The 57,671-nt window shown below is 61.0% G+C and carries 41 protein-coding genes and 1 pseudogene (1 of these 42 running past the window's edge); 34 read left to right on the top strand and 8 right to left on the bottom strand.

Annotation, left to right across the window (positions count from 1 at the left end; all coding sequences use genetic code 11):
* From HMPREF2884_RS07940 to HMPREF2884_RS07925, 4 genes are all read left to right on the top strand, one after another.
* On the top strand, nt 1–180 hold the final stretch of the coding sequence (locus HMPREF2884_RS07940; RefSeq protein ID WP_005507723.1) for a transcriptional regulator FtsR. It extends 594 nt beyond the left edge of the window; only the last 180 of its 774 coding nucleotides appear in the window; its start codon lies off the left edge, out of view; it ends in the stop codon at nt 178–180.
* A gap of 688 nt (nt 181–868) precedes the next feature.
* Nucleotides 869–1,513: a MerR family transcriptional regulator gene (locus tag HMPREF2884_RS07935; RefSeq protein WP_005507725.1), complete on the top strand. Its 645-nt coding sequence runs from the start codon at nt 869–871 to the stop codon at nt 1,511–1,513.
* A gap of 191 nt (nt 1,514–1,704) precedes the next feature.
* Nucleotides 1,705–2,517, top strand: a complete 813-nt coding sequence (locus tag HMPREF2884_RS07930) for a ParA family protein (RefSeq protein WP_070616615.1) — start codon at nt 1,705–1,707, stop codon at nt 2,515–2,517.
* Between the two features lie 286 nt (nt 2,518–2,803).
* Nucleotides 2,804–4,261: a mycothione reductase gene (locus HMPREF2884_RS07925; RefSeq protein ID WP_070616613.1), complete on the top strand. Its 1,458-nt coding sequence runs from the start codon at nt 2,804–2,806 to the stop codon at nt 4,259–4,261.
* A 140-nt stretch (nt 4,262–4,401) separates the two neighbouring features.
* Here the strand turns inward: HMPREF2884_RS07925 and HMPREF2884_RS07920 are convergent, their stop codons facing one another.
* Together HMPREF2884_RS07920 and HMPREF2884_RS07915 are read right to left on the bottom strand one after the other, a co-directional pair.
* Nucleotides 4,402–6,576, bottom strand: coding sequence for an AMP-binding protein (locus HMPREF2884_RS07920; protein WP_070616611.1), 2,175 nt, complete (start codon nt 6,574–6,576; stop codon nt 4,402–4,404).
* A 151-nt stretch (nt 6,577–6,727) separates the two neighbouring features.
* Nucleotides 6,728–7,594 carry an alpha/beta hydrolase gene (locus HMPREF2884_RS07915; protein WP_070616609.1) on the bottom strand — a complete coding sequence of 289 codons (867 nt, stop codon included), beginning with the start codon at nt 7,592–7,594 and terminating at the stop codon, nt 6,728–6,730.
* Between the two features lie 227 nt (nt 7,595–7,821).
* On the opposite strand from HMPREF2884_RS07915, the gene HMPREF2884_RS07910 reads away from it, so the two are divergent.
* Nucleotides 7,822–8,577, top strand: a complete 756-nt coding sequence (locus tag HMPREF2884_RS07910) for a lysophospholipid acyltransferase family protein (protein WP_070616607.1) — start codon at nt 7,822–7,824, stop codon at nt 8,575–8,577.
* A gap of 301 nt (nt 8,578–8,878) precedes the next feature.
* Nucleotides 8,879–10,243: a class II 3-deoxy-7-phosphoheptulonate synthase gene (locus tag HMPREF2884_RS07905; RefSeq protein ID WP_070616605.1), complete on the top strand. Its 1,365-nt coding sequence runs from the start codon at nt 8,879–8,881 to the stop codon at nt 10,241–10,243.
* Nucleotides 10,244–10,409: 166 nt separating this feature from the next.
* Here the strand turns inward: HMPREF2884_RS07905 and HMPREF2884_RS07900 are convergent, their stop codons facing one another.
* Nucleotides 10,410–12,110, bottom strand: coding sequence for a serine/threonine protein kinase (locus HMPREF2884_RS07900; protein WP_246827950.1), 1,701 nt, complete (start codon nt 12,108–12,110; stop codon nt 10,410–10,412).
* Between the two features lie 248 nt (nt 12,111–12,358).
* Between HMPREF2884_RS07900 and HMPREF2884_RS07895 the strand changes: the two genes are divergently transcribed.
* Nucleotides 12,359–12,727: an Rv2175c family DNA-binding protein gene (locus HMPREF2884_RS07895; RefSeq protein WP_070616602.1), complete on the top strand. Its 369-nt coding sequence runs from the start codon at nt 12,359–12,361 to the stop codon at nt 12,725–12,727.
* A 126-nt stretch (nt 12,728–12,853) separates the two neighbouring features.
* On the opposite strand, the gene HMPREF2884_RS07890 is transcribed toward HMPREF2884_RS07895, so the two are convergent.
* The gene (locus HMPREF2884_RS07890; protein ID WP_070616600.1) at nt 12,854–14,086 is read right to left on the bottom strand and encodes a polyprenyl synthetase family protein; all 1,233 of its coding nucleotides are present in this window, start codon (nt 14,084–14,086) and stop codon (nt 12,854–12,856) included.
* 185 nt (nt 14,087–14,271) lie between these two features.
* On the opposite strand from HMPREF2884_RS07890, the gene dinB reads away from it, so the two are divergent.
* The 24 genes and pseudogenes from dinB to nrdR all read left to right on the top strand — a co-directional run bounded on the left by dinB (nt 14,272) and on the right by nrdR (nt 46,333).
* Nucleotides 14,272–15,651, top strand: a complete 1,380-nt coding sequence (gene dinB, locus HMPREF2884_RS07885) for a DNA polymerase IV (RefSeq protein WP_070616598.1) — start codon at nt 14,272–14,274, stop codon at nt 15,649–15,651.
* A 172-nt stretch (nt 15,652–15,823) separates the two neighbouring features.
* Nucleotides 15,824–16,225, top strand: a complete 402-nt coding sequence (locus HMPREF2884_RS07880) for a DUF3040 domain-containing protein (protein ID WP_005506566.1) — start codon at nt 15,824–15,826, stop codon at nt 16,223–16,225.
* Nucleotides 16,226–16,780: 555 nt separating this feature from the next.
* Nucleotides 16,781–17,212, top strand: coding sequence for a division/cell wall cluster transcriptional repressor MraZ (gene mraZ, locus HMPREF2884_RS07875; protein ID WP_070616596.1), 432 nt, complete (start codon nt 16,781–16,783; stop codon nt 17,210–17,212).
* A gap of 111 nt (nt 17,213–17,323) precedes the next feature.
* Nucleotides 17,324–18,388, top strand: a complete 1,065-nt coding sequence (rsmH, locus tag HMPREF2884_RS07870; protein WP_070616594.1) for a 16S rRNA (cytosine(1402)-N(4))-methyltransferase RsmH — start codon at nt 17,324–17,326, stop codon at nt 18,386–18,388.
* A gap of 20 nt (nt 18,389–18,408) precedes the next feature.
* Nucleotides 18,409–19,416, top strand: coding sequence for a cell division protein FtsL (locus tag HMPREF2884_RS07865; protein ID WP_070616591.1), 1,008 nt, complete (start codon nt 18,409–18,411; stop codon nt 19,414–19,416).
* A 62-nt stretch (nt 19,417–19,478) separates the two neighbouring features.
* On the top strand, nt 19,479–21,344 hold the full coding sequence (locus HMPREF2884_RS07860) for a peptidoglycan D,D-transpeptidase FtsI family protein (protein WP_049345236.1): 1,866 nt from the start codon (nt 19,479–19,481) through the stop codon (nt 21,342–21,344).
* Nucleotides 21,345–21,512: 168 nt separating this feature from the next.
* Nucleotides 21,513–23,258: a Mur ligase family protein gene (locus HMPREF2884_RS07855; RefSeq protein WP_070616589.1), complete on the top strand. Its 1,746-nt coding sequence runs from the start codon at nt 21,513–21,515 to the stop codon at nt 23,256–23,258.
* Nucleotides 23,251–24,870 carry a UDP-N-acetylmuramoyl-tripeptide--D-alanyl-D-alanine ligase gene (murF, locus tag HMPREF2884_RS07850; protein ID WP_070616587.1) on the top strand — a complete coding sequence of 540 codons (1,620 nt, stop codon included), beginning with the start codon at nt 23,251–23,253 and terminating at the stop codon, nt 24,868–24,870. Before HMPREF2884_RS07855 ends, murF begins: the two co-directional genes overlap by 8 nt.
* A 6-nt stretch (nt 24,871–24,876) precedes the next feature.
* Complete coding sequence (mraY, locus tag HMPREF2884_RS07845) at nt 24,877–26,082, top strand: phospho-N-acetylmuramoyl-pentapeptide-transferase (RefSeq protein WP_049340736.1); 1,206 nt, start codon at nt 24,877–24,879, stop codon at nt 26,080–26,082.
* Complete coding sequence (gene murD, locus HMPREF2884_RS07840) at nt 26,082–27,668, top strand: UDP-N-acetylmuramoyl-L-alanine--D-glutamate ligase (RefSeq protein WP_070616585.1); 1,587 nt, start codon at nt 26,082–26,084, stop codon at nt 27,666–27,668. The genes mraY and murD overlap by 1 nt, the downstream gene beginning before the upstream one ends.
* A 148-nt stretch (nt 27,669–27,816) precedes the next feature.
* On the top strand, nt 27,817–29,967 hold the full coding sequence (locus HMPREF2884_RS07835) for an FtsW/RodA/SpoVE family cell cycle protein (protein WP_070616583.1): 2,151 nt from the start codon (nt 27,817–27,819) through the stop codon (nt 29,965–29,967).
* Between the two features lie 211 nt (nt 29,968–30,178).
* On the top strand, nt 30,179–31,279 hold the full coding sequence (gene murG, locus HMPREF2884_RS07830) for an undecaprenyldiphospho-muramoylpentapeptide beta-N-acetylglucosaminyltransferase (protein WP_070616581.1): 1,101 nt from the start codon (nt 30,179–30,181) through the stop codon (nt 31,277–31,279).
* A complete protein-coding gene (gene murC / locus HMPREF2884_RS07825) occupies nt 31,279–32,778 on the top strand; it encodes a UDP-N-acetylmuramate--L-alanine ligase (RefSeq protein ID WP_070616579.1) in 1,500 nt (499 codons plus the stop codon). Before murG ends, murC begins: the two co-directional genes overlap by 1 nt.
* A gap of 9 nt (nt 32,779–32,787) precedes the next feature.
* Complete coding sequence (locus HMPREF2884_RS07820; protein WP_246827949.1) at nt 32,788–34,401, top strand: cell division protein FtsQ/DivIB; 1,614 nt, start codon at nt 32,788–32,790, stop codon at nt 34,399–34,401.
* Between the two features lie 196 nt (nt 34,402–34,597).
* Nucleotides 34,598–35,788, top strand: coding sequence for a cell division protein FtsZ (ftsZ, locus tag HMPREF2884_RS07815; RefSeq protein ID WP_005507755.1), 1,191 nt, complete (start codon nt 34,598–34,600; stop codon nt 35,786–35,788).
* A 149-nt stretch (nt 35,789–35,937) separates the two neighbouring features.
* A complete protein-coding gene (locus tag HMPREF2884_RS07810; protein WP_049340724.1) occupies nt 35,938–36,786 on the top strand; it encodes a purine nucleoside phosphorylase YfiH/LACC1 family protein in 849 nt (282 codons plus the stop codon).
* A 49-nt stretch (nt 36,787–36,835) separates the two neighbouring features.
* The gene (locus HMPREF2884_RS07805) at nt 36,836–37,669 is read left to right on the top strand and encodes a YggS family pyridoxal phosphate-dependent enzyme (protein ID WP_049337577.1); all 834 of its coding nucleotides are present in this window, start codon (nt 36,836–36,838) and stop codon (nt 37,667–37,669) included.
* 764 nt (nt 37,670–38,433) lie between these two features.
* Nucleotides 38,434–38,745, top strand: a pseudogene (locus tag HMPREF2884_RS09400) (cell division protein SepF); the annotation flags it as partial.
* A gap of 10 nt (nt 38,746–38,755) precedes the next feature.
* Complete coding sequence (locus HMPREF2884_RS07795) at nt 38,756–39,055, top strand: YggT family protein (RefSeq protein ID WP_070616575.1); 300 nt, start codon at nt 38,756–38,758, stop codon at nt 39,053–39,055.
* 452 nt (nt 39,056–39,507) lie between these two features.
* Entirely contained in the window at nt 39,508–40,047 is a 540-nt protein-coding gene (locus HMPREF2884_RS07790; RefSeq protein WP_049345219.1) for a DivIVA domain-containing protein, read from the top strand.
* 324 nt (nt 40,048–40,371) lie between these two features.
* Nucleotides 40,372–40,986: a signal peptidase II gene (lspA, locus tag HMPREF2884_RS07785; protein WP_141753521.1), complete on the top strand. Its 615-nt coding sequence runs from the start codon at nt 40,372–40,374 to the stop codon at nt 40,984–40,986.
* 122 nt (nt 40,987–41,108) lie between these two features.
* Nucleotides 41,109–42,068: an RluA family pseudouridine synthase gene (locus HMPREF2884_RS07780; RefSeq protein WP_070616573.1), complete on the top strand. Its 960-nt coding sequence runs from the start codon at nt 41,109–41,111 to the stop codon at nt 42,066–42,068.
* Between the two features lie 78 nt (nt 42,069–42,146).
* The gene (dnaE, locus tag HMPREF2884_RS07775) at nt 42,147–45,689 is read left to right on the top strand and encodes a DNA polymerase III subunit alpha (RefSeq protein ID WP_070616571.1); all 3,543 of its coding nucleotides are present in this window, start codon (nt 42,147–42,149) and stop codon (nt 45,687–45,689) included.
* Nucleotides 45,690–45,877: 188 nt separating this feature from the next.
* On the top strand, nt 45,878–46,333 hold the full coding sequence (nrdR, locus tag HMPREF2884_RS07770; RefSeq protein ID WP_005506525.1) for a transcriptional regulator NrdR: 456 nt from the start codon (nt 45,878–45,880) through the stop codon (nt 46,331–46,333).
* A 231-nt stretch (nt 46,334–46,564) separates the two neighbouring features.
* On the opposite strand, the gene ppgK is transcribed toward nrdR, so the two are convergent.
* Nucleotides 46,565–47,416, bottom strand: a complete 852-nt coding sequence (ppgK, locus tag HMPREF2884_RS07765) for a polyphosphate--glucose phosphotransferase (protein ID WP_070506710.1) — start codon at nt 47,414–47,416, stop codon at nt 46,565–46,567.
* A 112-nt stretch (nt 47,417–47,528) separates the two neighbouring features.
* Entirely contained in the window at nt 47,529–48,440 is a 912-nt protein-coding gene (map, locus tag HMPREF2884_RS07760) for a type I methionyl aminopeptidase (protein ID WP_049340708.1), read from the bottom strand.
* 259 nt (nt 48,441–48,699) lie between these two features.
* Here map and HMPREF2884_RS07755 point away from each other — a divergent pair, with 259 nt between their 5' ends.
* Nucleotides 48,700–48,957 (top strand): hypothetical protein, encoded by a 258-nt coding sequence (locus tag HMPREF2884_RS07755; RefSeq protein ID WP_083309684.1) that lies wholly within the window; start codon nt 48,700–48,702, stop codon nt 48,955–48,957.
* A gap of 163 nt (nt 48,958–49,120) precedes the next feature.
* On the opposite strand, the gene panB is transcribed toward HMPREF2884_RS07755, so the two are convergent.
* Together panB and HMPREF2884_RS07745 are read right to left on the bottom strand one after the other, a co-directional pair.
* Nucleotides 49,121–50,035 carry a 3-methyl-2-oxobutanoate hydroxymethyltransferase gene (gene panB, locus HMPREF2884_RS07750; protein WP_070616569.1) on the bottom strand — a complete coding sequence of 305 codons (915 nt, stop codon included), beginning with the start codon at nt 50,033–50,035 and terminating at the stop codon, nt 49,121–49,123.
* Nucleotides 50,036–50,089: 54 nt separating this feature from the next.
* Complete coding sequence (locus HMPREF2884_RS07745; RefSeq protein WP_070616566.1) at nt 50,090–51,937, bottom strand: geranylgeranyl pyrophosphate synthase; 1,848 nt, start codon at nt 51,935–51,937, stop codon at nt 50,090–50,092.
* Nucleotides 51,938–52,342: 405 nt separating this feature from the next.
* On the opposite strand from HMPREF2884_RS07745, the gene glnA reads away from it, so the two are divergent.
* The gene (gene glnA, locus HMPREF2884_RS07740; protein WP_049354867.1) at nt 52,343–53,683 is read left to right on the top strand and encodes a type I glutamate--ammonia ligase; all 1,341 of its coding nucleotides are present in this window, start codon (nt 52,343–52,345) and stop codon (nt 53,681–53,683) included.
* A 243-nt stretch (nt 53,684–53,926) separates the two neighbouring features.
* On the top strand, nt 53,927–57,265 hold the full coding sequence (locus HMPREF2884_RS07735; protein WP_210398949.1) for a bifunctional [glutamine synthetase] adenylyltransferase/[glutamine synthetase]-adenylyl-L-tyrosine phosphorylase: 3,339 nt from the start codon (nt 53,927–53,929) through the stop codon (nt 57,263–57,265).
* Nucleotides 57,266–57,671 lie beyond the last annotated feature (406 nt).

Genomic DNA, 57,671 nt, shown 5'->3' with positions numbered 1-57,671 from the left:
GCATTCAAGTCTGCGGCAGACCGTGAAATTTCCCTCGTGGAAATTGCGGTGGCTCCGCTGGCATCGCGCCGCGACGCAGCCTCCCAGGCTCAGGCGCAGGAACGAGCCGACAAGATCCGCAAGTTGTGCCTGCAGTTGCACGCAACCCTCGTCGAATCGGCAATGCCTACCTACGAGTAGGCGAACGAAGGTACAGGCGACTGGACCGTCTACCCTTCACAATCTTTGCGGTTCTACCGCACCCCGAACGGGGTTTTCCTTCCGGGATACACTGCTACCACGGTGTTTCCCTCTATAGCCCCTACCCGCACCAACGGGTAGCGGCCTCTAGACTTGGACGAAGCCGACGCTGGCACGCTCGGAATTTCTACCCCTTCGTCCAACACGAAGAGCTTTCTCACCAGGGGGCTCCCGGCCTGCCAAGGCTATTCACTCAACTCAGCTGTAAATGCGTACGGACTACCAGCCCGTACGCATTTACTTTTTAAACTCCCCCTGTACGGGGGCGCCCAGAAAAAGCGAACGGAACAGTGGGGGGAGGGGCACCCCTACACGGCGTTAATGAGACAAGAATGAATCTGAAAAGATCATTTGCTTCGGTGGGTTCAATTTTAAGTAGAGCCCTCTATCAGTTAAAATAGATTGAACAACCGCGCCTATCGCGCATCGGTCGCACTGTCGAACCGCTGTGTAGTATTGAAAACCGCGCCGGAACCCAGTAGAGGAGCCACGCGAATCATAGACGCAGATTCTAGACCTCAACCCTAGAATCTCACCCCGAAAATCGGGGGCTACACCGGAACGAAGTCGACCACATTTGATAGGGCGCGGTGAAGCACTTAAAAGGGTTTAACGAAAAGGAGGGACCGTGCTAGAGCAGCAGGTAGCCGAAAATGCAGGCGAGGCCGCAACCACGCACGCACCCCAGGGCTTCGACCAGCCCCTGGATGGCTTCGACACCCTCTTCCCCGTAGCACCGCCTCCGCGCGGTGAACAGGGCGTACTCTTCACCGACCCTGTCTCTGTCGTCGAGGAAAACCTCGGCTACCGCGGCGCCGTCGCCTGCAAGGCAGCCGGCATCACCTACCGCCAGCTCGACTACTGGGCACGCACCGACCTGGTCGTACCCACCGTGCGTGGCGCCTCCGGATCCGGCACCCAGCGCCTCTACAGCTTCCGCGACGTGCTCGTGCTCAAGATTGTGAAGCGACTGCTTGACACCGGCGTGTCCCTGCAGCAGATCCGTACCTCCATCGAGCATCTGCGTACCCGCGGCATTGATGACCTCGCGAACATTACCCTCATGAGTGACGGCACCACCGTCTACGAATGCACCTCCCCGAGCGAGGTCATTGACCTGGTTCAGGCCGGTCAGGGCGTCTTCGGTATCGCTATCGGCCGCGTCTGGCGCGAAATCGAAATGAACCTCAACGGCCAGCCCGGCGAAGAGATGCACGAAAACTTCGAAGGCGACGAACTTGCCGCCCGCCGTGCCCGCCGCGCACAGGCATAAAACGCAAAACGTGAATCAGCCCGCGCTCACTACCTATCGGGTAGCGAGCGCGGGCTGAAGCTTTTAATGCGAGGGAATATTCAATGCTCACTTGAGAAAAAAGTCAAGATACACCCCTGTCAGAGCCAGAAGAAAAGCGAAGATTCGCTAAAATAAAGGGGCATTACACCTCACTCATAAAAGGGACCTGCATGCCCCGCATCGTCAGTATCAGCAGCCTCAAGGGCGGCGTTGGCAAAACGTCCATCACTTTGGGGCTCGCCTCCGCGGCATTACACAGCGGACTCTCCACACTCGTTATTGACCTCGACCCCCACGGCGACGTCAGCACCGGCCTGGCAGTGGATGAAACCATCCCCGACGTCGCCTCCCTGATTGCTAGCTCCAATGAGCGCGCCTTCGCGGAGGAAGCCGGTAGCTCCTCCTGGAACGCGCTCGTCGGCAAACCCACCCTGCTGACCAATAACCCCGTGACCACCGGTAGCGTGAAGGTGGCGCGAGGCTCGGCACGCTCCACCCTCGTGGACCGTCAGGAAGCGGCACCGTTCATCCGCCGCTTCAAGCGCATGGTGGAGGCGGCAGCGGACGCCTACGACGTCATCCTGATTGACTGCCCGCCGTTCCTCGGAACCCTGTCTTCGATGGGCTGGGCGGTTAGCGAGCGCATCCTTTCGGTCGCAGAGCCTTCCCTCTTCTCCGTGGCGGGCACCGAACGAACCCTGCGCGCCATCGTGCGCTTTCAGCAGGAAAGCGGCATCAGCATTGACGGTGCGGGAGTAGTTATTAACAAGATGCGCCCCAACGACAGCGAACACCACTACCGACGCGACGAAATGCGCTCCCTCTTCGGCGAGCTCGTGGCAGAACCCGTGCTCGCTGAAAGCCCCGTGCTGCAGCGTGCCCAGGGTGCGGCGTACCCGATTCATTTTTGGCCTGACGAAGAATCGGTTGATCCCGCCATTGACTTCACCCGTCTGCTGGCTGGGCTCATGGCTGATTTCTAATCGCAGACATCTAAACGCAGATACCTGTGCGTCACCAATCCGCAGGCTCAAATAGTTTCAATGCTTGAGTGCGTCTTCTCAAAGAACCCCTGTGTTCTCAGCCCTGTGTTCTCAGCGCTGTGTTCTTTGGGACGGCGCACTTTCGTATATCCGTCAACATTGACACTAGATAGTGGGAATAGCCGGTAGCCTCCACGCGTTATAGTGGCAGTAACAGAAATAACCCCGCCATCGAAGAGCACGCTGGGAACGAGCCCAGCCTCAACACCAACAACGAGAGGACCACATGAGCATCGAGAATGTAGAACGCATTGACGGCGTAGCACAATACGACCTCATCGTCATCGGCTCCGGATCCGGCAACACCCTCATCGGCCCCGAATGGGACGACAAGAAGGTCGCCCTCATCGACGGCGGCATCTTCGGTGGCACCTGCCTGAACGTTGGCTGCATCCCCACCAAGATGTACGTCTACCCGGCGACCATCGCGCAGAAGACCCGCGAGGTCAAGCAACTGGGCGTCGACGCACACGTAGACGCCGTGCACTGGGCGCAGATTCGTGACCGCATCTTCGCCTCCCGCATCGACCAGATCTCTGAAGGTGGCCGCGACTGGCGTGCCGGTCTGCCCAACGTCGATTTCTACGACCAGTACGCGCGCTTCGTCGGCTCCCACACCGTTGAGCTGACCGACGGCACCCGCCTGCAGGGCCGCCAGATTGTCATTGCGGCAGGTTCGCGCGCCGTGTTGCCTCCCGTGCCCGGTATCGACTCCTCTAAGGTCTACACTAACGACAACGTCATGCGCCTGGACGAGCTGCCCGCCCGCATGGTCGTCATCGGCGGCGGCGTGATTGCGGCAGAATTCTCCCACGTTTTCTCCGCATTCGGCACCGAAGTAACCCAGCTGAACCGCTCCTCCCGCCTGCTGCGCGGCGTGGATGAAGAGGTCGTGGCACGCTTCGAAGAAGCCGCAAGCAAGCAGTGGAACATCGTCAAGGATGCGTCCCTCTCCGAGATCCGTGAGAACGCCGACGGCAGCGTAACCGTCGTAGCGAAGCGCACCACCGAGAACGGTGAAGAACTGCTCGAAATCCCGGCAGACGCTGTGCTCGTAGCAACCGGTCGCCGCCCCAACACCGACACCCTCAACGCAAAGAACTACTTCGACGTGCAGGACGGCGGTCAGCTCAGCGTCGATAAGTACCAGCGCGTGCTCTACAACGGTGCACCCGTACCCGGTGTCTACGCCCTCGGCGACGTCTCCAGCCGCTACCAGCTCAAGCACGTGGCAAACCACGAGGCCCGCGTTGTGCAGCACAACCTCAGCCACCCCGAGGACCTGCGTGCCAGCGACCACCGCTACGTACCCGCCGCGGTCTTCAGCAACCCGCAGATTGCCGTGGTCGGCATGACTGAAGAGCAGGCGCGCCAGGCCGCTGAGCGTGAAGGCTTTGAGATCACCGTCAAGGCACAGAACTTTGGCGACACCGCCTACGGCTGGGCAATGGAAGACAAGATCGGCCTGTGCAAGCTGATTGCCCGCAAGGACAACGGCGTGCTGCTCGGCGCACACCTGGTCGGTGAAGAGTCCTCCGTGCTCATCCAGCCGCTCCTGCAGGCAATGAGCTTCGGCATGGATGCGCGCACCCTCGCACGCGGCCAGTACTGGATCCACCCGGCACTGACCGAAATCATTGAGAACGCGCTGCTCGGCCTGGAATTCGACGAGCCCGCAAACTAAGGATCCGCCAGCTAACGACGGCTAGATAACGCTCGGAAGCCGAGGCATCTAGCGAACAAACAGAGAGGAGGGGATCGTACCTAAGCGGTACGACCTCCTCCTCTCGTGTATGGCCTCTCGTTAATGGTGGCCAGAGCCGGTTATGCCTTGTCGGTGTCAGACTTCTGAGGGCTCTGCTCTGTAGCAGCCTTCTTCTCAGCCTGTGCGGGCTTCTCGGCGGGAGCCGCTGCGGAAGAAACCTCAGCGGAGGAGTCCTCAGCCTTTTCTTCCTCGGCCTTCTCTTCATGAGGCTTCTGCATCATTTCGGCGGTTTGCTCACGCAGCTCCTCAAACTTCTCAGCCGCCTGCTCACGCAGCTCGGCAAGACGCTCCGCCTGATGATCCGCGTACTCGTGCAGACGCTCCGCAGCCTGCTCACGCAGTTCAGCGAACTTCTCAGACTGCTCCGCCGCGTACTCCTGCAGACGAGCCAAAGAATCCGACGTGCTATCAGAAACCTTGCCGTACATCTCATCCACGTAGGAGGAGAAGTCCTGCAGAATCTTCGCGCGGCGCAGCTTCTGCGAAGGAGTCAGGTAGCCGTCCGCCTCGGTCAGATCACGGTTCATGATGCGGAACTCGCGAATACCCTCGGCGCGGGAAACCAGCTGGTTCGCCTCGTCCACGAGCTTCTGAATTGCGGCACGAACCGCCGGGTGAACAGCAGCCTCCGGGATGGAGAGTGAACGGGGCAGACCCAGGTGCTCCAACTGCTCGGGTAGGGTATCCGGATCCAGGGTCACCAGAGCCGCAATAAACGGCTTCTCGTCGCCAACCAGCATCGCCTGAGAAACCAGGGGAGAGGTACGCAGATGACTCTCCGCAATACCCGGAATCACGTTCTTACCGCCGGCGGTGACAATGATTTCCTTCTTGCGGCCCACAATCTTCAGGTAGCCGCGCTCATCGAAACGAGCCAGGTCACCGGTGCGGAACCAGCCGTCCTCAGTGAACGCCTGAGCGTCCTCTTCAGGGTTCTTGTAGTAGCTGCTAATCACGCCCACGCCACGAACCAGAAGCTCGCCGTCCTCAGCAATATAGCCTTCGGAACCGGGGATGAGCGGGCCGATCATACCAATCTGGTACGGGTTGATGCGGCCAGCCGCAATCGGGGCGCAGGTCTCGGTCAGGCCGTAACCCTCAACCACCTGCACACCCACCGCGTGGAAGAAGTGAGCCAGGCGCTCGCCGAGGGGACCGCCGCCGGAGACCGCGTAACGTAGCTCGCCGCCGAGAGCCGCACGCAGCTTCGAGTAGACCAGCTTGTCGTAGAGAGCGTACTGCGCCGCCAGCTTGAGGGGCACACGACCCTCAACCTTCGCCTGCGACCAGCGCACCGCAATATCGGTGGAACGCTCAAACAGAGACTTATTGAACTTGCCGCCCTTAGCCGCCTTTGCCATGGCACCTTCGTACACCTTCTCAAAGACGCGGGGCACCACAAGCAGCATGGTCGGCTTGAAGCTATCCAGGTCAGACGCCAGGTTCTTGATGTTGGGGGAGTGACCAATAACCAGGCCAGCATCCAGCGCCAGAACCTGAATCAGGCGCGCCAGAACGTGCGCCAGCGGCAAAAAAAGAATGGAGGAGTTGCGGGAGTTCGCAATCTCCGGCTCGACCAGCCTGGTGTTGGCGCTGAGGTTCAGGAAGTGGCCGTGAGTCAGTGCGCAACCCTTAGGGCGACCGGTTGTGCCGGAGGTGTACACAATGGTCGCGAGGTCGTCACAACCGGCTGCGGAACGTACCTGCTCCAGCTGCTCATCGCTTACCTCGGAGGCGCGAGTGCTCAGGGTATCGAGGTCGCCGTTCTCAATGACCCAGCGGTGCTTCAACTGCATGGGCTCCTGGGTCGTGGAGGCGAATTCCTCAGCCTCCGCGATGCGTGCCAGAAGCTTCTCATCCTCAACGAAGATGGCGGTAGCCTCCGAGTGGGCGAGCGCCCACGCCGCCTGTGCGGGTGCGTTGGTCTCGTACACCGGCACGGAGATGGCGCCCGCGTACCAAATCGCGAAGTCAATGACGGTCCACTCGAAGCGGGTGCGGCTCATAATGCCCACACGGTCACCCGGGCGGATACCAGAGGCAATCATGCCCTTCGCCAGGTCGGTCACCATCTGGTGGAACTGCTGGGCGCGAACCGGCTGCCAGTTACCCGGAGACATCTGACGGCGGTACAGCACCGGGTTGGAGCTGTCGGCTCGGTGGCGCTCAACAATACTTGTCAGGTTCAGCGAGGGGTCGACAAGAACCTCAGCGGGAGTGGAGAAGACTTTCATAATGCGCCTTTCGAATCAGGGCGTAAGCTCGGGCGGTCCGGGCCGCGGGCTGTCCTCGAATGCTCGAGGTGCCGTGATGGCTTTCTGGTTGTTCTGCTCGCCGCGGCGGGTGATGCATTCGCCGGTGTGCAGCGGGCGGAACTGTCAGAATTTAGTGGTTTAGGGATGCGACAAAAGCTTGAACAGTAGAGAAAAGATACTCGGCGTCGTAGTCGAGCGTTGCCACATGGTAGCTGCGGGTCAGCCACCTAAATTCTACAGGAACTGAACAATGTTCGAGAAAATATTTGTGGGAGCTATCCGACACAGTATGATCGCCCAGTGAACGCGCGTACAGAACCGGCGCTTTCAACTGCGGAATCAGTGCACGCGTCTCAGCGCCCAAAAGATGTAACTGATGCACCGCCGCCGTCGGAACGATAGAATACGCGCCCTCGCTCACGCCAGGAACCGCAATATCGGAACCAATCGCCTTGAGCACCGGCAGAACCTTCGACACCTTGCCTGCATGGCGCATCATCGGATTCACATCCACCATGTAGGGGTTGATGAGTACCGTACCCGCCACCGGCAGGCGCGCCGACAGATGGGTCGCCACCGTGCCGCCCATCGACATACCAATGACCACCACACGCAGACCCTGATTGGCTAGGCGACGGTACCCCTGCTCGGCAGAAGCTAGCCACTGCTCATAGGTGCTATCGCGCAAGTCTTTCCAATGAGTACCGTGACCGGTCAGCAACGGCATCTCCACCGCATACCCGAGCTCCATAAAATGCTGAGCCAACGGGCGCATGCTATGCGGTGAACCCGTAAAACCGTGCACCAGCAAAATACCCACAGAATGCTGCGCCGGGTCAGGACTAAAAGAAACGGGGGAGTGATCGAACGCTTCCTGGTCGCCCTCGAGGCGACGCGCCAGGGAGTCCTTAACATTTTGGGTTGCTAGAAGCCTGCGCTCGCGAGCCTTGCGGCGCATCCGCTTGAGCGGCTCCAACGAGTTATCAAAAATGCTCATGGTCCTCCTTCGCCAACCTGCGAGAATATGAACGCAGGTGCAGGCTCTATAGCGTACCCCGGTGGGGCGCCACAGATACAGCGCCGATGCCGGTATATCGCCTCCAGCGCACCCGAATACACCGGTGCGCAGAAAAATCGTTCCCTTTCTTTTTAATTATCGCGCGTTCCCTCGTGCCTCTCCAGACACGCTAGAATTGAGCCGGGAACATTCAGAGAGGAGACCCCATGCCTAACACCGCCCTCTATTCAACGCTCAAGATTCTTGGCTCCCCCCTGTTGCAGAGACTGTACCACCATGACGTGGTGGGCCTAGAGAATCTGCCCGAGGGACCCTACATCGTCGCCAGCAACCACCTGGCATTCTGCGACTCCATTTTTATTCCTCTCGCCATGCCGCGCACCGTGAACTTCCTCGCCAAGAGCGACTACTTCACCACCCCCGGTGTGAAGGGTCGTGCTATGGCGGCGTTCTTCCGTGGTGTCGGTCAGCTTCCCATGGACCGTTCCGGCGGCCAGAAGAGCCAGGAATCCCTCAACGCCGGTGCGCAGGTCCTCAAGGACGGCGGCGTGATTGGCATCTACCCCGAAGGCACCCGTAGTCCCGACGGACGCGGCTACCGCCCCAAGGTCGGTGTCGCCCGCCTCGCAGTTGAAGCAGGCGTGCCCGTAGTGCCCATCGGACAGATCGGTACCGACCTGATTCAGCCCTCCGGCTCGAACCGTATCCGTCTGCGCCACGACGGCAAGCCCATCCAGGTGCGCACCATTATCGGCAAGCCCCTCACCTTCGAGGAATACACCGACGGCTCAGACCTGAGCCACCGCGTTCAGCGTGAAATCGCCGACCGTATTGGCTCCGAGATCCGTGCCCTCAGCGGCCAGGAATACGTGGACGTGTACGCCGACCGCGTCAAGAAACTCATGGCCGATAAAAACATGAGCGCTGATGCGGCAGTCGCACAGCTACAGAGAACTAACTAAACGTTGCCCAAGCGGGTATGCGACTACGCCAAGGGCGGGATAAGGGGTGATACCCCGAGTCTCGCCCTTTCGCGTCCCCTCCGCGCAGTTAATCTTCCATGCCCGAATCATTGATTTTGAATAGCTCTATCTAAACATGTGAGATGTACCTGACTAGACGGCTAGGCGTTGAAGGGAGCAAGAGTACAATTAGTCTATTCGCCCCTAAGAATCACGTGAACGCATGCCACATACGGCCTACCGGGCACCCGAAACGGCGGCTGAATCAGAAAACGCACAAGACCATCCCGATGGAGTGAAGATGAGCAACCAAAACCTCAGCACCTCGCAGGCCCCCGACCACGGCCTGGACACCTGGCGTCAGCTGCACATTGACCAGCAGCCCACCTGGAGCGAGCACGAAGATTTTGAGAGCACCATCGCCGAGCTGAACTCGGTACCGCCGCTCGTCTTCGCCGGTGAAGTCGACGCCATGCGCCAGGCACTCGGTGAGGTTGCTGAAGGCCGCGCATTCCTCCTGCAGGGCGGCGACTGCGCAGAAACCTTCGCGGGCGCAACCGCCGATAAAATCTCCGGCCGCGTCAAGACCATCCTGCAGATGTCTGCAGTGCTCACCTACGGCGCCTCCATGCCCGTGGTGAAGATGGGCCGTATGGCTGGTCAGTTCTCCAAGCCGCGCTCCGCAGACATGGAAACCCGCGGCGACGTCACCCTGCCCTCCTTCCGCGGCGAGACCGTCAACGGTTTCGACTTCACCCCCGAAGCCCGCGTACACGACCCCAAGCGCATGCTGCGCGGCTACCACACCAGCGCATCCACCCTGAACCTGGTGCGTGCCTTCACCAAGGGCGGCTTCGCAGACCTGCGCGCCGTGCACCAGTGGAACCGCGGCTTCACCGCCAACCCCGCGCATGAGCGCTACGAGAAGACCGCCAACGAAATCGGCCGCGCCCTCAAGTTCATGGAAGCATGCGGCGTGAACTTCGAAGCCCTCAAGACCACCGACATGTACGTCGGCCACGAGGCACTCGTGCTGGACTACGAGCGTGCCCTCACCCGCATCGACTCGCGCACCCACCTGCCCTACGACACCTCCGCACACTTCCTGTGGATTGGCGAGCGCACCCGCGGCATCGACGATGCACACGTAGACTTCCTCTCCAAGGTCCGCAACCCCATCGGCGTGAAGCTGGGCCCGACCACCACTACTGAGGATGCACTCGCACTGATCGACAAGCTCGACCCGAACCGCGAGCCCGGCCGCCTGACCTTCATCACCCGCATGGGTGCGAAGAACATCCGCGAGAAGCTGCCCGCAATCGTTGAAGGCGTTCAAGCTGAAGGTGCGAAGGTCGTCTGGGTCACCGACCCGATGCACGGCAACACCATTTCCGTGCCCTCCGGCTACAAGACCCGCCGCTTCGACGACGTGCTCGACGAGGTTCGCGGCTTCTTCGAGGTGCACGAGGCTCTGGGCTCGTTCCCCGGCGGTATTCACGTGGAGATGACCGGTGACGACGTGACCGAATGCCTGGGCGGCTCCGACGCTATCGACGAGGCAGCACTGGCTGACCGCTACGAGTCCCTGTGCGACCCGCGCCTGAACCACTCGCAGTCCCTGGAAATCGCGTTCCTGGTCTCCGAGTACCTCAAGAACCGCGCATAAAACGTTCATGCGCCTCGCCGTACTAGTCGGTGAGAAATAGCAGAAAAACAATGCCCGGGTCTTCACTCATTGTGAGTGAAGACCCGGGCATTGCGTTTAACCTGCGCACCACACAGACGAGGACAGAGTGCACAGACGAGGACAGAGCGCTCGAGGGGGAGCACTACTAGAAGGTCAGGAACGCCTCAATATTGCGCCACCACTGCGACTGCACCAGTGAGGTCGCAAGCCACCAACCGGTAAAGCTCGAACCCATGCCCAGCAGAATCAGCGCCAGAGCCCAACCGCCCACCGCCATACCCGAGGGCGGGGTCCTAAACTGCTTGGCGGGCAGGCGAGGATCCTTCTGCGAAGACTGCTCGGATTCCTGAGAAGAAGCGGCCTCCTCTGCCGGTGAAGCCTCCGACGCGCTCGCCGCCCCCTTAGACTTCGAGCGACGCGTGCCGGAGGGACTCAACGAACGCTCCGCATGGATTGGGGCGTACTCGCCATGAGCCGAGATGAACTCCTGCTCCGTCTGCGGGCCAATGCCAACGGACTGAGTCAGCGGGCCCTTCGCCGCGGCGGTACGGCGGCTCATGAATGAGCCCAGACCACGCTTGCCGGATTTGCCCTTTGAGCCTTCCTGCTCCTGATCAGTGTCAGAATCGTCATTATCGGAGGCAGAACTCACCAGAGGCGGAATGCCCTGGCGGTTGAGCACGGAGTCCTCAGCATCTACGTCGGCAAGGTGCACGCCCTGACCCGCCGTCGAGGCATCGTACACGAGGCTGTCGGGGGAGTACACATCGTAGGCGAGCAGATCGCGGGCATCGCTAAACGCGCTAATCGGGGTGTTACGCACCATCTGCGCGGCACCGCTACGCTCCGCAATATCGGCAACAGCTTCCCAAAGAGGAAGCTCCGGCTCCGGGCACGAGGGGGCGCGCCAAGCACGCTCAGACTCACCCAACGACTCAGAAATCTCCAGCAGGGCCGTAAACAGCTCGGTCGCATCCTCCGGGCGGGCGTGAGGCTGCTTGCGGGTACACCACGAAATCAGCCCCGCAATATCGCGGTCCGCACCCAGTGCGACATCGGTCAGCGCGGGCATCTCAATATTCGCGTTGTGGTAGAGCACCTGCTGGTCATTCTCCAGACCCACAAAGGGCAGACGACCTGAAAGCATGCGGTACATCATCACGCCGAGTGCAAAAATATCAGCCTGAGCTCCGACCTTCACCTTCGGATCAAGAACCTCCGGCGCTACGTAGGCGGGGGTACCCATGGGTGCGCCCGCATCCACCTGATCGTCACGGCGGGAAAGACCAAAGTCCGTGAGCTTCACCTGGCCGTTAGCGTCGAGAAGAATATTGCCCGGCTTGATATCGCCGTGCAGGTAGCGGTTCGCGTGAACCTCCGAGAGCGCCTCCACCACCGGAATGAGGATATCCAGAGCCTCACCCAGAGACAGCGCATTACGCACACGTAGCAGCTGGCTCAGCGTACAACCGTGCACGTACTCGAGCACGATATACATGACCATCTGACCCGAAAAATATTCGGTACCCGATGAAATCACACCCACCGTATGCCCGCCGCCACCTACCTGGCGCATCGAGCGCTCCTCACGGTGGAACTTCTGACGGTTCGCTGCATCCTCAGCCAGAGCGGGGGAGAGAACCTTGAGCGCAACCGGGTTATTCGACCACAGGTCCAGCGCATAATACACCTCGCTCATGCCGCCGCGGCCAATAAGCGAACCCACCTGGTAATGACCCTCAATAATGGCGCCACTGAGCCACTGCGAAGAACCAATAGCGGTATCCGGGGCAGCGGGACGAGTGGCGGGAGGAACAGGAGTATTTGCAGAAGAACGAGGGTTCACAGGAGAAATCCGGCGTGGGCTGGGAGTATTCATACGTCTCAACATTTTAGCCCGCCCACCTGGGCAGAAGCGATGCCAAAGGGCGCCGAGCAGGTGAACACTCAGCGAATTCTTACAAAGTGCCGGTGGACCCGACTCCAACCCAAGAACAACGGGCAAAGTACAAGAACGAAAGAACCCGGGAGGGGCAGCGAACCTGCGGCGGGTCAAAAGTGGTAAATACGTGCCAGCTCTGGCACTCTTAAAAGGTGACTAACGAAAATATTGCTCAGACCTTCGCCCTCGTCGGCGATTGGGTAACTATCCCTGAAATTGCGCAGGCCCTCGACCTGAAGGTGACCCGCGTACACAACCTGATTTCTGACGGTACGCTCATCGCGCTGCGCGACCCGGAAACCAACGTGCGCAAGGTACCCGCACTATTCCTGAACGGTTCGCGAGTACTCGAATCCCTCAAGGGCACCCTCGCTGTCCTGAAGGATTCCGGCTTCAGCGATGAAGAAGCTATCGTGTGGCTGTACACCAGCGACGACTCCCTGCCCGGCCGCCCCATCGACGCACTGATTGACGGTCGTAAGACCGAGATCCGTCGCCGTGCGCAGGCACTGGCTTGGTAATCTGGCTTGGTAATAGCGGCTCAGAACTATAGCTAAATAGGTTGAGGCGGCATACTTCGGTATGCCGCCTCAACTTGTTTAACGTTCTAACTGTGTTGAACCTCTACGCCTTACGACGCAGGGCATCTATGCCTTGCGACGCAGTGCACGGCCCACGATATCGGTCAGTGCCGCATGCGTCAGCTCGTCCAGGTTCATCGCCTCCAGCGCCTCAAACACAGCCTGAGACTTCTGCTCAATCAGCTGCTCATGCTTGGCGAAAGCGCCCGAAGAAACCATCAGATCGCGGATGCGCTCCACCTGCTCATCACTCAGCTCGGGGTTGCCCAAGCTATTGTGCAGAAGCGCTGCGTCCTGCTCGTCGAGGGCAGCGGAGGTGAGCGCCACCAGCACGGTACGCTTACCCTCACGCAGGTCATCGCCAGCAGGCTTACCGGTTACCTCGGGCTGGCCGAAGACGCCCAGCTCGTCATCACGCAGCTGGAAGCCCTCACCCAGCGGCAGGCCGAACGCACGGTAACCGGCAAGTACCGGGTGCTGCTCGCTCACGGCACCGGTACCGCCCTCCAGCGCGGCAGCCTGCAGAGCCAGAGCACCACCAATCGTGAAGGGGTGCTCGCACGAGTACTTGGCGGACTTGAAACGAATCACGTTCAGGGCACGCTGCAGAGCTGCCTGAGCGTCCTCGGTTTCGAGAACCTCGGAGTAGACGTCCAGGTACTGACCCGCCAGAACTTCGGTGCGCATCCGGTCAAAAATAGTGCGTGCAGGGGCGCCATAAATCGCTCCCTCGCCCAGGGACGCGAAAACCTCGGCAGACCACGCCAGGGTCAGATCGCCGGCAAGAATACCGCCGGTCAGACCGTAGTTGAAAGCATCACCGCGCCAACTATTCTGCTCGTGCGCCGCCTCGAAACGCTTGTGCACGGAGGGAGCGCCGCGGCGGGTATCGGAGCGGTCGATAATGTCGTCGTGAATCAGCGCGGAGGTCTGGAACAGCTCCACCGCCATGCCGGCCTTCACAATAGACCAGGACGCGCGGTTCTCGGTTACTGGTGCACCGCCGGCACCTCGCCAACCCCAGTAGCTCAACAGGGCACGCAGGCGCTTGCCGCCGGTGGAGAGAGACTCAATAGCCTCCAGCAGGGGTAGAGTCTCAGAAGAAATGCCCTCAAGCAGCTCGCGCTGGCGGGTAAAAAACTCAGCCATGAGAGTGTCAAAAGCGTGCAGGTAGGCTTGCTGCTCTTCAGCAATACGCTCAGCGAGGTGCGCAGAAGTCGCCGGGATATTCGGTGCCGCTACGGTGAGGCTCTCGGTCGCCTGGGGAGTGGGTGCTCCGGAAGGAGAAGGGGGAGTCATACTATCCTCGCTGGTGGTCGCTGTGTACGGTCCTGATGCCGTGCGGTGTGCACTTCTTCTAGCTTAGTGGAGAAAAGCCCAAGAGAACGCATTTGCGAACATGTTTACGATATATTACCCCTATTGTTCGTAGAAATGTGCTATATTTTCGGTAGGTGGGCGTAGAAGCTATGAGAGGAGGCGACATGGGACAGATGCGAACCGGCAAGAACAGCGGCGCAAGGAACGGCCGCGTCATTATGCACCTGGACATGGACGCCTTCTTCGTCAACGTCGAACTCCTCGAAAACCCCGCCCTGCGCGGAACCCCGATTATCGTGGCGCCCCAGGGCCCCCGCTCGGTCGTATGCTCCGCCTCCTATGAGGCACGTGCCCACGGAGTGCGCTCCGGCATGCCGCTTAGCCGCGCCCGGAATCTCAGCCCCAACGCCACCGTCCTGCCGCTGCGCGGCGACTACCGGCACTACTCCCGCGCCGTCATGGCAATCCTTCACGACCTGAGCCCCTACGTTGAGCAGGTCAGCGTGGATGAAGCCTTCGTAGACCTCACCGGCGCCTACCTGCACGGCCAAGACCCCGTCGCCCTGGCGCAGCGCGCTCGCGACCGCATCGCGCGGGAGCTCTCCCTGCCCTCCTCCGCAGGGGTGGCGCCCAATAAACTACTCGCCAAAATGGCGTCCACCGGTAGTAAGCCGAACGGGCTGTGGGTCATTCCGCCCGAGCGCGTTCAAGAATTTCTTGACCCGAGAAAAGTCTCCGACCTGTGGGGAGTGGGTGCGAAAAGTACCGAGCAGCTCTCCCGATACGGTATTCACACCATCGCCCAGATGAGGTCCATGAGCCTGGATTGGCTCAAAGAACGCTTCGGTGCCGCCCAGGGCGAGCACCTCTGGGCCATGGCGCGCGGCATTGACGAACGCCCCGTGATCACCGAGCGCGAAGAGAAAAGCATGGGTGGCGAGCACACCTTCGAGACGGATACGACCGATGCCCAGGAGGTGAGCGCTGCCATTCGGGAGCTGAGCCTCAAGCTGGGAAAGCGCCTGCGATCCGCTGGCAAACTCGCCGGAGGGCTCAGCCTCAAAATCCGCTACAGCACCTTCGAAACGCACACCCGCGCTATCCCACTAAACGTGCCCGTGGACTCCGGCATACAGATTGCCTCCCTGGCGTTGGAAGCCCTGCGAGCAGATGAAATCGTGGTGGGTCAGGAGGCGCCACACGCCCTGCGGCTCATCGGAGTGCGCGCCGAAAAACTCGCCCGCGCCGAAGACGGGGTGCAGCAGACCCTCTTTGATGCCATCGAGAACGCGGCAAGCTCACGCTCCGCCAGAACCGCCTCCCCACAACGAGGCGGCGGGGGAGCGGACAATAGCCCGCAGAACGGTACTCGCTCGGGAGCTGGCGCTCACTCGGGGTCTGGTGCCCGCCTCGTGAAGAGCGGCAGATGGTCCGAGGTTGAGCACGTCATGGACGCGATTCACCGTAAGTACTCACAGGAAAGCCTCAAGCCAGCCTCCGGAGTTACCGCGCCCGAGAAGAGCATTGACGAAAAGAGGTCATAAAGAGCTTCTGTCCGAAAAAAGAATGCGCCAACCCCACCCCGCGCGGTACGATGGGAAACATACGACCGGAAACATACAGCGGAAAGAAGCGCCCACCGCGCCAGCTGATGCACTAGCTAACCCGGCTGATACCGACGTCATCTTGAGTAGCGACACCTCAAAGGAGAAAACGATGGCACTGTCCGAGCGTGAACAGAAGGTTCTGGACCAGCTCGAAGAACTCATGAGCAATGAGGACCCGCACTTTGCCTCCTCCATGTCTTCAACCGGCAACACCGCGCCGGTTTTCAGCGCTCGCCACCTGGCTCTCGGTATTCTCTTCGTTCTCATTGGCCTGGGCATCATTATCGGTGCGGTTGCATCGAATATGATTTGGCTGGGTGTCTTCGGCTTCCTCTTCGCGGCAGGTGGCGTGTACTTCGCGACCACCAGCAAGAAGACCCCGGTAGATTCCTTCCTCGGCGGTAAGGCAGAGGGCGCAGCTCGCGTGCGTCAGCGTGAGCAGAAGGAGCGTTCCTCCTTCATGAATCGTCTGGAGGACCGCTGGGACGAACGCAATAACGGCCAGTTCTAGTACTGCTTTGGTGCAATAGTTTTTCTCACGGCTAGTATTTCTCGTGGCTGAGCATCCGTACTCTCTAGGGTCTTAAGACTTCATCAAGACTTCACAGGCGGAAGGTAAGAATTCTCTTACCTTCCGCTTTTTCTACGCCTGAACCAGTGAGAGATGGACGTTTTAGAGGCGGGCGGATGAAGCGCACTAACTACTGCAACCGACCCCGTCATTGAGTCTGTGCTTGAGTCAGGGCATAGCAAACATGATGAAGGCGGCCCGCTGAGCGGAAACGCCCGAAGCTGTGTAGAAGCTGTGCGCCAGCGTTAAAAATGCAGAAGAGAGCATAAAAACACTAAAAGATACTCTGCCGGGTGGGGTAGGTGGTGGAAAGTGGGGTAAAGTGGAGGGGAAAGCTGAAAGTCAGTCCTATCGCCGTGCCCTCAAACAGACGGCGGAGGCGTCGGCCCGGCACACCCCGCCACCGGCACCTACAGGATGTGTGGAGCACCCCCGCTCCCGCAGACTTCAGCACATCGGCATACATCAGGGGCACACATCGGGGAGGTGAAGTGAATGTTCTTAGGTACCTACTCACCACGAATGGACGCCAAAGGACGCATCATCCTTCCCGCCAAATTCCGTGAGGAACTTTCTGCAGGCCTCGTTCTGACCCGCGGTCAAGAACGATGCCTGTACGTTTTCCCCGCCGCAGAATTTGAACGCATCCACGAACGGATGCGCACCGCGCCCCTGCCCGGACGAGCCGCCCGAGACTTCCTGCGAGTCTTCCTCTCAGGAGCCTCAGACGAACTACCCGACAAGCAGGGACGCATCACCATCCCACCGATACTGCGCCAATACGCAGGACTGACCGACAACCTCGTCGTCATCGGATCCGGTACCCGCGCAGAAATCTGGGATGTAGCCGCCTGGGAGGAATACCTCGCCCGCACCGAAGCTGAATTCGCCTCCCTCGACGAGGACCCGTTCAGCCCGCTACTCTAGCCAGTTTTGCTGGTGTAGCGGCGACCGCCCGGCATCTCTCTATCACCACCGCACCACTCTTCCGTAAGCCTTCCCAGCCTTCCCGCAGGACAAACTCTCACAGGAGCACCCATGAGCGTAGACCACGCCCCCGAAACCGGTACGACCGCATCCGGTACTGCCGCCAAGGTGACCGGCGCATCCATTGAGAACCTCTCCCAGCGTGAAGCCAGCGAACGCCACGTGCCCGTCATGCTGGACCGCTGCATTAACCTGCTGACACCCGGCATCGAACGCGCCGTTGAGGAGCGCGGCACCGCCTACGTTATTGACGGCACCCTCGGCATGGGCGGTCACTCCGAGGCGCTGCTTGAACGCTTCGAAAACCTTGTGCTGATCGGTATTGACCGCGACCTGCAGGCGCACGCCATCGCCGGTGAACGCCTGGCGCGCTTCGGTGACCGCTTCGTACCCGTGCACGCCGTCTACGATGAAATTGACCGCGCCATGGAAACCGCCGGCGTGCAGGGCATCGACGGCATCCTAATGGATCTGGGCGTCTCCTCCATGCAGCTGGACGAACGCACCCGAGGCTTCGCCTACTCCTACGACGCGCCCCTGGACATGCGCATGAACTCCGAAGACGAGCTCACCGCCCGCATCGTCGTCAACGAATACAGCGAAGACCAGCTGCGCCGCATTATCCGCAACTGGGGCGAAGAGAAGTTCGCGTCGCGTATCGCCCGCGCCATCTGCACCGCCCGCGCCAACGCGCCCCTGGAAACCACCGGTGAGCTCGTGCGCATTATCCAGAAGGCGGTGCCCGTCGCCGCGCAGCGCACCGGCGGCCACCCCGCCAAGCGCACCTTCCAGGCGTTGCGCATCGAAGTGAACCACGAACTGGAAGCCCTCGAACGCGCCGTACCGGCAGCCCTGGAGGCGCTCAACCTCGGCGGCCGATTCGTCGCCATGAGCTACCACAGCCTCGAAGACAAAATCGTCAAGAGGGCACTGACCGCGGAGGCAACCTCCAAGGCACCCAAGGGCTTCCCTGTAGAGCTTGAAGAGCACAAGCCAACCGTCAAAATCATTACCCGCGGCGCCGAACCGCCTACCGACGAGGAAATCGAACAGAACTCCCGCGCCGCCAGCGCCAAGCTGCGCGCCGCCGAGAAGATCCGCATCCCCGCCAAGTAGAAGACAGAAAGCGAAGAAGAGTGAGCACCCAGCACGCATCCCCGCGCCCCACCCGCACCCAGGGCGCCCCGCGGAGTCGACGCGCCGGTTCCTCGCGCCCTGCCGCCGGTACCCCCGGCGCCGTTGGCTCTACCCGTGCATCCTCTACAGGTGGCTCCACCGGGGCGAGCCGCGCCTCCACCCGAGCTCACTCCGGTCGTACCCGCACCGCGCGTCTGGAGCCGGTCACCGCAGCCCAGCCGGTGGTTCGTCCCGCCAGCACCGCTGCATCTCACGGTGGTAAGCGCACCTCAACGAACGCGAGCCGTGTCCCCTCGAGCGTCCGTGCGGCAGCACGCACCGAAGAAGCACGCGAAACGAAGCCCAAGCAGCGTAACCCGCTGTCCACTGTGCGCCGCCGAGCCCGTAAGCTCAGCCCGCCCACCATGCTCGCTGTTTTTGCGGCAATTCCGCTGACCCTGATTTTTATTCTGCTGCTTAACGTGCTGATTGTGACCCGACAGTACGACATGGTGGATTTGCGCGCGCAGGAACAGCGCCTCGTGCAGGAGAACCAGGCGCTGCAGCAGGAGATTGGTTTCAAGGAAGCCCCGCAGGATTTGGCGATACGCGCCAGTACCCTGGGCATGTTTGTGAGCTCTTCGCAGGCGACCCTGAACCTGCAGACTTCCACGATTGAGGGCACCCCCGCCCCGGCTGCAAGCCCCACCGGTATTGAAGGATCCAAGCAGGAGAACCTGATTTCGCCGCCGGCAGCGGGTTCGGAAGAAAGCTACGCCAAGGGCATTGTGGATGCTGACAAGTCTGTTCAGCAGCGACACAGCCAGGCGAGCGCTACGGCAAAGGCATCTGCAAGCGCCTCGGCAAGCCCCGCGCAGCAGGCTAACCCCGCCCAGCAGGCCAACCCCGCTCAGCAGGCCAACCCTGCACCGAGCGCGCCTGCTAGCCCGGCTGCTTCCGCCGCCCCGAGCGCCGCTCAGCAGTCCAGCCCTGCCGCTAGCCCCGCGGCAAGCCAGCCCGCACGATAAACAACATTGACCACAGGATGCGTAGCATCACCGATAGACCAGACCAGCGAAAGGACCACCGCATGAGCTCCGACGCGCGTAAGAACGCGAACGAATCGGCATCCGGTCAGCCGGACCTGACCCGCCGTGGCTTTGTCGCCGGCGCCGCTGCCACCTGTGCTCTGGGCGTCATTGGTGCGAATCTGTTTATCCGCCAGGGCTTTGATCCCGGTGCGGTGGCGAATGCGTCCCGTCAGAAGCGTTTGCGCTCCCAGGTGCTGCCTGCTGTGCGCGGTCAGATTCTCGATATCAACGGCAACGTCATGGCGCGTACTGTGCAGCGTTATAACCTGACTGCTGACCAGAGCGCCGTGGCGACCTTCAAACGCTACAACGAGGATCGCACCCAGAAGGTTGAGGTCACCCCCAACCAGCTGGTGTACGAGATGGTCGATATTCTCAAGACCGTTGACCCGGGCATTACCGACGAGTTCATCAAGTCCAAGCTGGACGGCACCTCAAAGTACTCGGTGATCAAAGCAAATATCACCCCGGAAATTTTCAATAAGATTGATGCCCTGGGTGCGCCCTTCATCTACGGTGAGGCGTTCTCTCAGCGCCTGTACCCCAACGGTAGTGTGGGCGGTTCCGTGGTCGGTAAGTACAACATTGTTGAAGAGGCAGACGGCAACGGTACGGGCGGTACGGTGTCCCGTAACTACTCCGTGGGCATTGAGCGTGTCTTTGAGAAGGAGCTTGCCGGTACCCCCGGTGAGCGCACCTACGAGATTAGCGCTGATGGCGTGCGTATCCCCGTAGCGAAGGAAGAGCAGCGCCTGGCGGTGGACGGTAAGAATATTCGCCTAACCATTAACCGTGATGTGCAGTATTTTGCGCAGCAGGTGGTGCGTGCCCGCGCCGAGGAGCTGAAAGCTGAATGGTGTACCGCCATTGTTATGGATGTGCGTGACGGCTCCATTTTGGCTCTTGCTGATTCCTCCACGATGGACCCGGGCGCGGCAACCATTGAGGACGCGGCGGACATGACCCCGCGCGCTATTTCGCAGAGCGTGGAGCCCGGTTCGACCGAGAAGATGCTAACTGCTTCGGCGCTGATTGAGCAGGGCCTGACCACCCCGACGAGCGTGTATGACGTGCCCGCGACCCTCACGATTGACGGCCAGACTTTCAAGGATGCGTTTGAGCACGGGGCGCAGCGGCGTACTTTCTCGGGCATTATTCATGACTCGATGAACACCGGTACGGTGCTGGTCGGTCAGAAGCTCAGCAAGGAAGAGCGCTACAACTGGTTGAAGAAGTACGGCGTCGGCGAGTTTACCGGCATTGAGCTGACCGGTGAGGAGCAGGGTATAATCGCTGATTGGCGTGATTGGGATGGCCGTCAGCAGTACACTGTGCTGTTCGGTCAGGGTGTTGCGCAGACTCCGCTGCAGACCGCCATGATTTTCCAGGCGCTGGGCAATAAGGGCGTTCGTCTGAAGCCGCGCATTGTGGACGCGATCATTGACGCCGACGGTACCGAACATAAGCGTGCCGTAGAGCCTGGCGAACGCATGGTCAGCGAGGAGACTGCCGCTTCCTGCCTGACTCTCATGGAGAATGTGGTGGAGCAAGGCCACGCCCGTCCGGCGAAGGTGACCGGCTACCGCGTGGGCGGTAAGACCGGTACTGCGGAAACTCCGAGTGAGAAGGGCGGCTACGACGGCAACACGACGTCCTTTATTGGTGTGGCGCCGATTGAGAACCCGCAGTTCTTGGTGGCGGTGACCATGCAGCGTCCTGAGGGTAGCGTGGGTGCGAACGGTACGACGGCTGAGTTCTCCAAGATTATGGAGAAGACCCTGCACACCTATAATGTGCCGCGTTCTACCGGTGAACCGGAGTTGATTCCGCTTTTTGCTGAGGATAGCCCCAATAAGACGAGCTAAAGGCGAGCGGGGGAGAGGTTCCCGGTAGCTGATTCGTGATGAAGAAGCCCCGGGACTGAACACCTGTCGAAGCCTAAAGCCCGTAGAATATTGAATGACCCTGTGTGCCTTGAGCGCATTGACCATACAGAGCTCACCGCTTCGGACAGCGGAGAGGAAAGAAGGACGATGGATACCGCATCTCACGCACCCGGCCAGAACCTGCTGGGCGGCGACGCTCAGACTCTGCGCCCGAATTCTGTGCGCCCGGTGAGTTTGGCGCACCTTCGCGAACATCTGCAGGGATTGGGTGCTCAGGTGAGTTCCCAGCTGGCTAGTGGCGTTCAGGGTTCTGAATCCGGTGATTCTGTTGAGGTTACCGGTATTAGCATGGACTCCCGAGGTGTTCGCCCGCAGGACCTGTACGTGGCTCTGCCCGGTGCGAAGGTGCACGGTGCGCAGTTTGCTGAGGCCGCGTTGAATCTGGGTGCTTCCGCTATTTTGACGGATGCTGCCGGTGCGCAGCTGCTGGGTGAGGCGCCGGTGCCTGTCCTGGTGGCTGAGAACCTGCGCGAGTATGTCGGTCCGTTGGCTGCGCTGATTTATGGTTCGGCGTCGTTCCCCGCCACCCACCGCTATGCGGTGACCGGTACGAACGGTAAGACCACCTCCACCTACATGTTGGAGTCGGTGTTCCGCACCGGCCTGGGTGTGAAGACCGGTCTGATTGGCACTATTCAGATTCTGATTGATGGTGTGTCGGTTCCTTCGAAGATGACCACCCCGGAGTCTCCTCACGTGCATTCTCTGCTGACGATTATGGGTCAGCATCAGGTGCGTTGCGCGGCGATGGAGGTGTCTTCGCACGCGATTGATTACCACCGTGTGGACGGCGTGAAGTACGCGGTTGCTGGCTTTACGAACCTGACTCAGGATCACCTGGATCTGCACGGCACCATGGAGCACTACTTCGACTCGAAGGCTCAGCTGTTCACTCCTGAGCGTGCTGAGCTGGCTGTGATTACTGCTGATGACGAGTGGGGCGAGAAGATGTTCTCCGCCGCTTGCGAGCAGATGGGCGCTGAGCAGGTGCACCGCCTGGTGACTGCGCGCGGTGCCGGTCTGGCTGAGGTGCCCGCAGAGTTTGGTGCCCGCGACTGGGCTGTGGTGAAGGTTCAGCGTGAGGGTCTGGGCCACCGATTCCACGTGGCTAATGGCGCCGGTGAGAGCGTTGAATGCTACACCGGTCTGCCCGCTGACTTTAACGTTTCGAATGCTGCGCTGGCGGCTCTCATGGCGTACCTGGACACTGACTCCGCTGAGCGTGAGCGTCTGCTGCCTGAGCTGGCGTCCAGTTCGGCTCTGACCCCGGTGGTGCCGGGTCGTATGCAGCTGATTTCTTTGGCTCCGCACGCGATTGTGGACTTTGCACACAACCCGGACGGTCTGACCCGTGCCCTGGAGGCGATGGACCGCCCCGGCGACGGCAAGGTCATGATTGTTTTCGGTGCGACCGGTGAGCGTGACCAGCTCAAGCGCCCGATTATGGGTGCGATTGCTGCGCAGAATGCGGATGTTGTCATCGTGACTGATGACGATCCGCACGGTGAGGCGCCCGAGCCGATTCGTGCCGCCGTTGAGGAGGGCGCGCAGAAGGCTGAGAACCGCCGAGCCACCCAGATCCTGAATATTTCTCCGCGTGCCGCCGCTATTGATGCGGCAATTGCCCTGGCGGGCGAGCATGACGCCATCCTGATTGCTGGCCGCGGCCACGAAACCGAACAGGATGTTGACGGCGTGGATATCGCCCTGGACGACCGCGTTGAAACCGCCCGTGCCCTGCGTGCGCACGGTTTCGAGATTCTGCCTGACTACCAGCGCATGCTCGATGAAAGTGACTCTAAGACCGCTGAAGGTATGGTGAAGAATGATTAAGCTCAGCGCCGCCCAGATTATTGAGGCAACCGGCGGCACCGCTATCGGCCTGGAGGGCCGTGAGGAGCAGGTGTACGCAGACTTCGCCACCACCGACTCCCGCGAGGTGCAGACCGGTACCCTGTTCGTGGCGAAGCCCGGTGCGGTCACTGACGGTCACAGGTTCATCCCCATGGCGTTTGAGCGGGGCGCGACCCTGGCGCTGGTCGAGCGCGAAGTACTCGACGAGCAGGGCATGCCCTACCCGAGCATCCAGGTGCCCGATGTGGTGCTGGCGATGGGTGATTTGGCGCGCTACTCCATTGAGCAGATGCGTGCTCAGGGTGAGCTGACCGTTATCGGTATTACCGGTTCTGCCGGTAAGACCACGACGAAGGACCTTCTTGCCGCCATTTTCACCCCGGAGGGCCCGACCGTTGCCCCGGTTGGTTCCTACAACAGTGAGGTGGGCGTGCCCCTGACCGTTTTCCGTGCGGATGAGTCCACCCGCTACCTGGTCATTGAGATGGGTGCGGACCACGTGGGTAACATCGAGTACCTGGCGAATATTGCGCACCCCGATCACGGTGCAATCCTGAAGGTCGGTACCGCGCACGCTGGCGAGTTCGGCGGCGTGGACAATATTGAGCGCACCAAGGGCGAGCTGGCTGAGGGCGTTCAGCCGACCGGTTCCCTGGCGCTGAACGCTGACGATGAGCGCGTGCTGCGCATGGCGTCGCGTTCGGTTGCACCCATTACCTACTTTGGTGTGGGCGAGAAGACCGACGCGAACGGCCAGCCCTACGAGCGCTACGTGGCGGCGTTGAACCTGCGCACCACCGACGCTGGCTGCCCCGAGTTCACTCTGCGCCTGCCCGACGGTAGCGAGTACGAGATTTCCTCGCAGCTGATTGGTGAGCACCACGTGCACAACCTGCTGGCTGCGGCGACTGTCGCCTACAACAGCGGTATTTCCGGTGAGAAGATTGCTCGCGCGCTCAATAAGGCAGCGGCAACTTCGAAGTGGCGTATGGCGCGCACCGACCGCGCTGATGGCGTGACCGTCATTAACGACGCGTACAACGCGAACCCCGAGTCGATGGCGGCGGCACTGCGCACCCTGGCGCAGCTGGGCCGCACCGTTGACCCGGCGACCGGCCAGCCCCACCGCACCTGGGCTGTTCTGGGCGCCATGCTGGAGCTCGGCGACGCCTCCGTGGAGGAGCACGACCGCATCGGCCGCCTCGTGGTGCGCATGAACATTTCCAAGCTGATTGCTGTGGGCGACGAGACGAAGCCCACCTACAACGCGGCTCACCTGGAAGGCTCCTGGGGTAATGAGGCGACCTGGGTGAAGACCCCGGAAGAGGCAGAGCAGATTCTGCGTGCCGAGGTTCGCCCCGGCGACATTGTGCTCTTCAAGTCCTCGAACGGCGCGAAGCTGGGCATTCTGGGTGACCAGGTTGCTTTCGCCGAGTACACCTTTGGCGTTGAGAAAGAGCAGGCACCGACCTGGCTTTCTGCCGGTGACTTTGTTGAAACCACCGATTTGAGCGACCACCTTGCCGTTCACCTGGACGGCACCGCTAAGGGCGACCGTACTTTGACCGAACAGACCACGAACGAAGGGTAGCGCTTTATGATTACCGTGCTGATTGCTGGAATCTTCGGATTCCTCATCTCCCTCACCGCGCTGCCGGTGTTCATCAAGAAGATGAAGTCCCTCAAGCTCGGCCAGCTCATCCGTGAGGAAGGCCCGGCGGCCCACCAGCACAAGGCGGGCACCCCCACCATGGCGGGTCTGATCTTCATCCCCGCGGCGATTCTCGCCTACTTCTTGACCCTGGCGGTGAGCGCGCTGCTCTTCGGTACCGCGCCGGTACCGACCGCTACCGCGTGGCTGACCATCGCCTTCACCCTGGGCATGCTCGGTGTGGGCGCGGCGGACGACATCATGAAGTTCCGCAATAAGGGCAACGAGGGCCTGACCGAGAAGCAGAAGACCATTGGTCTTCTGGGCGTGACCCTGCCCTTCGCGTACCTGGCGTTCCAGTTCCCGAATGAGTCGGGTGCACGTCCGGCGTCGACCGCTATCTCTTTCGTACGTGACCTGCCCATTGACCTGTTCGCGGCGGGCGCGGTCTTCGGCTCCATCCTGTTGGTTGGTTGGATTACCCTCATCTCCCTGTCCGGTACGAACGCGGTGAACTTCACCGATGGTCTGGACGGCCTGGCTGGCGGCATCATGATGACCATCTTCTCCGGCTACCTGACCATCAGCATCTGGCAGTACGTGCACGCCTGCTCCGCTGGCGCTGGCACTGCCTGCTACGATGTGCGCGACCCCGGCTCGCTGGCGCTGATTGCTGCTTCCCTGGTGGGTTCGCTGGCTGGCTTCCTCTGGTGGAACGTGTCGAAGGCACAGATCTTCATGGGCGACTCCGGTTCTCTGGCGCTCGGCGGCGCAATGGTTGCCTTCGCGCTGTTTACCCGCACCGAGCTGCTTCTGCTGGTCATCGCTCTGATTCCCGTGCTGGAAGTGTTCTCTGTGATCGTGCAGAAGTTCGTGTTCAAGACCAGCCGTAAGCGTTCGGTCGCAGCGGGGGAGAAGCCCCTGCATGCGCACCGTTACTTCCGTATGACCCCCTTCCACCATCACATGGAGAAGGTCGGCGTCAACGGCATGTACTCAATTGATAAGCGAGGCATTGCCCCCGGTACCGTCAGCAGCGGCGAAGTGAACTCCGTGTTCCGCCTCTGGGTTGTTAACGCCCTCTGCGTGCTCGTTGCCCTGGCGCTGTTCTTCGGTGACTGGTTCTCGCAGACTTCTGGAGTGATTCACTAATGTCAACTAATGAACAGCCGGATACAGCTCGCATTGAAGCGAACGCCGCCGCTATTGCGGTGAACCCGGTGTATGAGAACGAGCGCCTCGCGGAGCTGACCCACTGGGGTGCGCCCTGGGCTAACCTGCGCGTGGTCGTGGTGGGTATGGGCACCAGCGGCGACGCTGTGACCGACGTGCTTGCCCAGCTGGGCGCGAAGATCGTTGTCATCGACGGCGCGGATACTCCGGAGAAGCGTGAGCGCATCGAGATTTACAAGAACGCGTACGGCCCGGTTGAGGGCCTGTTCGGTCCCGAGCACATGCGTGCCCTGCCCCTGGTGGACGGTCAGGAACCCGAGCTCGTGGTGACCTCTCCGGGTGTGCGTCCCGACCACCCGGTGATGCTGGACGCTTATGAGCGCCGTATCCAGATTTGGGGCGATGTTGAGCTGGCATGGCGTTTAAACGAGCGTAGTGGCCTGCCGACCCCCAAATGGCTGTGCCTGACCGGTACGAATGGTAAGACCACCACCGTGGGTATGGTCGATTCCATCCTGAAGGCTGCCGGCAAGAAGGCTATTCAGGTAGGCAACGTGGGCATGCCCATCGTGTACGCCATTGCCGACGATGAGCCCTATGAGTTCTTCGCGGTGGAGCTGTCCAGCTTCCAGCTGCACTGGACCCATTCGATGTCCCCGTACGCTTCGGTGGTTCTGAACATTGCTGAGGACCACGTGGACTGGCACGGTTCGTTCGAGCGTTACAAGGCTGATAAGGCTCGCGTGTACGAGCACACTCAGGTTGCCTGCATCTTCAACACCGACCATGTGGACACCCTGCGCATGGTTGAGAACGCGGACGTTATTGAGGGCGCTCGCGCAATTGGCTTCAGCTCCACTGAGATGCCCGCCGTGTCGATGCTCGGCCTGGCTGAGGACATCATGGTGGACCGCGCCTTCTTGAAGAACCGTTACAACGAGGCGTATGAGCTGGCGGTTCTGGAGGATTTGGCTCCGGCTCCCGGTAAGATGCCTGCGAAGCACACCGTGGAGAACGCTTTGGCGGCTGCGGCTCTGTGCCGTGCGGCTGATATTGACCCGAAGGCTGTGGGCGCTGGCCTGCGTTCCTTCAAGACCGGTGCGCACCGCAACCAGCTGGTGGGCTACGCGAACGACATCATGTGGGTGAACGATTCGAAGGCTACGAATCCTCACGCTGCGAACGCGTCGATGAGCGGCTACCCCTCGCTGGTGTGGATTGCTGGCGGCCTGTCGAAGGGCGTTGAGTACGATGAGCTGATTGCTGCTCACGCTAAGCGCCTGAAGGCTGTGCTGATTATCGGTACCGATACTGCGGCGTTGAAGTCGGCGTTGGCTAACCACGCTCCGCAGGTTCCGACCTACAATATGACCGCCGCTGTGGCTGATTCTTCGGACGGCGTTGCCGTGATGAACGCGGCCGTTGCGAAGGCTACTGAGCTGGCGCATCCGGGCGATACCGTGCTGATGGCTCCCGCGTCTGCGTCGATGGACCAGTTCAAGAATTATGCGGTGCGCGGTGATGCGTTTGCGAACGCTGTTGCCGCCCAGCTGGCAGACTCTTAGGACGTTGCCTGCAGGGGCGTCTCGGGTAACCGGGGTGCTTTCTGCGGGTTCTTCTCGGGGGTGGGATGGTAACGGTGTCCCACCCCTGAACCTTTTTCGTGTATTCGCCACGACGGATCCGTGGCAGTTGAGGCCTATAGGAGGGCATGTGAGTACCAGCGCATCTTCGGAGCGTTCGGCTTCTTCAGCGCGTTCGACTACGAGTGGTCGTTGGGCGTCTTTGCGAGCCGGTTTGGAGGATTTCTCAGCGCCGTTCCGTGCTCGTGCCGGTAGGCTGTACCGTCGTGGTTTGAAGGCTGACCTGTGGGATGTGCCGGTGATGCTGCTGGTGACGACCCTGGGTCTGGCTATTTTTGGCTGCATTATGGTGTTGTCGGCTTCGAGCGTCACGATGATTTCGCAGGGCCAGTCGCCGTTCTCGCAGGTTTCGTCTCAGATCATGTTCTTGGTCCTTGGCGTGCTTGCGATGGCGGGTATTACGCGTATTCCGGTGGGCGTTTACCACAAGAAGTTTGTGGTGTATGCGATGCTGGCTACCGCTTTGGTCATGCAGCTTGCTGTGGTGGTTGTCGGCGTTGAGGTGAACGGTAACCGTAACTGGTTGAAGCTTGGCCCGGTGCAGATTCAGCCGTCGGAGTTTTCGAAGCTGGCGATTATTATGTGGCTGGCATGGGTGTATAGCCGCCACGGCGATATTTCTCGCAGTATTTGGCGCACGCTGTTCCCCTCGATTTATGGTGTGGGTGCCCTGGTGCTACTGATTATGCTCGGTGGCGATATGGGTACCGCCATGGTGTATGGCTTCATCTTTGTGGGCATGATGTGGCTGGCGGGTGCTTCTCGCAGCTCGCTACTGAAGATTGGCGGCGCGTTTGCGGTGTTGGCGCTGGTGGGTGTTCTCAGTAGCGCGAACCGTGTGGCTCGTATTTTCGGTATTTGGGGTTCGTGCACGAACGCTAACTGTGACCAGGCGAATTCTGGTGAGGTGGCGCTGACGACCGGTGGCTTCTTGGGTGTTGGTCTGGGCCAGTCGCGCCAGAAGTACAACTACCTGGCTGAGGCGCATAACGACTATATTTTCGCCATTATTGGTGAGGAGCTGGGTCTGCTGGGTACGCTGGCGGTTCTGCTGCTGTATGTGGGCCTGGTGTATTGCGCGGTTCGTATTATGCTGCGTACTACTGATCCGCTGGTGCGTTTGGCTACGGGCGGCATCATGATTTGGTTGACCTCTCAGGCGATTATCAATATGGGCATGGTGTCCCGTATTTTGCCGGTGATTGGTGTGCCTTTGCCGTTTGTCTCCTATGGTGGTTCGTCGCTGTTGTCCTCGTTGTTTGCGGCGGGTTTGTTGTTGGCGTTTGCGCGGCAGACTCCGTTGCGTGGCGCGACGAAACCGTCGAATATTGAGACCCAGAGTGCGCGTGAGGTTCGTCGTGCGAATGCTGAATGGCAGCGTCGTACGCCGTTGCAGGATGTGCTGAATCAGGAAGAGGCTGCTCGTGCGGCTGCCGGTGGTCACCTGTTGAAGGAACATAATCCTTTGAAGGTTGTTTTCGGTCCGGAGAGTACGTTGCGCCGCTGGTTGGGTTTTGCGCCGGATCAGCAGCGTGAGTTGTCTCGTATAGCTCGTGAGCAGCGGAAGGAGCAGGAGCGCCAGGCTCGGGAGCAGGCTCGTCGCGAGGAGGAACAGGCTCGCCGGGAGGCGGCGCAGGCTCGAGAAGAGGCTCGTCGTGCTCGTGAGGAGGCACGTCTGGCTCGTGAGGAAGCTGCCCGTGTGAAGGCGGAGCAGAAGGCTGAAGCTCAGAAACAGAAGGCCTCGCAGAAACCTGCCCCGCAGAAGCCTGCACCGAAGAAGGCAGCTCCGCAGAAGGCTCCCGCTCAGCCTCGTACCGGTCAGCAGGCTCGTGTTGCCCAGAAGAGTACTGCCTCTACTCGAGCGGCACAGGGTAAGCCTGCTCAGCCTCGTACTGCTCAGCCCCGTACCGCTCAGCAGCCTGCTGCTCAGAAACCTGCTGCTCAGAGGCGAGTGCAGCAGCCTCGTGCTACTCAGCCCCGTAGCGCACAGCACCGTCCGTCGGGTTCGCTACCTGCGGGTCTGCAGCCGCTGCATCCTGAGGACCGTCAGCGTCGAGCCCAGCGACAGGGTAATCCTCGACAGGGCGCTCAACGTCAGGCAGCGCCGCGACAGGGTACCCAGGCAAAGAGCGCTCAGAAGAACGGTGCTCAGCAGGCGCAGCGTCCGGCTCAGGGCGCGGCTCGGAACTCGGCTCAGCGCGGCACCCGCAAGCAGGGCTAAACCCCGCGGAACCCGCTCCGTGAAGCCTGCATATCGGGGGGCTGACATTCGGGGGAACGAGCTGCGGTTCGTGTCTCTACCCGTGATGAATATGCGCTGAATATAAGATAAAGCCCTCGCTATTGAGTTGTAGCTCAATGGCGGGGGCGCTCTTTTGAACAGGTGCGATAGCGTAAAATGATGCTGTACCGATGTGTTGGGAGAAAGACCTATGACGAAGAAGGCGCCCTCTATAGTCTTCGCCGGTGGTGGCACCGCCGGTCATATTAATCCGATGCTCGCGATTGCGCGTGCGGTTCGTGATCTTGAACCGAACGCTAAGATTCTGATGCTGGGCACTGCGGATAAGATGGAAGCCGAGCTGGTTCCGGCAGCTGGTTTCGATATTGAGTTCATTCCTCGTGCAGCGTTCCCTCGTAGCATTAACCGTGCCGCTTTGGCTTTCCCCGCTAAGTTCTTTGGTGGCCTGTCGAAGACCCGCCGCATCCTCAAAGAAGCAGATGCAGACGTGGTTGTTGGCGTGGGTGGCTACGTGTGCCCGCCGGCGTACCTGTCGGCGTTGAGCGCTAAGATTCCCGTGGTGATTCATGAGGCGAATGCGAAGCCCGGTTTGGCGAACCGCCTGGGTGGTACGTTTGCGGAGTTCACCGGTGTGGCGTTCCCTAATACTCCTTTCCCGCGTGCAACCCTGGTGGGTATGCCGATGAAGGATGAGATTGCCTACCTGAACCGTGAAGCGCACCGTTCGAAGGCTCGCCGTAACCTGGGCTTGGACCCGCAGAAGCCGACCGTGATTGTGACGGGCGGTTCGCTGGGTGCGTTGAGCCTGAATAATGCGGTGGCGGCGTGCCGTGACCACTTTGCGGAGTGGGACTTCCAGATTCTGCATATTACCGGCAAGGGTAAGGCTGTTCTGGATGAGAATGGTGAGCCGCTGAGCGCCCCGAATTACCGTCAGATTGAGTTCAGCAACGGCATGCAGGATGTGTATGCTGCCGCTGATCTTCTGCTGGTGCGTTCGGGTGCGGCGACCGTCAGTGAGGTTGCTGCGGTGGGTGTTCCCGCGATTTTTGTGCCGCTTCCTATTGGTAATGGTGAGCAGGCTCTGAATGCTCGTTCTCTGGTGGAGGCGTCTGCGGCTCTGCTGGTGAAGGATGCAGAGGTCACCGGTGAGTGGTTTGCCCGTGAGATTCCGGCTCTTATGGCGAACCCGGAGGAGCTGGAGCGCATGGGCGCTGCGGCGTATGAACTTGGTATCCGTGACGCGGCGCGCGTTATGGCTGAAGCAGTATTGAAGGCAGCTGAGAAGTAATGACTGAATTGATGAATCTTGAGATGGTGTTGCCGGCACCGCTGAACCCGCCGTTCCCTGAGCGTGCGAAGATGAGCGAGTTGGGCCGTGTGCACTTCATCGGTATTGGTGGCGCGGGTATGAGCGCTATTGCCGCTCTGATGCTGCAGGCTGGTGTGACGGTGAGCGGTTCTGATCGTGCGGAGTCGGCTACTGTTGAGTCTTTGCGTGCTGCAGGTGCTCGTGTGGGTGTTCCTCAGCAGGCTGAGAACATTGTGGACGTTGATACCGTGGTGATTTCTACTGCGATTCGTGAGGATAACCCGGAGCTTGTTGCTGCTCGTGCGCAGGGTCTGCGTGTGCTGCATCGTTCTGAGGCGCTTGCCGCTGTGATGGGTGAGGCTCAGGTGGTTGCTGTTGCCGGTACTCACGGTAAGAGCACGACCAGCTCCATGATTTCTGTGATGTTTGATCAGCTGGGTGCTGACCCGTCGTTTGCGGTGGGTACTGTGATTGCTGGTCGCGGCACGAACGCTCACCTGGGTGCTCAGGGCCCGGAGTCGATTTTTGTGGCTGAGGCTGATGAGTCGGACGGCTCGTTTGTGCGTTACCGCCCGGCTATTGCTGTGGTGACGAATGTTGAGCCGGACCACCTGGATTTCTATGAGACGGATGAGCGTGTCTTTGAGGCGTTCAACCGTTTTGTGGGTTCGCTGGCGCCCAACGGTGTTGTGGTGACCTGTGCTGATGATGCGGGCGCGGCGGCTTTGGCGGCTCGTTCTCGTGCGGCGGGTGTGCCCGTGGTGACTTACGGTGAGTCGGCGGATGCTGACCTGCGCATTAGCGAGATTACCAGCGCTGGTTCTTCCTCGTCGTCGCACCTGTCGTGGTCGTTTGAATGCCGTGGCGTGCGTTATGAGGGTGAGCAGGATATTGCTCTGAAGGTGCCCGGTATCCACAACCAGCTGAATGCTTCTGCGGCTTTTGCTTCGGCTCTGATTTCTGGTTACGAGGCTGCTGATATTGCTCGCGCGCTGGCTGATTTCGTGGGTGCTGACCGCCGCTTCACCCTGCGCGGTGAGGTTGCCGGCGTAAAGGTCTTTGACGACTACGCGCACCACCCGACCGAGGTGTTCCGTGCCCTGGAGACCGGTCGTACCGTGGCTGATGGCCATAACCTGTACGTGATTTTCCAGCCGCACCTGTTCTCGCGTACTCGCGAGTTTGCAAAGGAGTTCGCTGAGGCCCTGTCGATGGCTGATCGTGCTCATGTACTGGATATTTACCCGGCTCGTGAGCTGCCGATTGAGGGTGTGACCAGTGAGCTGATTACCGGTGCTGGTTTCTCTGAGGTTCGTTACGCTACCGCTGAGGACGCTATTGAGGATATTGTGACGTGCGCTCAGGCTGGCGATATTGTGATGACCGTTGGCGCTGGCGATGTGACCGCTTTGGGTGCGCGTCTGCTGGAGTCCCTGGAGATCCGTCACAGTGGCGAGTCGAAGAAGTCGGAGGCTTAGGCTGTGCCGATGAGTTCTGGTCTCTCTTCGGAGGGGCATTCCTCCTCGCGCGCGCCGAAGGCTCCGCGTTCGCGTGCTCGTTTGCGCGCCCAGCAGGTAGCTGAGAATGTGCAGGTTGAGGCGGCACAGGCTAAGCCCGTGCAGCCGCAGGCCACCCAGCCTCAGGTTGTGAAGAACGCAGAAATTGCTGAGGCTGTGAAGCCCGCGGAATCTGCGAAGTCTGCGGAAGCTGTGAATCCTGCCGGGGCTGCATCCTCGGAGGCTTCTGCTCAGCCTGCTGGTGCGCAGTCTGCCGCTACCCAGCCTTCCGCTGCTCAGCCTTCGAGCTCCGTTCGACACATACCGCGTAAGCCGGTGGTGCATAAGTCGCACAGCCAGAACGGTGCTGATTCTTCGGCTCAGAAGAGCGCGGCGGCGGTTCATTCTTCGGCGCAGTCTTTGAAGGATTCGGTGCGTTCTGCGCTGATGACCGGTCGTACCGTGTCTGAAGTTGAGCACGCGCCCGAGCTGTTTGATGTTGAGGCGTTTGAGGATTCTTCGTCTAAGACTGAATCCGCTAAGACTGCATCCTCGCAGTCGGTGAAGAGCGCAGAAAAGGAAGTAGCCGATCAGAAGAGTTCTGACAAGAAGTCTTCTGCCGATTCTGTTGAATCTCGCGAAGAGTCTGCCGCTCAGAAGGCTGAGGAACGCGCCGATAAGGCGGGGGAGAAGGCTGTTGAAGAGCCTCGCCCCACGAGTCGTTTTGGTCGTTGGCGTGCCGAGCGTGAGCAGCAGCGCGCCGCGGAGATTGAGAAGGAGCGCGAGCGTGCGAGCCGTCAGGCTCACCGTGAGCGTCTGCGTCATGATCCGGGTCTGGACGGTCTGCGTGCTGAGGAGCGCCCCCGTAAGGAGCGTGCGCCTCTGACTCGTGCCCGTAAGCTGCTGTACACCGCTTCGGCACTGGCTATTATCGCGGTGTTGTATGTGGTGCTGGTCTTCTTCTCGCCCCTGTTGGCGACTCAGAAGATTACGGTGCGCGGCACATCCCTGCTGGAAACCACCCAGGTGGAGCAGAAGCTTGAGCCTCTGCGCGGCGTTCCGCTCACTCGCATCGATGAGAAGAAGGTGCGTGAGCTGCTCGGGCAGGATAATGTGATTCGTAGCGTGCAGGTGGAGAGCCGTCCGCCGCATGAGCTGGTGGTGACTCTGAAGGAGCGTACCGCGGTTGCGGTTGTGAAGCAGGGCGATACGTACCATACTGTTGATAGCGATGGTGTGAGCCTTCTGGAGTCGGCAACCCAGCCCGATACGTCGGTGCCGCTGGTTCGTTTCAGCGGTGATGACCCGCAGACTTCGGCTGAGTTCCACACTATTTCTACCGCGCTTTCGGCGATGCCCTCTGAACTTCTAGCTCAGGTTAAGGAAGCCGGCGCTACGTCAACCTCAAGTATCACTCTAACCTTGAGGGATAATACTACGGTGCAGTGGGGAACCGCTGAAGAGAGCGAGTTAAAGGCTAAGGTCCTGCTCTCCCTGCGCCAGGCTATTGCTAAGCGTGCTCAGGAGGAGAAATCTTCCGAGGCACAAACGCAGAAGGTGACCGTCTATGACGTGTCTGCCCCGCGCGTACCGGTGACCCGTTAGGGGAACCATTCAGGCGCTTTATCCTCCCTTTTTGTGTGAAATCCGCAAAAAGAGGGGGTAATTGCGCTGTGTGACTAGGAACCGACAAAAACAGTTTGGTATCCTAGCAGATAAAGTCATTCTTTAGAGGAAACCTTCAGGCTTAGATTAAGCTGCGGGTCTTCCGAAGCTGGAACACGGAACAATCGAGGAATACATGGACGCTGGAACTCCCCAGAACTACTTGGCAGTCATCAAGGTCGTTGGTATCGGCGGCGGTGGCGTCAACGCAGTCAACCGCATGATTGAGGTTGGTCTGCGCGGCGTTGAGTTCATTGCTATCAACACTGACGCTCAGGCTCTGCTGATGTCCGATGCAGACGTTAAGCTGGACGTTGGTCGTGAGCTGACCCGCGGTCTTGGCGCGGGCGCAAACCCCGAGGTTGGCCGTCAGGCAGCCGAGGATCACGCGCAGGAAATTGAGGAAGTCCTCAAGGGCGCAGACATGGTCTTTGTGACCGCAGGTGAGGGCGGTGGCACCGGTACCGGTGGCGCACCCGTCGTGGCACGTATTGCCCGCTCCCTCGGCGCTCTGACCATTGGTGTGGTGACCCGCCCCTTCACCTTCGAAGGCCGTCGCCGCTCCAACCAGGCTGAGACCGGTATCGCTGCTCTGCGCGATGAGGTTGATACCCTGATCGTTATTCCGAACGACCGACTGCTGTCGATTTCGGATCGCAACGTCTCCATGCTGGACGCATTCAAGTCCGCTGACCAGGTTCTGCTCTCCGGTGTGCAGGGCATTACCGACCTGATCACCACCCCCGGCCTGATCAACCTTGACTTCGCTGACGTTAAGTCCGTCATGCAGGGTGCTGGTTCGGCTCTGATGGGTATCGGCTCGGCATCCGGTGAGGACCGTGCCGTGAAGGCAGCTGAGCTGGCTATCGCTTCGCCGCTGCTGGAAGCATCCATCGACGGTGCACACGGCGTTCTGCTGTCCATTCAGGGTGGCTCCGACCTGGGTCTGTTCGAGATTAACGAGGCTGCACGCCTGGTTCAGGAAGTTGCTCACCCCGACGCAAACATCATCTTCGGTGCGGTTATTGACGACGCACTGGGCGATGAGGCTCGCGTGACCGTGATTGCTGCTGGCTTCGACGCAGTGAACCCGGAGACCAACTCCAACGCTTCCACTGCTGCGGCTACTCAGGCTCAGCGCACCCAGGCATCCTTCGGCGGTTCCACCGCTGCGGCTGCTCCGGCTGCTAACGGCTACGGCTACAACGCACCCGCTGCTGCTCCGGCTTCCACCGGCGCTGCTGGCTTCGACGTTGACCTTCCCCCGGTTGTGGAGGAAGCTCCGGCTCGCCGCGACACCCTGGACGTCCCTGACTTCCTGAAGTAGTCTGCCCGGCTGTGAACGCCTAAGCGTTGCACGGCTGAGAGTCTTATGAAGCTATAGGGGAGCTGAGAAACACGCACATTGTGCTGTTCTCGGCTCCCCTTTGCTATACCCGCCGTTATACCCGCTGACATCTGATGAAGGAATAGAAGATGAGCGATAACCCCAAAACTTCGCTGCTTGCCTCTGCCGATACCCGCACCCTGGGCCCCTGGCGTGTGCGGGTGGGTTTCACCTCCCGTGCAGCGGGCAACCTGGGCCTGCATGTGGACGATGAGCTCGGCGGCGGTATGGATGCCTCCCTGGTGCGCACCCTCAACCACCGTGCCGCCCTGGAGGAGGCGCTGGGTACCGAGCCGTTCTTCTACCTGAACCAGGTGCACGGCGTGCAGATTGCCTACCCGGAAGACTATGCGGTGGAATCCTACGCGCCCGGTGCGCCGCAGGAGCGTACGGTTGAGCGTGCCCGCGCGGTGCTGGAGAACTCCCCGGTCGCCGATGCGGCGATTAGCAGTGAGGGCGTGCCCCTGGCGATTATGGTGGCGGACTGCATTCCCGTGGTGCTGGTGGGTGAGCGGGTCGCGAACTGGCAACCGATCCTGGCGGTGGCTCACGCTGGCCGCCGCGGCCTGCTTGACGGCGTGCTCCAGCAGACCGTGCAGCGGATGCGTCAGCTCGGCGCGGAGAAAATTACCGCCTGGCTGGGTCCGAGCATCTGCGGTAGCTGTTACGAGGTGCCCGAGGCGATGCGCACCGAGTCCACCGAACTGATTCCGCAGGTGCATTCGGTGACCAGTCAGCAGACCCCCGGCTTGGATCTGCCCGCCGGCGCTCGCGCCGTGCTGGAGGAGGCGGGTGTGCAGGTGAGCATGGACTGTGCGCAGTGCACGTTTGAGGAGCCCGAAGTGTATTCGCATCGCGGGTTCACGAACCGCGGTGAGAAGCCGGGCCGTATCGCGGGTCTGGTGTGGATTGAGAAGGCGGCAGAGCCTGCCGCCTAGAGCTGCTAAAGATAGGGCCGCTAAAGATAGAGCCGCTGAAGAAGAGAAGATGTCTGAAATGAACGTAGAAGAGAACCTGCAGTACACTCCCGAACGCGCCGAGCAGCTGCTGCAGAACTACCGCCGCGTGCTTGAGCGTATCCGCACCGCGGAGCAGGACCACAGCGCCGTGCGTACCGAGGCGAGCGCCCCGGTGCAGCTGGTGACGGTCACGAAGTTCTTCCCCGCCTCCGACGCGGCGGCGCTGCTGGATGGGGGAGTGACCCTCTTCGGTGAGAACCGCGACCAGGAGGCGAGCGGGAAGGCTCGTGAGCTTGCCGCCTACTGCGCCCAGCGTGAGGTGCAGCCCCCGCATTGGGCGTTTATCGGTCAGCTGCAGACGAACAAGGCGAAGTCTGTGGTCAAGTACGCCTCCAGCGTGCATTCGGTGGACCGCCCCTCCCTGGCGGACGCGCTGGCGAAGGCGTACGCGAACCAGCTCTCCCACTTTGAGGCGGGGGAGGCGCCCGCACCCGCGGCGGCGGAGCAGGGCGCGCTGACCTGCCTGGTGCAGGTGTCCCTGGCGGAGGTCGCGACGGCTGGCCACGCCGCCGAGGGCGCGCGCGGCGGTACGAGCGCCTCCGAGCTGCTGGAGCTGGTGGAGCGCATCGAGAATCACGAGCACCTGCGCTGCGGTGGCGTGATGGCGGTGGCACCGCTGGGCATGAACCCGGATGCGGCGTTTGAGAAGCTCTATGGTTTGGCCTCGCTGGTGCGTGAGCAGGTGCCGCACGCGACCGAGATTTCCGCCGGCATGAGCGGCGACCTGGAAGCGGCGGTGCGCTGGGGCTCGACCTGCGTGCGCGTGGGTAGCGACATCATGGGTAAGCGCCCGGCGCTCTAGGCCCTTTAGCCGTTAGTCTTTTCAGCTGATGGGTCTGCTGGCGGCGGCATAATCATCGGTGCCCTGACCACCCGCGCGGGGTGGGCGCTGGTAATATATACATGCCGGTGCATGACGTACCGTCACGCACACACCTTCTGACGAAGCACCACGGCAGACCCTGTACACCACAAGCAAAGAACAGCGAGAGAATCATGGCGAAGCAAAGCCGTCTGGCGGGTTTCCTCGGCCTGGAACGATACCAGGACGCCGAGGCGACGTCGGAAGAATCCCCGCAGGCTGTGCAGGCTGACACCCGCAAGGAGGCGAACGCCTCCGCAGGGCAGGCTGCTACAGCACAGAAGACCGATAGCGCCAACAGGCTCTCAGCACTGCCCGGCTCGGCACAGTACAGCGATGCCGAGTCGCAGAGCGAAACCTACCATCTGCAGGACGAACCCGCCTATACTGAACAGGAAGAGTACCTGCAGGCTGATAGCTACGATGACGGTACAGAAACCGAGTATCTGGACGCAGAAGAACCTGCCGACGGACGAGCAGCCGTAGATGCAGCGGCACACGCCACCGCTCATACACCTGAAACCACAGCTGATCTGGCGGAAACCGAACAGACTTGGGACGACGCCAGCGCAGACAATTGGGAGGACACCCCGGTGCCGAATACCGAATACACCGAGCAGTACGCCGATACGTACTCCAACGACGGCTACTACGAACAGGGCTACGAGCCCGAAGAAACCAACGGATACACCTACGGTTACGAGGAAGAAGAGGACGAATTGCGTCGTATCACCACTATCCACCCCCGCTCCTACAATGACGCAAAGATCATTGGTGAGGCATTCCGCGAGAACATCCCCGTGATTATGAACGTGGAAGAAATGCCCGATGCAGACGCAAAGCGCCTGGTGGACTTCGCATCCGGTCTGGCATTCGCACTGGAGGGCCGCATTGAGCGCGTCACCGCTAAGGTGTTCCTGCTGACCCCCTCCAACCTGGAGGTTCTGGGCGTGGCTAACTCCGAGGTTCCCGCCGGCTTTGAGACCGACGGCGAATTCCCCTTCGACCAGGGCTAAGGACTGATAGATGGGTTATATTTTCGCCCTCATTACGATTATTCTGTACGTTCTCTACGTCTCCATGCTGCTGCGCATGCTCTTTGACTGGGTACGCATGTTCGCTCCGGAGTGGCGCCCCAAGGGCATTGTGTTGCTCTTCGCCAGTGGCGTGTACGCGGTGACTGACTGGCCGATGAACCTGTTGCGTCGTCTGATTCCGCCGGTGCGTGTGGGTAACGTTGCGTTGGATACCGGTTTTCTGATTCTGATTGTTCTGCTGTCTTTCCTGTTGAACATCATGACGACGATTACCGCGAAGCTGTCCTGATGTAGCCCCTCCATCGGAGAGATACGAGAACTAGGCATGAGAGCCCCGCTTGCGCTTGGCATCCTGACATGGGATGACGTGCTGGCGGGGTTTTCTGCGTCTGGGTTCTGCGCCGGGGGTCCGCTTGGGGAGCGTCAAGATGTCTCTGCAAAAACCTTCTTGAAATGCACCGCAGGGCAGAAAACATAAGGGGGATAGCAGGGACTAGGGCGGATACGTCACGTGGTGAATCCCACCCTTGCGCAGAGCGAATATTTTACGATTCAACCGACGTATAACCGGGCACAGAAACCAAAGAATAGTAGAATTGGTGCCAACGACTGCATCGCGGCATAACCATGCCCTGAATCATCGGGACCCTAAAATATTGGGGCCACGCCCTATCTGGCTGGTGAATCCGCGGCACTCAACATCACCACCAAACCCCGTAGGGATACCCAGAGGAGAAGCCCATGGCAATCACCCCCGAAGACCTGATCACTAAGAGCTTCAAGATCGTCACCGAAGAGTCCGGTTACGACCGCAACGAGGTCGACGACTTCCTGGACGAGCTCGTTGTCGAACTGCGCGCACTGTACTCCGAGCGTGACGCTCTGGAGCGTCAGGTCGAGCAGCTCTCCGCAAACGCTCCCGATTCCCCCGCAGCGGCTGTGGCACCCGCACAGTCCTCGGCTGCATCGGCTGCACCTCAGGATGCGGCGGCACTGCTCGCTATGGCTCAGAAGGTTCACGACGACTACGTGGCACAGGGCGAGAAGGCTAAGGCTGAACTGCTCGAAGAGGCAGAGAGGAAGGCAGACGCTATGGTGAGCGAAGCTCAGCAGCAGCGCGAAGAGGTTCTCTCCCGCCTCACCGACGAGAAGGAAGAGCTGGAGATCGCTGTTGAGGCTCTGCGCGGCTTCGAGAGCCGCTACCGCTCCAAGCTGCTGCAGCACCTGGACGCACAGGTTCAGGAGCTGAAGAACCTCAAGTCCATCGAGGCTTCCGCATAAATCAGCGTGCCTAAATAAGCTAACGACGCTTTGAAGCGTATGCCGCCCGGATTCTTTCTCTTCCACCGCTATTCACCGGGGAAGATCGAAAGAACCGGGCGGTATTCTCATGCCCGCCCGGCACGGCCTAAAAACCCAGCGTGCAAAGCGGGGGAGAGCACCCGCCACATCACCCCCGAATACTCGATGCACTACCCCTATTTGCTAAGCTAGAGGGGCACTATCGAACGCGAGCGCGCCCTGCCTCCGTACCATGGGGCCTCCGCGCCGTAGGCGCAACAACCGGCACAGACCGCAGCAACCGGCACAGACTAGAGGAGAGCTATGACCAACACCCCCAAGACTGCTGAATCCTCAGTCGCACAGGTAGCCGATAACGCCGCCGAAGAAGCTACTGGTCGCCGCGTGCGCATCCTCTCGGCTCGCTCTGCGGGCATCCTCGCGCTCGCGCTCGCCGCCGTCGTGTTCGCTATCGACCAGGGCACCAAATACCTGGTCGTCACCCAGATGCAGTTGGGGGAGCGCATCACCGTTATTGACGGGCTACTGTGGTGGTACTCGATTCGTAACTCCGGTGCCGCGTTCAGCATGGGCGAGAACGTCACCTGGATTTTCACGCTCGTCATGGTTGCCGCCGCAGCCGTGGTGCTGTACCTGCTGCGCCGCACCCGTGCCCTGTCCTGGACCCTCGCGCTGGGCGGTCTGCTCGGCGGTATCTGCGGCAACCTTTTTGACCGTCTCTTCCGTGAGCCCGGCTTCGGTTCCGGTCACGTGGTTGATTTTATTTCCGTGCCGAACTTCGCGATTTTCAATATTGCAGACTCCGCAATCTGCGTGTGCATGGCGTTCATCGTTCTGCTGAACTTCAAGGGCCTGAACCTCAACGGAACCCGTGTGCAGGCTGACGACAAGAATGCGGCAGGGAAGAGCGCCAAGTAGCTCCCCGTTCCGGCATACGCGCCGACGGTTACGTTGCCGACACACGTGCCTACTAAGACGTTCTCACACAGACGACCCCTCACACAGACAACCAAAGCAAACACCACCCGAAGGAGAGCCGCATGAGCGAAACCACCAACGCCGCCGAAGATACGGCACGCATCCGCGCCGAATTCACCGTTGAAGGCGCGCTCGCCGGCGCCCTCGACGCGCCCCGAACCCGCACCTCCGGGTGGATTCGTGACGGCCACGTGACCGTGACCAACAACGGCAAGGCCGTGAAGATTGGCAAGTCCTACAAGCTTTCCGCGGGCGACGAGGTCGTCGTGGATGCACCCGCGCCGCGCGATCTGGCGGACATCCGCCCCGAAAAGGTGGACGGCTTCCGCATCGTGCACCTGGACGACGACATTGTCGTGGTGGATAAGCCCGCAGGCGTGGCGGCACACCCCTCGCCGGGCTGGCACGGTCCCACCGTCATCTCTGCGCTCATGGGCGAGGGTATTTCGGTTGCCACCTCCGGCGCGGCAGAACGCCAGGGCATTGTGCACCGCCTGGATGTGGGCACCAGCGGCCTGATGGTCGTAGCCCGCAGCGAACGTGCCTACACCGAACTCAAGCGCGCCTTCAAGGAACGCACCGTGGACAAGGTCTACCACACCCTCGTGCAGGGTCTGCCCGACCCGCTGCGCGGCACCATTGATGCGCCCATTGGCCGCCACCCCGGCAATGAGTGGAAGTTCGCCGTGGTCGAGGACGGTCGTAACTCCATCACCCACTACGATGTGCTCGAAGCCTTCGGCCCCGCATCCCTGGTGGAAGTGCACCTGGAAACCGGACGCACCCACCAGATTCGTGTGCACTTTTCCGCGCTGCGCCACCCCTGCTGCGGTGACCTGACCTACGGCGCCGACCCGCGCTTTAGCGCCGAACTGGGTCTGACCCGCCAGTGGCTGCACGCGCACCGCCTGGGCTTCGACCACCCCGGTACCGGAGAGCGCGTGACCTTCACCAGCGAGTACCCGCTCGACCTGTCCTACGCGCTGACCGCTCTGCGTGACGGCAACGTCAAACTCGGCTAGGCAGAGCCTCCCGCGCCCCGCCGCACACAGCTTCACATTCACCGCCCATCCTCCAGCCCACACCTCCAGGAGATATCCGTGGCAACCAAAGAATTTACGCACCTGCACGTGCACACCGAGTACTCCATGCTCGACGGTGCCGCGCGCCTGGGTGACCTGTTCACCCACGCTAAAGAACTCGGCATGAAGTCCATGGCGACCAGTGACCACGGCTTCCTCTTTGGTGCCTTCGACTTCTGGCGTCAGGCTAAAGCGCACGACATCAAGCCCATTATCGGTGTGGAGGCGTACCTGACCCCCGGCACGCACCGCACCGACCGTTCGCGTGTGCGTTGGGGCGACGGCTCCCGCGACGACGTCTCCGGTGGTGGCGCGTACACCCACATGACCATGTGGGCTGAAACCACCGAAGGCATGCACAACCTGTTCCGTGCCTCCTCGATTGCGTCGCTGGAAGGTCAGCTGTACAAGCCGCGTATGGACCGTGAGGTGCTGCAGACCTACTCGAAGGGCCTGATTGCGACCACCGGCTGCCCCTCCGGTGAGGTGCAGACCCGCCTGCGCCTGGGACAGTTCGACGAGGCGGTCCAGGCTGCGAGCGAATTCCGCGATATTTTCGGCAAGGACAATTTCTACTGCGAAGTCATGGACCACGGCCTGGACATTGAACGCAACGTTCAGGAGGACCTGCACCGCCTCGCCAAGAAGCTGAACCTGCCATTCGTCGCCACCAATGACCTGCACTATACCCGCCAGGAAGACCACACCGCCCACGCGGCGCTGTTGTGCGTGCAGTCCGGCTCGACCCTCACCGACCCCAAGCGCTTCAAATTCGATGCGGATAACTTCTACCTGCGCTCGGCAGAAGAAATGTACGCCCTCTTCGGCGACATTCCCGGCGCGTGCGAGAACACCCTCGAAATCGCTGAACGCTGCAACGTGGAGTTCAACACCAAGGCAAACTACATGCCGAACTTCCCCGTGCCCGAGGGCGAAAACGAGGAATCCTGGTTCGTGAAGGAGGTCGAGAAGGGCCTGCACTACCGCTTCCCGGACGGAGTGCCCGACAAGGTGCGCAAGCAGGCTGAATACGAGGTGGGGGTCATTACCTCCATGGGCTTCCCCGGCTACTTCCTCGTGGTCGCCGACTTCATCAACTGGGCTAAGCGCAACGGTATTCGCGTGGGTCCCGGCCGTGGCTCCGGTGCAGGCTCCATGGTCGCGTACGCGATGCGTATTACCGACCTGAACCCGCTCGACCACGACCTGATTTTCGAGCGATTCCTCAACCCCGACCGCGTCTCCATGCCCGACTTCGATGTGGACTTTGACGATCGTCGCCGCGGCGAAGTCATCGACTACGTGACCGAAAAATACGGTGAAGAGAAGGTTGCACAGATCGTTACCTTCGGCACCATTAAGGCGAAGCAGGCGCTCAAGGACGCCTCCCGCGTGATGGACCAGCCGTACTCGGTCGGCGAGCGCCTCACCAAGGCGATGCCGCCGGACGTCATGGGTAAGAACATCGCCCTGGCGAACGTGTACAACGAAGAGGATAAGCGTTACGCCGAGGCGGCAGATTTGCGTGCCCTCATCGAGGACCCGGTCGATAAGATCTACGGCCAGGTGTTCGAAACCGCGAAGGGCCTGGAGGGCCTGAAGCGTCAGTGGGGCGTGCACGCTGCGGGCGTGATTATGTCCAGCAAGGACCTCGTGGACGTGATCCCCGTGATGCGCCGCGAAGCCGACGGCCAGGTTATCACCCAGTTCGATTACCCCACCTGTGAGGGCCTGGGCCTGATCAAGATGGACTTCTTGGGTCTGCGTAACCTCACCATCATCTCTGATGCGGTGGAGAACATTAAGGCTAACCGAGGCATTGACCTGGACCTTGAATCCCTCTCGCTGGATGACCCGGAATCGTACCGTCTGCTGGCGCGCGGCGACACCCTCGGCGTGTTCCAGCTCGACGGCGGCCCGATGCGCTCGCTGCTCAAGCTCATGGAGCCCGAGGAGTTCGAGCACATTTCGGCAGTGTTGGCGCTGTACCGTCCGGGCCCGATGGGCGCGAACTCGCACACCAACTACGCTCTGCGTAAGAACGGTAAGCAGGAGATCGAGCCGATTCACCCCGAGCTGGAAGAGCCGCTGAAGGACATTCTGGACACCACCTACGGCCTGATTGTGTATCAGGAACAGGTTATGGCGATTGCTCAGAAGGTCGCGAACTACACTCTGGGTGAGGCAGACTTGCTGCGCCGTGCGATGGGTAAGAAGAAGAAGGCGGAGCTGGATAAGCAGTACGCTACCTTCCACGACGGCATGATTTCTAACGGCTACTCTGAGGGCGCTATTAAGGCGCTCTGGGATATTCTGCTGCCGTTCTCTGACTACGCGTTCAACAAGGCGCACACGGCGGCGTACGGTCTGGTGTCGTACTGGACGGCGTACCTGAAGGCGCATTACCCGCAGGAGTACATGGCTGCGCTGCTGACCAGCGTGGGCGATAACAAGGACAAGCTCGCGCTGTACCTGAACGAGTGCCGCGCCATGGGCATTACCGTGCTCGCGCCGGACGTGAACGAATCCACCCTGACCTTCGCCCCCGTGGGTGAGGACATCCGCTTCGGTATGGGCGCGATCCGTAACGTGGGCGCGAACGTGGTCGAAGGCATGATTGCCGCCCGCGAGGAGAAGGGCCGTTACGAGTCCTTCAACGACTTCCTGAAGAAGGTGCCGCTGCAGGTGTGTAATAAGCGCACCATCGAGTCGCTCATTAAGGCGGGCGCTTTCGACGACCTGGGCCACACCCGCCGTTCGCTGTCCCTCATTCACGAGGCGGCAGTGGACGCAGCCGTGGCGGTCAAGCGTAAGGAAGCGGCGGGTCAGTTCGACCTCTTTGGCTCCCTCGGCATGGATGACGCCCTGGGTGATGAGCTGACCGTGACCATTCCGGAGGTTCCGGATTGGGAGCGCCGCGAGAAGCTGAACTTTGAGCGTGACATGCTGGGCCTGTACGTTTCGGACCACCCGCTGCGTGGCCTGGAACGTGCGCTCTCGGATGCCGCAAGCCATTCGGTGCACGACATTATTGGTGAAGACTCGCACGTGCGCGACGGCGAAACCGTCACCGTTGCGGGCATGCTCACCGGCGTTTCGCGCCGTATCGCCAAGTCCAGCGGTAACCAGTACGCCTCCGTGGAGCTGGAAGACCCCTCGGGCGCAACCATTACGGTCATGTTCTTCTCCCGCGCCTACGAGACGATGGGCGCCGCCCTGGCGGACGACCTCATCTGCTCGATTCGTGGCCGCGTGCAGCGCCGTGACGACGGCAGCGTGAACATGAGCGCGCAGGAAATGCAGATCCTGGAAATCAGCGATGACGGCCGCGCCGCACCCATCACCATCGTGGTACCCGAGTACCTGGTGACCGAGGCGAACCTGAAGGAGCTGAAGGAGACCCTGCGCGACCACAAGGGAACCGCGGATGTGCGCATGCTCATCCGCACCCGCGATAAGGAGCAACTGGTGTTGCTGGATGCGAGCGTGCGCGTGGAACCGAACCCGAGCCTCTTCGGTGAAATCAAGACGATTTTCGGTCCGAGCTGCATTCGACGCTAACAACGCACGCTAACAATGCACCCCCATGAGGGGAATGGCAGGGTGGATTCTGCATAGCAGAGTCCACCCTGAGCGTATATTCACTCACAACATACGGTGTACCCGCTGTATATCACGGTAGAATAGGTATAAATATTCTTGAGCGCTGTATACGCGGGCGCCCCTAACGCCCAGCCAAGGAGAAACGAATGTACTGCCCCTATTGCAAGCACACCGACTCGCGCGTGGTGGATTCCCGCACCACCGATGACGGCGCCGCAATTCGCCGCCGCCGCCAGTGCACCTCCTGCGCTCGCCGCTTCACGACCGTTGAAACCACCACCATTTCGGTGATTAAGCGTTCGGGCGTGACCGAGCCCTTCGACCGTTCGAAGATTGCCGCCGGCGTGCGTAAGGCATGCCAGGGTCGCCCCGTGGGTGAGGACGATTTGGCGAAGCTCGCCCAGGAGGTTGAGGAGCTGATTCGTGCCCGCGGTCTGGCGGAGATTAACGCGCACGAGGTGGGTCTGACCATCCTGGAGCCGCTGTCGAAGCTGGACGCGGTCGCCTACCTGCGTTTTGCGAGCGTGTACCAGGCCTTTGAGAACCTTGAAGACTTTGAGGAGGCGATTGCGCGTCTGCGTGAGGACCGCATCGCCCAGTAACTAGCTAGCACAGTAACTGACTAGCACAGCCACTAGCTAACCCAGTAGCTAATGAGCTCAGCCGCCGCTACATGAGCGGCGGCATACAGAAGGGACCGCCTTCCGAATGATTCGGAAGGCGGTCCCTTCGTACGTATGTGAAGCGCTATCCGAGGCGGATAGCAGGAAGCAAGCCCTTACGCTTCGCCGCGGCGCTGACGCGGCCGCGGGTCAAGCAGGTTCAGGAAAACCTTACGCTTCGCCGCGGCGCTGACGCTCCGGCAGCATGCCGCCAGCCCACAGTGCCGCACCCACAATACCCGCGTTGTTACGCAGGGCAGCCATGACCATGGGGGTACGAATCTGATCCTCAAAGTAGGGCATGAACTTCTCCGGGTTCTTGGAGATGCCGCCGCCAATGATGAACAGGTCGGGGGAGAAGAGCATCTGTACGTGCTCGAAGTAGCGGTACAGGCGCTTGCCGTACTTCTTCCAGGACAGCTCGTGCACCTCGCGGGCACGAGCGGAAGCCTGAGACTCGGCGTTGTGGCCGTCAATCTCCAGGTGGCCCAGCTCGGTGTTCGGGATCAGCACGCCGTTGTTGATGAGGGCGGAGCCGATGCCGGTGCCCAGGGTGATGACAGCAATCAGGCCGTCACGGTTACGGCCCTGACCGTAGGTTGCCTCAGCCAGACCGGCTGCGTCAGCGTCGTTGAGACCGTAGACGGTACGGCCGCCCAGCGCCTCGCTCATGACCTGCTCCAGGTCGGTGTTAATCCAGGAATCGTCCACGTTAGCTGCGGAGAAGACCATGCCGTTCTTCACCACTGCGGGGAAGTCGATGCCGACAGCGGACTCGGGGTCCGGTGCCAGGTCGCGACCCTGCAGCTCGTCGACTACGCGGCGTACAACCTCAGCCACAGCGGCGGGGGTTGCGGGCTTGGGGGTGTCAATGCGGAAACGGTCCGAAACGAGGTTACCGGTGCGCAGGTCGACGATGCCGCCCTTAATGCCGGTGCCTCCAATGTCCACACCAATCTGCAGGTCCTTGGGGGTGGGTTCGGGCAGGTCGTTGATGAGGCCGGGCTCAGCGTAGTTAGCCATGATTTCCTTTCTTTCCTTCGCCTGAGCGGAGGAACATATCTGCGCTATCGAGTGATAATGAATAGATGGTCCGGCAGGTTAGCCGTAAAACTTAGATGCCTAAGACAACAACTTAGGGCAGGGTGAGGATGTCCGCGCCGTCAGCGGTCACCACGAGGGTGTGCTCGAACTGCGCGGTGCGCTTGCGGTCGCGGGTGACCACGGTCCAGTCGTCGTCCCACAGGTCCCATTCGATGGTGCCGAGGGTCAGCATGGGCTCGATGGTGAAAATCATGCCCTCACGAATCTCGGTGTCGTAGGCGGGTGCCGCATCGTAGTGGGGGATGATGAGGCCCGAGTGGAACTCACGACCCACACCGTGACCGGTGTAGTCGCGAACCACGCCGTAACCGAAACGTGCCGCATACTTCTCAATGACGCGACCAATCACGTTGATCTGGCGGCCCGGCTTCACAGCCTTAATCGCACGGTTCAGGGACTCTTCGGTGCGTTCAACCAGCAGGCGGGACTCTTCGTCCACGTTGCCGATGAGCAGGGTCTTGTTGGTGTCGCCGTGCATGCCGTCCAGGTATGCGGTGACGTCCAGGTTGAGGATGTCGCCGTCCTCCAGCACGGTGGAGTCCGGGATGCCGTGGCAGATGACCTCGTTTAGGGAGGTGCACACGGACTTGGGGTAGCCGCGGTAATCCACGGTGGAGGGGTACGCGCCGTGGTCGCAAATGTATTCGTGGACCAGCACGTCAATCTCGTCGGTGGTGGTGCCGGGCACGCAAATCTTGGATGCTTCAACGATGGCGCCTGCCGCGATCTTGCCGGCTGCGCGAACCCGCTCAACTTCCTCGGGGGTGTACATGTTCGAGTCGTTACCCTCGTTGGCGGTGGGCTTACCCACGTACTCGGGGCGAACAATGTGCGAGGGGACCGGGCGCATGGGGCTGACGCGTCCGGGGGTCAGACAACCGACGGGTGCACGACCGGGCTCTGCGGGAAGATTATGCGAAGTATTCGTTTTGGTTGAAGACATAGTTTCATCTTACCGGGCGGGGGCGGTTTGTGTCCCTAGCGCAGGCGCTAAAAAGCGGCGGATACACAAGCCGTACCTTTTTCCCAGATTGTGAATAAAATTCCATACACCCTAGCGGCAAAACCGCGCGGCGGGGAGCGGAGGAGAAGACAGGGGAAAAGGGGAGGAACACCGCGAGAAGCTTCGCCCGCCTCATTGCCACGAACCTGGGCGCGTGAGATGCTAGACATACTGACTCAATACCGTCGAAGGAGAACCCATGAGTGAGAAGAAAAGCCACCTGAGCGAAGCCATCGAATCGGCGGTCGAAAAGACCCTGAACTCCGCGACCGAAGCCACCAGCCCGCACCCCGAAGAGTACTGGTACAACCTCAAAACCGGTCAGGTTGAACGCGGCCAGCAGAGCGCCGTCACCTCCCTGTGGGGCCCCTTCAAAACCTACGAGGAGGCGGCACACGCCATGCACCGCGCCCGCGAACGCAACGACGCCTGGGAAAAGGACGGCGGCTGGCTCTAAAGAACGAGCACCCTCAGCCTTGCCCAACGCCCTCAGCAACGCTCAAGGCGCACGCCGCCTAACAGACATACAGTCTGAGACGAAAGACCCCCGCACTCGGAGCACCGGATACGGGGGTCTTTCTTCTCAAGCTTTCTTCATAAGCCTTTTCTCAGGCTAAAGCCTACTCAAAAGTGTGCTCAGCCGCCGGGAACTCACCCGAACGAACCTGCTCACGATAAGCACGCGCAGCATCCTCCATGACCTGGCCGACCTGCGCAAACTGCTTCACAAAACGCGGCACGCGACCGGAACGAACACCCATCATGTCCTGCCACACCAGCACCTGACCGGTCGTCACATTCGATGCACCAATACCAATAGTCGGCACAGCGCCCACAGCCTCATCCACCAGCTGCGCAGTCTGAGCGGTCACCATCTCCATGAGCACGCAGAAAGCGCCAGCCTCAGCCAGCGCTACCGCATCCTCACGAACACGCTCAGACGCATCACCGCGGCCCTGCACACGGAAACCGCCCAGGGCATGCTCCGACTGCGGGGTGAAACCAACATGCGCCACCACCGGAATACCGGTACGCACCAGGGCACGAACCCACTCAGCCATCGAGGCATCCGCCTCAATTTTGACCGCGTGCGCGCCGCCCTCCTTCATCAGGCGAACAGCGCTCGCCACCGCCTGCTGTGGGGATTGTTCATAGGAACCAAACGGCAGATCAGCGACCACCATGGCGCGGGATGCACCGCGGGAAACCGCCGCAACCAGAGGAATCATCTCATCCAGGGTAATGGTCAGGGTGGACTCGTAGCCGAGCACCACATTCGCCGCTGAATCACCCACCAGCAGCATGTCGACGCCGGCGCGATCAAAAATCTGCGCCGTCAGAGCGTCATAACAGGTCAGCATGGAGAACTTCTGACCGGTCGCCTTAGCCTGAGCCAGGTGAACGGTACGCACCTTCTTGACGGTGTCCAGGTCAAAAGGCTTCGATGCAGAAGCAGTCGCGGGAGCAGCCGCGGAGGTAGCGGCAGGCTGTGCCGCGTAGGGCGAAGAGATCTCGGAAGAACGCTCAGTAGTCATGCTGACTATTCTAACCCTGCACGGCTCCAACCTGGCGTACCGCTCGCCCCGAACCTAGTTCCAGATGAGGTTAATGTAGTAGGTCGGGAACGACGCAGCGGCGTTCTTATTCATCAGCTCCGGAACAGCGGAAGAAGCATCACTAAACTCACGCGGCAAATCGCGCTGAATGAGCGCCTGCTGCACCAGAGCATCCCAGTACAGCTGCATGATCGAATAGGTGCAGACTTCCTTCACGACGTCCTCCGCGTAGGACTCCCACGCCGGGAGCGCCGCATCGTTATCGAAGAAGCCCTCATAGCCCTGGGACAGGCCCGTATCGCAGGCATTCACCGCGTTCTTCGCGTACTGCAGCCAGTAGCTGCGGCTCAACTCATCGGTGGTGTTGAATGTAAACGCCTCATAGTCTGCCTTCAGCAGGGCGTAAGACGCCTGAATAGAACCGGCAAGCGGGGCGTGCGAAGAGAAGACAATAACGTCCAGAAGAGCAGCAATGTACTCCATCTGCACCTTCTCGTACGCAATGCCGGAAGGCTGAACCGGACCAGAATGCATCTGCACCAGCGCCTCCACCGCGTTGATGAAACGCTCAACGTCGGCGGTCGCCTTCACCATCAGATTCAGCAGACGCTGAACACACTGATAATCCTCAGAGATCTGCGAGAACACTCCAAAGGACAGGATGCCACGCTCAGAAGCGGCCGCCGCCAGAATCTGGCTCGTCAACCGCTGGCTCTCCGCCTCCGCCTTCGCCACGCTCAGCAGTAGGGCACCGCAATACGCCAGGGCGCGGCCATCCACCAGCTGAGGCTGCTGCCGATGCAACGGCAGAAGACGCTCATGAATCTGACGGAAAATCGCGCTCTGCGCCAGAGCCTTCTTGCCCAGCTCCTCAGTCTTCAACAGCACGGTATCCGCCGAGAAATCACGGGGCACGAAACGGCGCGCATTCGGCGCAGTAAATGGTGAATAGGGGCGACCCATCAGCGGCTGCAACAGCGACATCGTGGTAAACAGCGAAAAACGAGCCGACACCGGGTACAGCGAATCAGGGTAGTTCGGCGCATCCACCGCGTTCACACGCTCGGTGCACAGCGTCAGCCACGTCTGCTCCACCGCCCGATCAGATCTAACGCCAAGACCCATACCCAGGATGCCCTCGCCGAACGCCTCCGACGGAAGCTTGCCGGGGTTCATGGCACGCGCCTGCATGAGCGCCACAGCCAGCTCCACCGTATAGTTCGTGCGGCGCTTCTTGCCCGCCTCGTCAAGGTGCTGGAACGGACGCACGCCCGCAATCTTCTGACCGCGCGCCAGCGTATGCAGCTCCTTGCTCATCGCGAACTGCTGCGGGTTACGCTGCATCATCTTCGACACCTCGTAGGCGCTCTTACGGTTCAGCTTCTCACGGCGCTGAGCACCCTCAGCCGACAGCGCATCATACTTGCCGCGGCTTGCGTGAACATACCAGGAACGAATTACCTGAAGCGGCAAGAAGAAGAAAGTGTACTTCCACGACCAACTAAAAATAATGATCGGAATAGCTGCGCTTGACCCCAAACGGCCCGTGTAACCGGTCCAAATGAACTCCACAAACGCACCAACCAGCGCCCACAACGCCAGGGTACGAACCCTAAACGCCACACGGGAGGGACGGTCCAGCAGGTAGGTCGCACCACCGGTCTTGTTATTCTTCATGACTGTCGGGCCAAAGACTGCAACCGCAAAAAGACAGACCAGATACAACACCAAGAAAACAATGGGGGCGGCAATAAGTAGCAGCCACTCAAGCCCGGTGGGGTCAGCAGCAACCAGCGTGCTTGCCGCTAGAGGAATCTGTGCGGGCGCCACCTGTGCGGGCAGCGCCTGCGAAGCTGATGAGAGAAGAACGGAATGTAGCATACCCCCATTATCGCAAGGCGACCCCGACCACGCCCCGCGAACCGTCATCTGCCAGGTATCTGAACAAAGCCTAGACCCGCACCGCAGAAAAGTGGGGGAGCGGCCCCGGTACCGCCCAGAATCTGAGCTACCGCGGCACACGAAAAGAGAATTTACACAAACGAAACCTCCCACCCACCCGCCACACAGCAGAACCCGATAGGCTAGATAACAACAGGACACACGCCGGGGCAAGGAGGCGCCAGCACCGCTGGTACACAACCCGCCGCAACCCCTTGGAACCCCAAGGGACATGCAGGACCTTCCGCAACAGGGTCTTCTTCACCTCGGCAGCAAATTTAGCGCGCCTCCGCCACCCACAGACGGGTACCACGCGGATGCACGCCCGCACCGAGAGGGCAACTCATGGACCGCCAACAGGAATTCGTACTGCGCACCATCGAAGAGCGCGACATCCGCTTCATCCGTCTCTGGTTCACCGATGTGGTCGGCACCCTCAAATCCGTGGCGCTCGCACCGGCTGAAGTAGAAAGCGCCTTCGATGAGGGCCTGGGCTTTGACGGCTCCTCGATTGAGGGTTTCTCCCGCATCTACGAATCCGACATGCTGCTGCAGCCGGACCCCTCCACCTTCCAGATCCTGCCCTGGCGCGGCGAGGAAGACTACACCTCCCGCATGTTCTGTGACGTGCTCACCCCCGACGGCGAGATCAGCGCCTCCGACACCCGCGGCGTGCTCAAGCGCGTGCTCAACAAGGCCGCCGAAATGGGTTTCACCTGCTACACCTCGCCCGAAATTGAGTTCTACCTGCTCGAATCCTCCAAGCTCGGCGCGGACGGATTCCCCGTGCCCGTGGACCACGAATCCTACTTCGACCACACCCCCGGCGGCATCGTGCAGGACTTCCGCCGCAAGGCAGTGACCATGCTCGAAGAGGTCGGTATCTCCGTCGAATTCAGCCATCACGAAACCGGCCCCGGCCAGAACGAAATCGACCTGCGCCACGCCGACGCCCTGCAGACCGCCGACAACGTCATGACCTTCCGCACCGTCATCAAGGAAGTCGCTTACTCGCTCGGCATGTACGCAACCTTCATGCCCAAGCCCTTCACCAAGTACGCCGGCAGCGGCATGCACACCCACTTCTCCCTCTTCGAAGGCGACACCAACGCATTCTTCGAAGCCGGCGCCGAATACCAGCTGTCCAAGACCGCACGCCACTTCATCGCCGGTGTGCTCAAGCACGCCCCCGAATTCACCTCGGTCACCAACCAGTTCATCAACTCCTACAAGCGCCTCTGGGGCGGCGGCGAGGCGCCCTCCTACGTCTCCTGGGGCCACAACAACCGCTCCGCCCTCGTGCGTGTGCCTCTGTACAAGCCGAACAAGATGCAGTCCGCCCGCATCGAGTACCGCGGCCTGGACTCAGCATCGAACCCGTACCTCGCCTACGCGGTGATTCTCGCCGCCGGTCTGAAGGGTATCGAAAACGAGTACCCGCTCATGCCCGCCGTGACCGAAGACCTCGCCGCCATGACCAACGCCGAACGCCGCGCCATGGGCTACAACCCGCTGCCCGCGTCCCTGCGTGAAGCCATCAATATCACCGAAGAATCCGAGTTCATGGCGGAGGTTCTGGGCGAGCAGGTCTTCGAGCAGTTCCTGCGCAATAAGCGCGCCGACTGGGACCAGTACCAGGCTCAGGTGACCCCGTACGAGCTCAAGCACAACCTCGGAATCCTCTAACGGCTGGATTTTCTCACCTCCTCATAGGATGAGTGAGCGCTGACAGCCTCAGGGCGGTACCCGCTACCGGTAACACGCCGGCGGGTACCGCCCACAGGTCTATCAAATGCACCTATCGGCTGCACCGTTCACCGCCGATTTTTAGCCGCCGATTTTTGCTGGCGAAATTTATACTTTCCACCCCGGATCTACTCTCCACCCACAGTTCTCTAACCCCAGTTCTCTACCCACGGTTCTCACGCTATGACTGACAGCTCCCACTACCCGGCCACCGGGCTCATCCGCATTATCGACCCCGCCAAAGAACCCAAACCGCTCACCGACATCGCCCCCGACGCACTCGACGACGAGCAACGCGCCGAAGCCGAACGCAAAGCCCAGCTACGCCTGCGCACCCGCATGATCGCCACCGGCTTCCACGACCCGTCCAAGGCAGAACGCTGGCTCAACGCACCCGAACTGAAGCACGTCTCGCAGGATGCGCTCTTTGCCGGGCTGCGCCTCGCACCCTCACCGGATATTGCCCTGCCCGCCCTCGTGCGCCTCATCGAGAAGCACCCGGCGGTCGCCGAACGCGCCAACCGCGGCGAAGAAGAATTCGGCATGTACCGCCTGCTCGGCGCATCCCAGGCGATTGGCGATTTTCTCTACCGCCGCCCCGAACACATTGACCCGCTCTTCGACACGCAGGTGTACCCGGCTGAGAGCGCGCTGATTCGCTCCCAGCACCCGGCGTCGATTCTGCCAGAAACCGATGGGGAATTCCTGACCCCCATCACACCGCTGGACACCCCCTACCGCCGCGACATCCTTACCGCCCTCGGTGCCGACCCCCACGCGGAGCGTCCGCGCGCTGCCGCCGAACAGACCGGCAAAGACGGGTACGTGACCCTGCGCGTCGCCTACCGCGCCGCCCTGGCGCGCATCGCCCTGCTCGACGTGTGCTGCGAAGACCCGGTCGAAATGATGCCGACCATTGGCCGGCACCTCGCCGATTTGGCTGCCGCCGCGCTGGAGGGTGCGCTCGCCATTGCCCGCACCGAAGTTGCGGAGGGGCTGGGCCCCGGCCTGGCGGCCCCTCGCCGCGGCGAGGCTGTAGACGCCCTGGACTTGGCGATTATCGGCATGGGTAAGTGCGGTGCCCGCGAGCTGAACTACATCTCTGACGTTGACGTGGTGTACGTGGTCGCGCCGGTCGAACCCGCGCCCAGCACCGGGGCAGAGGGGGAGACCACCCCGCTCAAGCTCACCGAGAACGAATGTTCCACCATCGGCACGGAACTCGTGCACGCCCTCACCCGCGCCATTATGGGCCCCGCACCCGAACCCGCTCTCTGGGAGGTTGACGCGAACCTGCGCCCCGAGGGTAAGGACGGCCCGCTCGTGCGCACCGTCGAATCCTACGTTCAGTACTACAAGCGCTGGGCAGAAAACTGGGAGTTCCAGGCTCTGCTCAAGGCTCGCCCCATCGCCGGTTCGGCGCAACTGGGTGCCCGCTACGCCCGCGCCATTGACCCCTTCGTGTGGGAGTCTGCCGCCCGCGAATCCTTCGTGGAATCCGTGCAAGCAATGCGCGCCCGCGTGACCGACAATATCCCTTCGCACCAGGTGGACCGTCAGATTAAGCTGGGCCCGGGCGGCCTGCGCGATATCGAGTTCACCGTGCAGCTGCTGCAGCTTGTGCACGGTCGAACCGACCCCGCCGTGCGCACCAAATCCACTGTAGACTCGCTGGCCGCGCTGACGGCGGTCAGCTACATTAGCCGCACCGACGCCGAGGCGTTCAGCCGCGACTACAAGAAGCTGCGCGTGCTGGAGCACCGCATCCAGCTGCAGCAGCTGCGCCGCACCCACCTGATGCCCGAGAAGGACGCCGAACAGCGCGCCCTCGCCCGCTCGATCCTGTCCCCGGAACGCAACGGCACGCTCTCCGCCGAGCAGATGCTCAAGGCGTGGCAGAAAATTAAACGGAACGTCCGTTCACTGCACGAGCGAATCTTCTTCCGCCCGCTACTTGCCGCCGTCTCCACGCTCAGCCGCGACGAAGTGGTCCTCAGCGAACAGGCCGCACAGGACCGCCTCGCCGCACTCGGCTACCGCGACCCGCGCGGCGCCATGCGCCACATCAAGGCACTCACCACGGGACTTTCCCGCAGTGCAGATATTCAGCGGCATCTCATGCCCGTGCTGCTGGGCTGGTTCGCCCGCGGCGTGGACGCAGACGCCGGCCTGCTCGGCTTCCGCATCGTCTCCGAATCGCTCGGCAGCACCAGCTGGTACCTGCGCATGCTCCGCGACTCGCCCGCAGCCGCCGAGCGCCTCAGTCAGCTACTCTCCAGCTCACGCCCCATGACCGACCTGCTGGAGGACGCCTCCGCTTCTATCGCCTGGCTGGACAAGGTCGCCGACCTCAAACCGCTGGGGGAGGAAGCGCTTGCCTCCGAGGTTTCTTCGCTGCTGGCACGCCACGATGACGCCGCCGAGGCGATGCGCGCCGTGCGCTACCTGCGCCGCCGCGAAACCCTGCGCACCGCCATGGGCTGGACTCTGGGTATCGTCGACATTGAAGACACCTGCGCCGGTCTTGCCGCCATTGACGAGTGCACGATCGGTGCGGCGCTGCAGATTGCCCTGCGTGAACTCCAAACGGCACCGGAAGGCGCCGAACCCGCCGAAGCTGAGGCGACAGCGGGGGAGAAGCTGCTCACCCGCATCGCCGTCATCGGCATGGGCCGCCTCGGCGGCGCCGAGAACGGCTTCGGCTCCGACGCGGACGTCATGTTCGTTCACGAACCCCTCGACGGGGCCGACGAAGACGCCGCACAGGAACAGGCGGCACGCATCGTCAACCGCACCCTGGCGCTCCTCAAACAGCCCGTCAAGCCCGCCATTCGCGCCGAACGGCCCCTCGAAGTGGACGCCGACCTGCGCCCCGAAGGCAAGCAGGGCGCTATCGTGCGCTCGCTGGACTCCTACCGCTCCTACTACGAACGCTGGGCGGAAACCTGGGAGTTCCAGGCGCTCACCCGCGCCCGCCCCATCGCGGGCGACGAGGCGCTCGGCGAGGCTTTCGTGGAGCTCATCGACCCGTACCGCTACCCGGCAACTTTCACGCCCGAACAGGTGCAGCAGATTCGCCGCATGAAAGCGCGCGTTGAAAACGAACGCATGCCGCACGGCGCCGACCGCACCCGCCAGCTCAAGCTCGGCCGCGGCGGACTCTCCGACGTGGAATGGCTGGTCCAGCTCGTACAGCTGCGCCACGCGCACGCCGTGCCCGGGCTGCGCACCACCTCCACCCTGAAGGCGCTGAACGCCGCGGTTGAGGCGGGGCTGGTCGAGGCCGCGGACGCTGAAATCCTCAGTGGCGCCTGGCTGCTCGCCACGAAGATCCGCGGCGGCAACGTACTGCGCGGCGTGCGCCAATCCGACACCCTACCCTCGGGACGCGCCGACTTGGAAGCAATCGCCCGCTGGTGCGGATACCCCGCCGGCAGCGCGCGCGCCCTCGAAGAGGACTACCTGCGCCAAACCCGCAACGCCCGCAAAGTCTACGAGCGACTCTTCTTCGAAGAACTCTAAAAATCACAGGCGCGGAATTCATGGGGGAGGGGCGGGGAACCAATTTTGGCTCCCCGCCTCTCTTTTTCGTTCTCTTTTGAAAAAATTTTGCGGACGTTCTGCAGACATCGTGGAGGACATCGTGTGCCCGCTGCTGCCCTCACGGGAACAGTAACCACCCCAAAACCCCAAAAATGTGACCGGCACCATGAAAATAAATTTTGCTCGCGCACCTCAAAAACGAGCCCAAATACCCCGTTCTGCCCCGGAAACATGCGGAACACAAGGCATTCTGCAAAGGATTTGGCAAACACTCAAAAACCCCGTATAGTATTTACCTGTCAGCACGACGGAGCGAAAAACTCCTCGTCATGATTCAAATTGAATACGCTGATATGCGGTTGTAGCTCAGTTGGTAGAGCACCAC

The organism is Rothia sp. HMSC073B08 (assembly GCF_001812975.1).
GTDB classification, from domain to species: Bacteria; Actinomycetota; Actinomycetes; order Actinomycetales; family Micrococcaceae; genus Rothia; species Rothia mucilaginosa.
The sequence above is the reverse complement of the archived record's forward strand: the minus strand, read 5'-3'. Positions and strand labels throughout refer to the sequence as shown.

Excerpts from the sequence above, each read along its gene's own strand:
- murC (WP_070616579.1), top strand. The coding sequence starts at position 31,279 with ATGACTGAATTGATGAATCTTGAGATGGTGTTGCCGGCACCGCTGAAC.
- HMPREF2884_RS07920 (WP_070616611.1), bottom strand. The coding sequence starts at position 6,576 with ATGAAAGTCTTCTCCACTCCCGCTGAGGTTCTTGTCGACCCCTCGCTG.
- ftsZ (WP_005507755.1), top strand. The coding sequence starts at position 34,598 with ATGGACGCTGGAACTCCCCAGAACTACTTGGCAGTCATCAAGGTCGTT.
- HMPREF2884_RS07930 (WP_070616615.1), top strand. The coding sequence starts at position 1,705 with ATGCCCCGCATCGTCAGTATCAGCAGCCTCAAGGGCGGCGTTGGCAAA.
- mraY (WP_049340736.1), top strand. The coding sequence starts at position 24,877 with ATGATTACCGTGCTGATTGCTGGAATCTTCGGATTCCTCATCTCCCTC.
- HMPREF2884_RS07805 (WP_049337577.1), top strand. The coding sequence starts at position 36,836 with ATGTCTGAAATGAACGTAGAAGAGAACCTGCAGTACACTCCCGAACGC.
- HMPREF2884_RS07905 (WP_070616605.1), top strand. The coding sequence starts at position 8,879 with ATGAGCAACCAAAACCTCAGCACCTCGCAGGCCCCCGACCACGGCCTG.
- HMPREF2884_RS07790 (WP_049345219.1), top strand. The coding sequence starts at position 39,508 with ATGGCAATCACCCCCGAAGACCTGATCACTAAGAGCTTCAAGATCGTC.
- HMPREF2884_RS07860 (WP_049345236.1), top strand. The coding sequence starts at position 19,479 with ATGAGCTCCGACGCGCGTAAGAACGCGAACGAATCGGCATCCGGTCAG.
- HMPREF2884_RS07890 (WP_070616600.1), bottom strand. The coding sequence starts at position 14,086 with ATGACTCCCCCTTCTCCTTCCGGAGCACCCACTCCCCAGGCGACCGAG.
- HMPREF2884_RS07755 (WP_083309684.1), top strand. The coding sequence starts at position 48,700 with ATGAGTGAGAAGAAAAGCCACCTGAGCGAAGCCATCGAATCGGCGGTC.
- panB (WP_070616569.1), bottom strand. The coding sequence starts at position 50,035 with ATGACTACTGAGCGTTCTTCCGAGATCTCTTCGCCCTACGCGGCACAG.
- HMPREF2884_RS07780 (WP_070616573.1), top strand. The coding sequence starts at position 41,109 with ATGAGCGAAACCACCAACGCCGCCGAAGATACGGCACGCATCCGCGCC.
- HMPREF2884_RS07880 (WP_005506566.1), top strand. The coding sequence starts at position 15,824 with ATGGCACTGTCCGAGCGTGAACAGAAGGTTCTGGACCAGCTCGAAGAA.
- glnA (WP_049354867.1), top strand. The coding sequence starts at position 52,343 with ATGGACCGCCAACAGGAATTCGTACTGCGCACCATCGAAGAGCGCGAC.
- map (WP_049340708.1), bottom strand. The coding sequence starts at position 48,440 with ATGTCTTCAACCAAAACGAATACTTCGCATAATCTTCCCGCAGAGCCC.
- HMPREF2884_RS07820 (WP_246827949.1), top strand. The coding sequence starts at position 32,788 with ATGAGTTCTGGTCTCTCTTCGGAGGGGCATTCCTCCTCGCGCGCGCCG.
- HMPREF2884_RS07745 (WP_070616566.1), bottom strand. The coding sequence starts at position 51,937 with ATGCTACATTCCGTTCTTCTCTCATCAGCTTCGCAGGCGCTGCCCGCA.
- HMPREF2884_RS07810 (WP_049340724.1), top strand. The coding sequence starts at position 35,938 with ATGAGCGATAACCCCAAAACTTCGCTGCTTGCCTCTGCCGATACCCGC.
- dinB (WP_070616598.1), top strand. The coding sequence starts at position 14,272 with ATGGGACAGATGCGAACCGGCAAGAACAGCGGCGCAAGGAACGGCCGC.
- nrdR (WP_005506525.1), top strand. The coding sequence starts at position 45,878 with ATGTACTGCCCCTATTGCAAGCACACCGACTCGCGCGTGGTGGATTCC.
- HMPREF2884_RS07735 (WP_210398949.1), top strand. The coding sequence starts at position 53,927 with ATGACTGACAGCTCCCACTACCCGGCCACCGGGCTCATCCGCATTATC.
- murG (WP_070616581.1), top strand. The coding sequence starts at position 30,179 with ATGACGAAGAAGGCGCCCTCTATAGTCTTCGCCGGTGGTGGCACCGCC.
- HMPREF2884_RS07910 (WP_070616607.1), top strand. The coding sequence starts at position 7,822 with ATGCCTAACACCGCCCTCTATTCAACGCTCAAGATTCTTGGCTCCCCC.
- mraZ (WP_070616596.1), top strand. The coding sequence starts at position 16,781 with ATGTTCTTAGGTACCTACTCACCACGAATGGACGCCAAAGGACGCATC.
- HMPREF2884_RS07795 (WP_070616575.1), top strand. The coding sequence starts at position 38,756 with ATGGGTTATATTTTCGCCCTCATTACGATTATTCTGTACGTTCTCTAC.
- HMPREF2884_RS07855 (WP_070616589.1), top strand. The coding sequence starts at position 21,513 with ATGGATACCGCATCTCACGCACCCGGCCAGAACCTGCTGGGCGGCGAC.
- lspA (WP_141753521.1), top strand. The coding sequence starts at position 40,372 with ATGACCAACACCCCCAAGACTGCTGAATCCTCAGTCGCACAGGTAGCC.
- murF (WP_070616587.1), top strand. The coding sequence starts at position 23,251 with ATGATTAAGCTCAGCGCCGCCCAGATTATTGAGGCAACCGGCGGCACC.
- HMPREF2884_RS07915 (WP_070616609.1), bottom strand. The coding sequence starts at position 7,594 with ATGAGCATTTTTGATAACTCGTTGGAGCCGCTCAAGCGGATGCGCCGC.
- ppgK (WP_070506710.1), bottom strand. The coding sequence starts at position 47,416 with ATGGCTAACTACGCTGAGCCCGGCCTCATCAACGACCTGCCCGAACCC.
- murD (WP_070616585.1), top strand. The coding sequence starts at position 26,082 with ATGTCAACTAATGAACAGCCGGATACAGCTCGCATTGAAGCGAACGCC.
- rsmH (WP_070616594.1), top strand. The coding sequence starts at position 17,324 with ATGAGCGTAGACCACGCCCCCGAAACCGGTACGACCGCATCCGGTACT.
- HMPREF2884_RS07925 (WP_070616613.1), top strand. The coding sequence starts at position 2,804 with ATGAGCATCGAGAATGTAGAACGCATTGACGGCGTAGCACAATACGAC.